This window comes from Leifsonia sp. NPDC077715 (assembly GCF_040686855.1).
Taxonomy (GTDB): domain Bacteria; phylum Actinomycetota; class Actinomycetes; order Actinomycetales; family Microbacteriaceae; genus Leifsonia.
On sequence record NZ_JBFBOG010000002.1, the window covers coordinates 659,799 to 703,386 of the forward strand.

The 43,588-nt window shown below is 70.8% G+C and carries 38 protein-coding genes (1 of these 38 running past the window's edge); 20 read left to right on the plus strand and 18 right to left on the minus strand.

Going from position 1 to position 43,588, the window contains the following annotated elements; translation table 11 throughout:
- The 4 genes from AB0P25_RS10225 to AB0P25_RS10240 form a co-directional block, all read left to right on the plus strand.
- A protein-coding gene (locus tag AB0P25_RS10225) for an LLM class flavin-dependent oxidoreductase (protein WP_363807084.1) crosses the window boundary here: on the plus strand, positions 1 to 261 show its 3' portion. 621 nt of this gene lie to the left of the window's left edge; the window shows 261 of its 882 coding nt (coding positions 622–882); the start codon falls outside the window, past its left edge; it ends in the stop codon at positions 259 to 261.
- Positions 198 to 482 (plus strand): hypothetical protein, encoded by a 285-nt coding sequence (locus tag AB0P25_RS10230; protein ID WP_363807085.1) that lies wholly within the window; start codon positions 198 to 200, stop codon positions 480 to 482. Before AB0P25_RS10225 ends, AB0P25_RS10230 begins: the two co-directional genes overlap by 64 nt.
- Positions 479 to 1,525 (plus strand): LLM class flavin-dependent oxidoreductase, encoded by a 1,047-nt coding sequence (locus AB0P25_RS10235; protein ID WP_363807086.1) that lies wholly within the window; start codon positions 479 to 481, stop codon positions 1,523 to 1,525. The genes AB0P25_RS10230 and AB0P25_RS10235 overlap by 4 nt, the downstream gene beginning before the upstream one ends.
- Before the next feature lie 70 nt (positions 1,526 to 1,595).
- Positions 1,596 to 2,765: an ATP-binding protein gene (locus AB0P25_RS10240; RefSeq protein WP_363807087.1), complete on the plus strand. Its 1,170-nt coding sequence runs from the start codon at positions 1,596 to 1,598 to the stop codon at positions 2,763 to 2,765.
- Positions 2,766 to 2,777: 12 nt separating this feature from the next.
- Here AB0P25_RS10240 and AB0P25_RS10245 read toward each other — a convergent pair whose 3' ends face one another.
- Genes AB0P25_RS10245 through AB0P25_RS10265 form a run of 5 tightly spaced genes read right to left on the minus strand, consistent with a single transcriptional unit; the run spans position 2,778 to position 8,725 of the window.
- The gene (locus tag AB0P25_RS10245) at positions 2,778 to 3,782 is read right to left on the minus strand and encodes an alpha-L-glutamate ligase (RefSeq protein ID WP_363807088.1); all 1,005 of its coding nucleotides are present in this window, start codon (positions 3,780 to 3,782) and stop codon (positions 2,778 to 2,780) included.
- Positions 3,779 to 5,113, minus strand: coding sequence for an amidohydrolase (locus AB0P25_RS10250; protein ID WP_363807089.1), 1,335 nt, complete (start codon positions 5,111 to 5,113; stop codon positions 3,779 to 3,781). The genes AB0P25_RS10245 and AB0P25_RS10250 overlap by 4 nt, the downstream gene beginning before the upstream one ends.
- A complete protein-coding gene (locus AB0P25_RS10255; RefSeq protein WP_363807090.1) occupies positions 5,106 to 6,212 on the minus strand; it encodes an LLM class flavin-dependent oxidoreductase in 1,107 nt (368 codons plus the stop codon). The genes AB0P25_RS10250 and AB0P25_RS10255 overlap by 8 nt, the downstream gene beginning before the upstream one ends.
- Complete coding sequence (locus AB0P25_RS10260) at positions 6,209 to 7,540, minus strand: NtaA/DmoA family FMN-dependent monooxygenase (protein ID WP_363807091.1); 1,332 nt, start codon at positions 7,538 to 7,540, stop codon at positions 6,209 to 6,211. Before AB0P25_RS10260 ends, AB0P25_RS10255 begins: the two co-directional genes overlap by 4 nt.
- Before the next feature lie 15 nt (positions 7,541 to 7,555).
- Complete coding sequence (locus tag AB0P25_RS10265; protein WP_363807092.1) at positions 7,556 to 8,725, minus strand: LLM class flavin-dependent oxidoreductase; 1,170 nt, start codon at positions 8,723 to 8,725, stop codon at positions 7,556 to 7,558.
- A gap of 162 nt (positions 8,726 to 8,887) precedes the next feature.
- Here AB0P25_RS10265 and AB0P25_RS10270 point away from each other — a divergent pair, with 162 nt between their 5' ends.
- Positions 8,888 to 9,238: a rhodanese-like domain-containing protein gene (locus AB0P25_RS10270; RefSeq protein WP_363807093.1), complete on the plus strand. Its 351-nt coding sequence runs from the start codon at positions 8,888 to 8,890 to the stop codon at positions 9,236 to 9,238.
- 12 nt (positions 9,239 to 9,250) lie between these two features.
- On the opposite strand, the gene AB0P25_RS10275 is transcribed toward AB0P25_RS10270, so the two are convergent.
- Both AB0P25_RS10275 and AB0P25_RS10280 read right to left on the minus strand, forming a co-directional pair.
- A complete protein-coding gene (locus tag AB0P25_RS10275; RefSeq protein ID WP_363807094.1) occupies positions 9,251 to 10,234 on the minus strand; it encodes an aldo/keto reductase in 984 nt (327 codons plus the stop codon).
- A gap of 37 nt (positions 10,235 to 10,271) precedes the next feature.
- On the minus strand, positions 10,272 to 11,606 hold the full coding sequence (locus AB0P25_RS10280) for a M20/M25/M40 family metallo-hydrolase (protein ID WP_363807095.1): 1,335 nt from the start codon (positions 11,604 to 11,606) through the stop codon (positions 10,272 to 10,274).
- A 92-nt stretch (positions 11,607 to 11,698) separates the two neighbouring features.
- Here AB0P25_RS10280 and AB0P25_RS10285 point away from each other — a divergent pair, with 92 nt between their 5' ends.
- Together AB0P25_RS10285 and AB0P25_RS10290 are read left to right on the plus strand one after the other, a co-directional pair.
- Positions 11,699 to 12,577 carry an NAD(P)-dependent oxidoreductase gene (locus tag AB0P25_RS10285; protein WP_363807097.1) on the plus strand — a complete coding sequence of 293 codons (879 nt, stop codon included), beginning with the start codon at positions 11,699 to 11,701 and terminating at the stop codon, positions 12,575 to 12,577.
- A 46-nt stretch (positions 12,578 to 12,623) separates the two neighbouring features.
- Complete coding sequence (locus AB0P25_RS10290; protein ID WP_363807098.1) at positions 12,624 to 13,385, plus strand: GntR family transcriptional regulator; 762 nt, start codon at positions 12,624 to 12,626, stop codon at positions 13,383 to 13,385.
- Between the two features lie 32 nt (positions 13,386 to 13,417).
- On the opposite strand, the gene iolD is transcribed toward AB0P25_RS10290, so the two are convergent.
- The 5 genes from iolD to AB0P25_RS10315 are packed head-to-tail and all read right to left on the minus strand — an operon-like array spanning position 13,418 to position 19,381.
- Positions 13,418 to 15,313 carry a 3D-(3,5/4)-trihydroxycyclohexane-1,2-dione acylhydrolase (decyclizing) gene (iolD, locus tag AB0P25_RS10295; protein WP_363807099.1) on the minus strand — a complete coding sequence of 632 codons (1,896 nt, stop codon included), beginning with the start codon at positions 15,311 to 15,313 and terminating at the stop codon, positions 13,418 to 13,420.
- Positions 15,310 to 16,227, minus strand: coding sequence for a 5-deoxy-glucuronate isomerase (gene iolB / locus AB0P25_RS10300; RefSeq protein ID WP_363807100.1), 918 nt, complete (start codon positions 16,225 to 16,227; stop codon positions 15,310 to 15,312). The genes iolD and iolB overlap by 4 nt, the downstream gene beginning before the upstream one ends.
- Positions 16,224 to 17,168: a deoxyribose-phosphate aldolase gene (locus AB0P25_RS10305; RefSeq protein ID WP_363807101.1), complete on the minus strand. Its 945-nt coding sequence runs from the start codon at positions 17,166 to 17,168 to the stop codon at positions 16,224 to 16,226. Before AB0P25_RS10305 ends, iolB begins: the two co-directional genes overlap by 4 nt.
- Positions 17,155 to 18,129, minus strand: coding sequence for a 5-dehydro-2-deoxygluconokinase (iolC, locus tag AB0P25_RS10310; protein WP_363807102.1), 975 nt, complete (start codon positions 18,127 to 18,129; stop codon positions 17,155 to 17,157). The genes AB0P25_RS10305 and iolC overlap by 14 nt, the downstream gene beginning before the upstream one ends.
- A 40-nt stretch (positions 18,130 to 18,169) precedes the next feature.
- Positions 18,170 to 19,381, minus strand: a complete 1,212-nt coding sequence (locus AB0P25_RS10315) for an ROK family transcriptional regulator (RefSeq protein WP_363807103.1) — start codon at positions 19,379 to 19,381, stop codon at positions 18,170 to 18,172.
- 244 nt (positions 19,382 to 19,625) lie between these two features.
- Here AB0P25_RS10315 and AB0P25_RS10320 point away from each other — a divergent pair, with 244 nt between their 5' ends.
- The 8 genes from AB0P25_RS10320 to AB0P25_RS10355 all read left to right on the plus strand — a co-directional run bounded on the left by AB0P25_RS10320 (position 19,626) and on the right by AB0P25_RS10355 (position 33,243).
- Entirely contained in the window at positions 19,626 to 20,972 is a 1,347-nt protein-coding gene (locus AB0P25_RS10320) for an extracellular solute-binding protein (RefSeq protein ID WP_363807104.1), read from the plus strand.
- Positions 20,972 to 21,916, plus strand: coding sequence for a sugar ABC transporter permease (locus tag AB0P25_RS10325; RefSeq protein ID WP_363807106.1), 945 nt, complete (start codon positions 20,972 to 20,974; stop codon positions 21,914 to 21,916). Before AB0P25_RS10320 ends, AB0P25_RS10325 begins: the two co-directional genes overlap by 1 nt.
- 1 nt (position 21,917) lies before the next feature.
- Positions 21,918 to 22,841: a carbohydrate ABC transporter permease gene (locus AB0P25_RS10330; protein ID WP_363807108.1), complete on the plus strand. Its 924-nt coding sequence runs from the start codon at positions 21,918 to 21,920 to the stop codon at positions 22,839 to 22,841.
- 8 nt (positions 22,842 to 22,849) lie between these two features.
- Positions 22,850 to 24,016: a Gfo/Idh/MocA family oxidoreductase gene (locus AB0P25_RS10335; protein WP_363807109.1), complete on the plus strand. Its 1,167-nt coding sequence runs from the start codon at positions 22,850 to 22,852 to the stop codon at positions 24,014 to 24,016.
- Positions 24,013 to 24,828, plus strand: a complete 816-nt coding sequence (locus tag AB0P25_RS10340; RefSeq protein WP_363807110.1) for a ThuA domain-containing protein — start codon at positions 24,013 to 24,015, stop codon at positions 24,826 to 24,828. Before AB0P25_RS10335 ends, AB0P25_RS10340 begins: the two co-directional genes overlap by 4 nt.
- A gap of 59 nt (positions 24,829 to 24,887) precedes the next feature.
- Complete coding sequence (locus AB0P25_RS10345; protein WP_363808051.1) at positions 24,888 to 27,857, plus strand: glycoside hydrolase family 38 C-terminal domain-containing protein; 2,970 nt, start codon at positions 24,888 to 24,890, stop codon at positions 27,855 to 27,857.
- Between the two features lie 8 nt (positions 27,858 to 27,865).
- On the plus strand, positions 27,866 to 30,991 hold the full coding sequence (locus tag AB0P25_RS10350; RefSeq protein ID WP_363807111.1) for a glycoside hydrolase family 2 TIM barrel-domain containing protein: 3,126 nt from the start codon (positions 27,866 to 27,868) through the stop codon (positions 30,989 to 30,991).
- A gap of 65 nt (positions 30,992 to 31,056) precedes the next feature.
- Positions 31,057 to 33,243 (plus strand): alpha-galactosidase, encoded by a 2,187-nt coding sequence (locus AB0P25_RS10355; protein WP_363807113.1) that lies wholly within the window; start codon positions 31,057 to 31,059, stop codon positions 33,241 to 33,243.
- A 3-nt stretch (positions 33,244 to 33,246) separates the two neighbouring features.
- Here AB0P25_RS10355 and AB0P25_RS10360 read toward each other — a convergent pair whose 3' ends face one another.
- On the minus strand, positions 33,247 to 34,023 hold the full coding sequence (locus AB0P25_RS10360) for an alpha/beta fold hydrolase (RefSeq protein WP_363807114.1): 777 nt from the start codon (positions 34,021 to 34,023) through the stop codon (positions 33,247 to 33,249).
- Between the two features lie 51 nt (positions 34,024 to 34,074).
- On the opposite strand from AB0P25_RS10360, the gene AB0P25_RS10365 reads away from it, so the two are divergent.
- Positions 34,075 to 34,506 carry a MarR family transcriptional regulator gene (locus tag AB0P25_RS10365; RefSeq protein WP_363807115.1) on the plus strand — a complete coding sequence of 144 codons (432 nt, stop codon included), beginning with the start codon at positions 34,075 to 34,077 and terminating at the stop codon, positions 34,504 to 34,506.
- Here AB0P25_RS10365 and AB0P25_RS10370 read toward each other — a convergent pair.
- From AB0P25_RS10370 to AB0P25_RS10380, 3 genes are all read right to left on the minus strand, one after another.
- Positions 34,503 to 35,873, minus strand: a complete 1,371-nt coding sequence (locus tag AB0P25_RS10370; protein WP_363807116.1) for an LLM class flavin-dependent oxidoreductase — start codon at positions 35,871 to 35,873, stop codon at positions 34,503 to 34,505. The genes AB0P25_RS10365 and AB0P25_RS10370 overlap by 4 nt on opposite strands.
- Before the next feature lie 69 nt (positions 35,874 to 35,942).
- On the minus strand, positions 35,943 to 37,067 hold the full coding sequence (locus tag AB0P25_RS10375) for an L-dopachrome tautomerase-related protein (protein ID WP_363807117.1): 1,125 nt from the start codon (positions 37,065 to 37,067) through the stop codon (positions 35,943 to 35,945).
- Positions 37,068 to 37,138: 71 nt separating this feature from the next.
- Positions 37,139 to 38,125, minus strand: a complete 987-nt coding sequence (locus AB0P25_RS10380) for an AraC family transcriptional regulator (protein WP_363807118.1) — start codon at positions 38,123 to 38,125, stop codon at positions 37,139 to 37,141.
- Between the two features lie 223 nt (positions 38,126 to 38,348).
- Here AB0P25_RS10380 and AB0P25_RS10385 point away from each other — a divergent pair, with 223 nt between their 5' ends.
- Positions 38,349 to 38,636, plus strand: coding sequence for a hypothetical protein (locus AB0P25_RS10385; RefSeq protein WP_363807120.1), 288 nt, complete (start codon positions 38,349 to 38,351; stop codon positions 38,634 to 38,636).
- Here AB0P25_RS10385 and AB0P25_RS10390 read toward each other — a convergent pair.
- Positions 38,602 to 39,246 (minus strand): DUF1345 domain-containing protein, encoded by a 645-nt coding sequence (locus tag AB0P25_RS10390; protein ID WP_363807121.1) that lies wholly within the window; start codon positions 39,244 to 39,246, stop codon positions 38,602 to 38,604. The genes AB0P25_RS10385 and AB0P25_RS10390 overlap by 35 nt on opposite strands.
- Before the next feature lie 71 nt (positions 39,247 to 39,317).
- Positions 39,318 to 40,472, minus strand: coding sequence for a glutathione-independent formaldehyde dehydrogenase (locus AB0P25_RS10395; RefSeq protein ID WP_363807122.1), 1,155 nt, complete (start codon positions 40,470 to 40,472; stop codon positions 39,318 to 39,320).
- 196 nt (positions 40,473 to 40,668) lie between these two features.
- On the opposite strand from AB0P25_RS10395, the gene AB0P25_RS10400 reads away from it, so the two are divergent.
- The 3 genes from AB0P25_RS10400 (at position 40,669) to AB0P25_RS10410 (ending at position 43,430) form a co-directional block, all read left to right on the plus strand.
- Complete coding sequence (locus AB0P25_RS10400) at positions 40,669 to 40,989, plus strand: hypothetical protein (protein WP_363807123.1); 321 nt, start codon at positions 40,669 to 40,671, stop codon at positions 40,987 to 40,989.
- A 132-nt stretch (positions 40,990 to 41,121) separates the two neighbouring features.
- Positions 41,122 to 42,207, plus strand: a complete 1,086-nt coding sequence (locus AB0P25_RS10405; RefSeq protein ID WP_121262578.1) for a nitrilase-related carbon-nitrogen hydrolase — start codon at positions 41,122 to 41,124, stop codon at positions 42,205 to 42,207.
- 149 nt (positions 42,208 to 42,356) lie between these two features.
- On the plus strand, positions 42,357 to 43,430 hold the full coding sequence (locus AB0P25_RS10410; protein ID WP_363807125.1) for a sugar ABC transporter substrate-binding protein: 1,074 nt from the start codon (positions 42,357 to 42,359) through the stop codon (positions 43,428 to 43,430).
- The last annotated feature ends 158 nt before the right edge of the window (positions 43,431 to 43,588 follow it).

The window sequence follows — 43,588 nt, forward strand, 5'->3', positions numbered from 1 at the left end:
ATGAACCCGATCGAGCAGTACGCGGCCCTCGTCCGCCGCTACCGCGAGGTGTGGGCGGAGTCGGGGCGCGACCCGGCGGCCGCGACGGTCGGGGCTGCCACACACTCCACGTGGCCCGCACCTCCCAGCAGGCGCGCGACGAGTACCGGCCGCAGTACGAGGCGTTCGTCGCCGCGGTCGCCGCCGCCGACCACTCGTTGCCCGGCACGCGGACCGACTACGCGGACTACGACGACTACGTCGAGCGCTCCTCCGCCCTGATCGGCAGCCCCCAGGAGGTGCTGGACAAGCTGGCGCGCTACCACGAGGCGTTCGGCCACACCACGATCTCGATCGGCGGTCACCCTGGGCTGCTGGAGCGCGGAGCATGGACGGACAGCCTCGAGCTGTTCCGGTCGGAGGTGCTGCCCGCTGCCAACGCGCTCATCGGCGACCCGGCGTGGCCTTCGCCGGTCGGCCTCCCCGAGGTGGTTCCCGCATGACCCGGCTGGAGAAGCTGCACTTCCTGACGCCCGGGAACTACGAGGACGACCGCCCGGCGGAGGGTCTGGAGAACACGCTCCGGCTGATCGAGGCGGGCGAACGGCTCGGCTACGACGGCGCGTGGGTGCGCCAGCGACACCTGGAGCACGGCATCTCTTCGGCGGCGGTGTTCGTCGGCGCCGCCACGCAGCGCACGTCCACGATCGAGCTCGGCACCGCCGTCATCCCGATCGGGTACGAGAGCCCGTTCCGCCTCGGCGAAGACCTCGCCACCGCGGACGTGCTCTCCGGCGGCCGAGTCCAGATCGGCGTGAGCGCGGGGACGCCGCCGCACCTGCACCTCATCGGCGACCGCGTCTTCGACGGCGACTGGAGCGGGTACGACCTCTCCTACGGCCGCGTCGAGCGCCTGGTGGAGAACCTGTCCGGCGCCTTCATCGGCGACGAGGACACGGTCATCCACTCGCCCGGTAACGTGCAGCGTCCCCGCCTCCAGCCGTACAGCCCCGGGCTCGACCGCCGGGTCTGGTACGGCGGAGGGAGCACCGCGTCCATCCGCTGGGCAGCGACCCACGGGCTCCACCTGCTGACGGGCAACGTCATCTCGGGCGAGGGGACGGACGACTTCGTGGAGGCGCAGCGTGCGCTGATCGCGCTGCACCGGTCGCTCTCGACGCGGCCGGACGACCTCCGGATCGCGTTCGGCCGCGTGCTGCTGCCGACCGACAGCGCGGACCGCGCGACGCGGCAGAAGTACCGCGAGTACGTGCGGGAGCGGGACGCCCGGCTCGGCGTCGCGCACGGCCCACGCCGCACCCTGTTCGCGCCCGACCTCGTCGGCACGGCGGCGGAGATCGCCGAGCGCTTGGCTGAGGACGCGGCGTTCGACGGCATCACGGAGCTGCGCATCGAGCTGCCGTACGAGTTCGAGGAGCAGGACTACGAGCAGGTGCTGGGGGACACGATCGAGCTGATCGCGCCACAATTCGGGTACGTGCGGGCGGGGGCGGTTCAGACGGTGGCGTATGCCGCCGCAATGTAGCGACTTATGCATGCTTATAGCGGGTTATAGGTTCTTGCTATAACCCGCTATAACTAGCTACACTCCGACCATGGATCCGGTGCGCAACCCTTATCAGCCGGGCGCCGGGCGCAAGCCAGCCGCGTTGGTCGGGCGTGACGACACCTTGCGCGAGTGGCAGGTCGGGCTGCAAAGGGCCGAGGCCGGGCGGTCCATTCAACCCACGGTGCTCTACGGTCTTCGGGGTGTCGGCAAGACCGTCCTCCTCTCAGAACTCCGCCGCAATGCGGCGCGCCGGCAGTGGATCGTCGCGCAGGCCGAGGCGGGCAGTGATCGCAATATCCGCGAATTGCTGGGGGAAGCCCTGTATGCGCCCCTTGCGGATCTGGCTCGCCCGAATGCGGGACGCCGACTTCTGAAGGCGCTGAAGACGGCGATCAGCTTCAAAGCGTCATATGACGCTTCAGGGATCTGGACATTCGGGCTGGATCTCGGCGATTCCGGAGGCGGAGGGGCGGACACCGGCGTGCTCGAGACCGATCTCCGAAAGCTGGTGGCCGATCTCGCGGGCGCCGCCGAGGAAGAGGGAGTAGGCGTCGCGATTCTGATCGACGAGGCGCAGGACCTGACAGCGGACGAACTCACCACAGTCTGCGTGGTCGCTCACGCGGCAGCGCAGGACGACTGGCCGGTCGCCTTCGCGTTCGCGGGGTTGCCAAGCCTTCCTCGAATTCTTGCTGAAGCGCGCTCGTACACCGAGCGATTTCGCTACGTGAACGTGCATGAGTTGAGCCCGACGGCTGCCGCGGCGGCCCTCACCATCCCCGCCGCAGACGAGGATGCCGAGTGGGAGGACGAAGCCGTGGGCGTAGTCATCGAGGCGTCTCGCCGATACCCGTATTTCATCCAGCAGTTCGGTCAGGACGCGTGGAACGCCGCGGCGGGACCGGTCATCAGCGTGCATGACGCGGAACTCGGTGTTGCTCGCGGAAATCAGCAGCTCGACGCGGGGTTCTTCCGTGCTCGCTGGGATCGCGCAACCCGCGGGGAGCAGGACTACCTTCGAGCGATGGCCGAGGACGGCGACGAAGGAAGTCAATCCGGTGACGTCGCGAGCCGCATGGCTCGCTCGGTGACGAGCCTAGGACCCACGCGAGCCAAGCTGATCAGCAAGGGTCTCATCTACGCGCCCGAGTATGGGGTCGTCGCCTTCACCGTACCGGGTATGGCAGCGTTCATCCGACGTCAACCTGCCGCTTGAGGGTCGCTTGGTTCAGACGGTGGCGTAGGCGGCGGCGAGTTCCCGCCCGAGGAACCGCGCGATCGCACCGGGCCCCGACGCCGGTGCCACAGACTCCACCGCGGCGTTGTAGTTCGTGTTCGTATTCACGTCGTAGGTCACGGCCCGCCCGTCGACGGTCTCGATGAACTCGATGCCGGCCACCTCGATGCCGTGCCGCCGCGTGAAGTCGAGGTACCGGTCCACCAGTGGGTGGTCGAACCCCTCACGCAGGCGGAACAGCTGCTGGTCGGGTTCGGGCGCGATCGTCGCTCCCGGCGGCATGAGGAGCGCCCCGCTGACCGGGTCGATCGCGCAGGCATCGGCCGGGCAGAGCTGGTAGCCGCCGCGCGCGGTGTCCGCGGACACGGCGTAGACGAACGCACCGTCCACGATCTCGACGCGGGTGATCGTCGGCTCAGCCGCCACCAGCAGCTCCTGGAGCAGGGCTATGCCGTCCTCCGGTTCGTCCAGCTCGCCGGCGGCGACCGCGTCCGCGAGCTCGGCGGACGAGTCGAAGCGGCGCACGCTGATGCCCTTGCCGCCCTGGTTGTGCTTGACGACGAACGGCGCCGGGAAGGACCGCGCCGGGAAGGACCGCGCGGCCTCCGGGAGGTTGTGCGTGCCGATCACGGCGACGGTGCGCGGGGTGTCGATGCCCGCAGCGCGCAGAGCGGTCAACTGGGCGACCTTGCTCATCTCCAGCTCGAGCACGCCGCGCCCGTTGACGGTGCGCCGGCCGTGCGACTCCAGCCACGACAGCACGCTGCGGGTGTAGTCCTTCGACCGGACATGGCCGCGCGTGTGCGAGGAGGCACTGATCCGTGACCAGAACACCCCTTCCGGCGGCAGCTCGTCGAGGTCGAGCACGCCGTCCACGAGCAGCCATTCGACCAGCGGGACGTCCTCGGCCTCGAAGGCGTCGCGGAACGGGCTGAACCAGTCGGGGTTCTCGTGGAGGGCGTAGACGGCCGGGGCGTCGGAGCGTGCGAGGGTCACGAGAAGTACCTTTCCACATCGATGGGACCGCCCGCCGCGGCGAAGTCGGCGGCCGTGGCGTCGCGGAGGGCGGCGTCGGTCAGGAAGTCGAGCGCGGTCAGCGCCAGACCGTGCGCCGCATCCACCGCCGCCCGGTCGCCCGCCTCCGACGACGCGTACTCGGCGAACTCGGCGGTGTGCAGGGCGACGTCCGGCGGCGCGACGGCGATGACCGGGTGGATGCCCGGGATGCGCACGCTGACGTTGCCGAAGTCCGTGGACGCGGCCAGCTCGGTCGGCACGACCTCCCTCGTGAGCACGCGCCGCCCGACGTCCTCCTGGTGCACCGCCCACCGCTCGCTGAGCGGCCGGTTGAACCGGGTGGGGAGGGTGAAGGGCTGCGGGTCCCACTCCAGCCGCACACCCGTCCCGGTCGCGAGGGCGACGCCGTGCGAGATCTCCTCCAGTCGGGTGCTCAGCTCCCGGAGCGTCGCGGCCTCGTGCGAGCGGAGATAGTACTCGAGGGTCGACGTCGCCGGCACGATGCTCGGCCGGTCGCCGCCGTGCAGCACGATCCCGTGCACGCGGTCTCCGGGCGGGATGTGCTGCCGCAGCTGAGCGACCGCCTGGTAGTGCAGGTTCACGGCGTCTAGAGCGTTCCGGCCCATGAACGGCGTCGCGGAGGCATGGGCGGCGACCCCGGTGTAGTGGACGCGGAGGATGCGCCGGCCGATGAAGGGATGGTCGGCGGCGTCGTAGCCGAACGGGTGGGCCATAATCGCCGCATCCAGGCCGTCGAAGGCGCCCTCGCGGGCCAGCAGCTCCTTGCCGCTGTTGCCCTCCTCCGCCGGCGTTCCGAGCAGCACGACCCGGCCGTCGAGGTGGTCGGCGACGGTTGCGACCGCGAGGAAGGCGCCGACGGCGCTCGCCGCGATGATGTTGTGCCCGCAGCCGTGGCCGATGCCGGGGAGCGCGTCGTATTCGGCGAGCAGGGCGATCGACGGGCCGTCGCCCCGGCCGGCCTGAGCGAGGACGGCCGTCGGCTGGCCGAAGACGCCCACCGTCGCGTCCCATCCCTCCGCCCGTATGGCCGACGCGATGGCGCGCGCCGAGCGATGCTCCTCGAAAGCCTCCTCGGGGGTCGCGAAGATCTGCCGGGACAGCGCGGTGACGGCGCCGGCCCGCTGCTGGACGGCAGCCGCCACCTCGGCCGAGAGCTCGGGCGGAGCCCCTTCGTGCGGCGACGTCAGCGGCTCGGCACGTGCGGCCCGCTCGGCGGTCCGCTCGCGCAGCGCGTCGAGGTAGCTGCTGCTCGGCTCGGTCGGCCGGGACAGGTCGCGCAGGTCAGGCACTCCACTCCCGGGCGATCGCCTCGAAGCTCGCGGCCCGGTCCTCCGGGTCGTGCGTGATGGTCGTGAGCACCAGTTCGTCGGCGCCGGTCGCCCGCTGCAGCGTCTCCAGGCGCGCGACGACCTCGGCGGGCGTGCCGACGAACTGGGTTCGCACCCGGTCGTCGACCAGCCGCCGCTCCTCGTCGGTCCACTCCAGCGCGGCCGCCTCGGCAGGGGTGGGATACGGGATGGCTCCCAGGCCGCTGCGGATGCTGCGGACCCACGCCGGGTAGCCGGCGGCGAGTTCTCGGGCGCGCTCCGTGGTCGGCGCCGCCACGACGTCCGCGGAGACGATGACGTGCGGACGGTCGAGCCGGTCGGACGGCCTGAAGCTGCGCCGGTACTCCTCGACAGACACGAGCACTCCGGAGGGGGCGCTGTGGTAGTTGGCGGCGAACGGCAGGCCCAGGCGACCGGCCAGGCGGGCGGTCAGCGTGCCGCTGCCGAACAGCCGCACTTCCGGGCCGATGGTGCCGGGCGCGGTGCCGAGGTCGACACGTCCCGCGCCGTGTCCGACCCCGTCGCCGAGCAGGGCGAGAATCGTCTCCACCTGATCGGCGAAGGCCGACCCGCCATCGCCGCGGACGAGCAGCGTCGCCAGCGTACGGAACTTCGGTGCGTCGAACACCCGCTCGAACCGGAAGGGCTCGGGGATGAGCAGTCCTTCGGGCGTGACGGTCTCCGGCGCGTCCACCGGGCCGCTGGGGCCGCCGCTCGCGAGTCCCGAGCGGCCGACGCCGAGGTCGATCCGGCCGGGGAACGCCGTCGCGAGCAGGGCGAACTCCTCGGCGACGGTCGCCTCGGTGTGCTGCGGGCTGAGCTGCACGGCGCCGGATCCGAGACGGATGCGGCGCGTCAGCGAACCGGCGAGGGCGATGAGCACGGCGGGAGAGGAGCCGATGACGCCGGGGTTGAAATGGTGCTCGGCGAACCAGTAGCGGTGGTAGCCGGCCTCCTCGACCCGCCGCACGATGTCGAGCGTCGCCGCCACCGCATCCGACGGCGTCGACCCGCTCGGTACCGGGACGAGGTCGAGCACGCCGAGGGGCACGCGCGTCACGACGCGACCTCCTCACGATCCACGCCGTGCACCCACGGCCGGTCGCCGAGTCCCAGGTTCTCGCGCAGCGTCGGGTGCTCGTAGGAGGTGCGGAGCACGCCGCGCTCCTGCAACAGCGGCACCACGCGGTCCACGAACTCGTCGATGCCGTGGGGCACGACCGATCCCGATAGGACATACCCGTCGGCGGCCCCGGTCTGCGCGGCCTCGTCCAGGCGCTCCGCGATCTGCGCGGGTGTGCCGACAAACTCGTGCCGCGTGGTCTTGGCGACGACCAGCTCCCGGATGCTCCACTCCCGCTCGGCCGCCTCGGCGTGCCAGGCGCGCGCGGCGGCCTGAGGATCGTCCACCCTCCGGGCCTGGCCAAGCGTGAGCTGGTCGCCGGTGGCCTCCAGAGGTGCCGGCACCGGTCCCTCGGGATCGAAACCCGAGAGGTCGGTTCCCCATACCTGCTCCAGCAGGTGGATGGCCGTCTGCGGCGTGACCTGCGCGAACTGGGTCTCGCGGGCGCGCTCCTGCGCCTCCGCCTCCGTGTCCCCGAGCACGACGCTGACGGCCGGGATGACCAGGATGCTCTCCGGGTCGCGGCCGGCGGCCGCCGCTCGGGCGCGGATGTCGGTGCGGAAGGCGCGTCCCGCCTCCGGCTCGCCGTGACGGCTGAACACCACGTCTGCGGTCCCGACCGCGAAGTCGCGTCCGTCGCCCGAGTCGCCGGCCTGCACGAGCACGGGATGCCGCTGGGGACCGGGGGCGACCGGGAACCAGCCCTCGGTGTCGAAGAAGTCGCCGTCGAAGCGGTAGTGGCCGGGCCGGTCGCCGTCCCAGCTGTCCCAGAGCAGGCGGGAGAGTTCGACGAACTCGGCCGCCCGGCGGTAGCGGTCGGGGTAGGCGAGGTACCCGCCGCGGCGGAAGTTCGCTCCGGTGAAGGCGTCGGACGACGTGACGATGTTCCACCCCGCGCGGCCGCCGGAGAGGTGGTCGAGGGAGGCGATCCGGCGCGCCAGGTCATACGGCTCGTTGAAGGTGGCGCTCGCAGTGCCGACCAGGCCGATGTGGTCGGTGACGGCGGCGACCGCGGCGAGCACGGAGAAGTTGTCGGGCCGACCCGCCACATCCAGCTCGTGGAGGCGTCCCTTGTGCTCGCGCACGCGCAGGCCCTCGGCGAGGAAGAAGTAGTCGAAGAAGCCGCGCTCCGCCGTGCGGGCGACGTGCTCGAATGTGGAGAAGTCGATCTGGCTGCCGGCGCCGGGAGCGCCCCAGACCGTCCAGTGATTGACGCCGGGGACGCCTGCGGCGAGGCGGAGACGGCGCTTGGTGGGTCGTGTCATGGTCGTCCTCCGGCGTCAGGCGGCGTAGCGGTTGGCGGGGCGGTCGAGACCGAGACGCTCGCGGAGCGGTCCGGTCGCGGGTGCGGCGGGGAGCAGCCCACGGCGGCGCAGCTCCGGGACGAGCTGTTCGCCGATCGCGGGCAGATCGATGTGGACGGACGCGGGCCGCAGTCGGACGCCTTCGATCCCGGCGTCGCGCAGGGCCTCGATCCGGTCGGTCAGCTCGCCCGCGGTCGCGGCCACGATGTCGGCGTCGCTGCGATACGGTTCGCCGTCGAGCGCGTCCCACGCGTCCAGCCGGTCGCGCGCCGCGGCGGCGGAGCCGTCGAGCGCGACCACGAGGTCGGCCACTATACGCAGCGGCACGGGCTCTGACCGTTCCTCCGGCTCGATGCCGCGGACGGTGGCGACGATGCGTGCGGCATCGTCCTCGCCGAACGGGGTGACGAACACGACGTCCGCTGCGCGGGCGGCGAGGCGGTAGGGGATCTCCTGGTGTGCGAGGGCGGTCACGAGCGGCTGCCCTTGTGGCGGTCGCGGGGTGATGGAGGGGCCCGAGATGCTGAAGGCGCTGCCCTCGAACCGGATGTGGTGCAGCTTCTCGCGGTCGAGGAACCGGCCGGTCGCGACGTCCCGGATGACCGCGTCGTCCTCCCAGCTGTCCCAGAGCCCCCGGACGACCGTGACGAACTCGGCGGCCTCGTCGAACAGGCGCCGCAACTCCTCCTGGCCCTCTGGCGTCGCGAGGCGGGCGACGTCGAAGACGATGTTCCGTCGCCCGAAGTTGGCGCTCTCGCCCGGCCGGGTCGCCTGCACCTTCCAGCCCGCGCGTCCCTCGCTCGTGTAGTCGAGGGTCGCCAGCTGGGTGGAGGCGTGGAACGGCTCGGTCTCGAGCACGCTCGTGGTCGGCACCAGGCCGATGCGTGAAGTGCGGCGGGCGACGAAGTTCGCGATCTGGAGGGCGTCGAGGCGCCCGTGCAGCCGGCCCGCACGCTCCGGTGCGGCCACGCTCAGCGCATCCTCGAACGTGACGAAGTCGGCGCCGGCCGCCTCGGCCCGCCGCACCTGGTCGACCCAGTACGCCGGCTGGAACACGGTGGACTTTTCGATCCCGGCGTCGCGCCATGCGGCGGGGTGCCATCCTGCGCCGTCGAGCGCGACAGCGAGGATGAGATGGTCGCTCATGTGTGTGCCTCCCTCCGAGCACGTCTCCTCGGTGCTCGGTCGTGCGAGGCAGACTCGCAGGGGCGTCCGCGGAAGTGAAGCGCCGTCGTCACGAAGCGTCAAATCCGCAATGCGGCGTCATCGAAGGTTGCGCTCGCGGGCGGAAGGAGGTGGATTCGTCGCATGACCGAGAAGATCCAACCCGCCCTCATCTCTGCCACCGACGCCGCGGACCGCGTCGCGGCCGGGGCCCGCCTCATCGACGTCCGCAGCGAGAAGGGACGCTCCGCCGCTGGAGCCCTGCCCGGCGCGGAGATCGTGGAGCGCGAGCGGCTGGACGAGACCTTCGCCGGAGCTTCCAAGGAACAGCCGGTGGTCGTGGTGTGCGGGTCGGTCAACGGCTCCGGGCCCGTCGCGGAGTGGCTGGTCGAGCACGGGTTCGAGGACGTCGCGCACGTCGAGGGCGGCTTCCCGGCCTGGAAGGAGAGCGGTCTGCCGGTCGGCGAGCCGACGGCCGACCCTGTCGCGTCCTAGCCGCCGCGTCGGTCAGAACCCGGCCGGCTCCCGCGGCGTGTAGGCGGCCTCCAGACGCTGGACCTCATCGTCTGTCAGCGTGAGGTCGAGAGCGGCGACGGCGTCGTCGACGTGGTGCGGTTTCGTCGCACCGACGATGGGCGCCGTGACCGCATCGCGGCTCGCGACCCACGCGAGCGCCACCTGAGCCATCGGGACGTGGCGTTCGCCCGCGATCGCGGCCACCGCGTCCACGATGGCGCGGTTCGACTCCTCCTGAGCGCGGTACAGCGTCTTGCCGAACTCGTCCGTGTCGGCGCGGCTGCCCGAGCCCGGCGCATCCCACGGCCGCGTCAGCCGGCCGCGCGCCAGCGGGCTCCACGGCAGCACGCCGACGCCGGTCGCCCGGCAGAACGGGTGCATCTCCCGCTCCTCCTCGCGGTCGAGGAGGTTGTACTGGTCCTGCATCGACACGAACCGGGTCCAGTGGTTCACCTCGGCGACGCGCTGCAGCTCTGCGAACTGCCACGCCCACATGCTCGAGGCGCCGATGTAGCGCGCCTTGCCCGCCTTGACGACGTCGTGCAGCGCCTCCATCGTCTCCTCCAGCGGGACCATCGGGTCGAACCGGTGGATCTGGTACAGGTCGACGTAGTCGGTTCCGAGCCGGGTGAGCGAGGCGTCGATCTCGTGCAGGATCGCCGCCCGCGACAGTCCCGCGCCGTTGCGTCCGTCGCGCATCCGCTGGAACACCTTGGTGAAGATCTGCACGTCCTCGCGCGGGCCGAGCTCGGCCAGCAGGGTACCGGTGATCTCCTCGCTCGAGCCGAGCGAGTACACGTTGGCCGTGTCGAAGGTCGTGACGCCCGCCTCGAACGCGCGCCGCACGAACGGCCGTGCCTCGTCGATCCCGACGCTCCACGGGTGACTGCCTCGCCCCGGGTCGCCGTACGACATCATCCCGAGGACGAGGCCGCTGATCTCCATGCCGCTGCTGCCGAGCCGAACCGTGCGCACGGGGTCCTCCGATCGTCGGGGTGGGTGTTAACCGACTCTATGCCTCCCGCAGGATGCGCTCGGTGACGCGTGCGCAGAACCGCAGGGCGTCGACGGGCACCTGCTCGTCGACCGCGTGGAAGTGCCCGAACGCGTCGGCATCGTCGTCCAGGCGCCGCGGGGTGAAGCCGTACCCGGCGATGCCCGCGCCCGCGAGGTGCTTGTTGTCGGTGCTCGCCGGCATGAGGTACGGCACCACGACGCCCTCCGGGTCCTCCGCGGCGATCGCCGCGCCCAGCACGTCGAGCAGCGGACCGGCGGACGGGGACTCGATCGGATGCACCCAGCGGTCCCAGGTGACCTCGAGGCCTGGATCGAGCAGCGCCTCCACCTCGTGCCGCAGCGACTCCTCCTGACCGGGGAGCACGCGGACGTCGAACTCCGCGCGCGCCTCGCCGGGGATCACGTTCGCCTTGTAGCCGCCCGCGACGATGGTGGGCGTCACCGTGTTGCGGAGCGCGGCCGCGAGCAGCGGGGCGACCGGGCCGAGCCGCGGGTCGGCCGGGTCGAGGGCGTCGAGGTCGACCGGCTCGCCCAGCAGCGCGCCCACCTCGGCGGCGAACGCCTCGACCGCGGGCGTGCGGACGATCGCGAAGCGGTGGTCGGCGATCGTCGCGACGGCGCGGGCGATGCGGGCCACCGCGTTGTCGCCGGTCGGCCGGGACCCGTGACCGGCGGTGCCGCGAGCGGTCAGGACGAGCCGCCCGATGCCCTTCTCGGCGGTGGCGACCGGGTAGGCGCGGCGTTCGCCGAGGCGCACCGAGAATCCGCCGACCTCGCTGATGGCCTCCGTCACCCCGGCGAACCAGTGCGGCCGGTGCTCCAGCAGCCAGCGCACCCCGTAGACGCCTCCCGCCTCCTCGTCCGAGAAGAACGCGAAGACGATGTCGCGCCACGGCACGATCCTCGCGCGAGCGAAGTGCCGGGCCAGCGCGACCAGCACGGCAGCGTACCCCTTCATGTCGACCGCGCCGCGGCCGTACAGCACGCCGTCGTGGACCTCCGCCACAAAGGGTGGATAGGTCCAGTCCTCGGCCACGGCGGGAACCACGTCGAGGTGGGCGTGCACGAGCAGGGCGCCGCGCTCGCGGTCGCGGCCGGGGAGCCGAGCGACCAGGTTGCCGCGCCCGGGCACGGACTCGGCGTACTCGGTCTCGTAGCCGGCCTCCTCGAGCAGCCGTCGTACGTACTGCGCCGCGCGGGCCTCCCCGTCGCCGATCGTGGTCGGGTCACCGGTGTTCACGCTCGGGATGCGGATGAGCTCCCGGGCGAAGAGCAGCGTCTCGTCCTCCAGGATCGTCGACGTCAGCGGGGCGGCGGCCTGTGCATCCATGACAGCCATCGTGGACGGAGCCGGCCGCGAGGGGAAGCTCCCGTGTCGCCCGGAGGCTTCAGTAGGCTGGGGGCCGGCACGAAGGGCGGAGCGTGAGGATACTCGTCACAGGCGGCTCCGGCCGCATCGGCCGGCACGCCGTGGACCGCCTCGTGCGCGCCGGGCATGACGTGCTGGCCGTCGAACAGACCCCGTCAGGCGCCTCGGCGCCGGACCTCCTGACCGCCGCGACGGAGGTCGTCGGCGACGCGGCGGATCCCGCGCTGATCGGCCCGCTCATGGCGGGAGTGGATGCGGTCGTTCACCTGGCCGCGATCCCCTCACCCGTCGGCAGCACGGCGCGCGAGCTGCTTCTCGCGAACTCGCTCACCACCCTGACCGTCCTGGAGGCGGCGGGCGAGCACGGCGTGAAGGGCGTCGTACTGGCGTCGAGCATCTCGATCCTGGGTATGGCGTGGTCCGCCGAGTGGATGCAGCCCCTCTCGCTCCCCGTCGACGAGACTCATCCGCTGCGGGCCACCGAGGGGTATGCGCTGAGCAAGGAGAACGACGAAGCGGCCGCGCGCATGGCCTCGCGCCGCTGGGGCCTGCCGACCGTCTGTCTGCGCTTCCCCTTCACCGAGACCGCGGAGAAGATCGGGGAGCGCCGCGCGGACACGGCGAGCGAAGAGCGTCTCGCGAAGGAGCTCTGGGCCTACCTCGACGTGCAGGACGCCGCCCGCGCGATCGAGCTGGCCATCGACGCGATGGTCGGTGGCGCGCTGCGCGGTTCGACGGTCATCAACGTCGTCGCGGATGACGTCCTCCTCGACCGCCCGCTCGCCGAGCTGCTGGCGGAGTGGCATCCCGACGTCCCGTTCTCGGCGGAGGAGTACCGCTTGCGGGGAGCGTACGACCCTGCCCGGGCGCAGGAGTTGCTCGGATTCGAGGCCGCGCACCTCGTCTGCCACAATACGAAGCGTCATTGTTAATACAATCCAGGTAGACCGCGATCTCGCGGACCGTTGGGAGGCGCTCATGGTCAAGGCGGAGCATCCGCTGCCGGCCGACCTCTTCATGGACCTCGAACGCTCCGGTCCGGTGCCGATGTACTACCAGGTGGCCAGCCGGCTGGAGAAGGCGATCCTGGATGAGACCCTCCCGGCCGGGGCGCGCCTGGAGAACGAGGTGGCGCTCGGCCATCGGCTCGGGTTGTCGCGTCCGACCATCCGGCGGGCCATCCAGGAGCTCGTGGACAAAGGCCTGCTCGTCCGCCGTCGCGGGGTCGGCACCCAGGTCGTCCACGGCCGGGTGACCCGCAACGTCGAGCTGAGCAGCCTCTACGAAGACCTGGAGAGCTCCGGGCAGAAGCCGGAGACGCGCATCCTCGAGTGCACCGTCGTGCCGGCGGACGAGCGCGCGGCGGACATTCTCGACATCGAGCGCGGCAGCCCGACGCTCCACCTGAGGCGACTGCGACTGGCGGACGGCGTGCCGATCGCGATCCTCGACAACACGCTGCCCCCCGAGTTCGCCGACCTGGTAGAGGGGGAACTGGCCACCCGCGGTCTCTACCAGCTTCTCCGCGCGCGGGGGGTGACCATGCGCGTGGCCAATCAGAGGATCGGCGCGCGCGAGGCGACGAACAGCGAGTCGAGCCTGCTGGACATCCGGAAGGGAAGCGCCGTGCTCACCATGTCGCGCACCGTCTTCGACAACTCCGGCCGCGCCGTCGAGTTCGGCCAGCACTGCTACCGGCCCGACCTCTACTCGTTCGAGGTCACGCTGGTCAACCGCTGAGGGTCGAGCGCTGAGGGTCGAGCGCTGCCGCGTCAGCCGAGCAGCGGCCGCTGAAGCGTGCGCTGGCTTTCGTACCGCTCGCGCGCGGCCTGCGTGCTGGCGAGCGTGGACGCCTCGGCGACGGGCACATCCCACCAGCCCTCCCCGTCCGGGGCGTAGGCGAGGGGGTCGCTGTCGATGTGGATGAGCGTCGTCCGGTCGGAGGCCTTGGCCGCGGCCAGCGCGGTGCGGAGGCGGTCGATCGCGTCGGCTCCGGGCTCGACCGTGATGACGTCGACGCCGTAGCTGCGCGCGTTGGCGGCGAGATCGACGGGGAGCATGTCGCCTCGGTCGAAGCCGCCGCCCGCATCCCGGTGCCGGTAGCGGGTGCCGTAGCGCTCAGAGCCGATCGTCTCGCTGAGATGCCCGATGGAGGCGTACCCCTGGTTCTGGATGAGGACCACGACGATCTTGAGACCTTCGGCCACGGCCGTGACCAGTTCGGTGTGGAGCATGAGGTACGAGCCGTCCCCCACCATCACGACCACGTCCCGATCCGGGGCCGCGCGCTTGACGCCGAGCCCGCCCGCGATCTCGTACCCCATGCAGGAGAACGCGTACTCGACGTGATACCCGAGGGGGTCGCGGACGCGCCACAGCTTGTGGAGGTCGCCGGGCAGGGAACCGGCGGCCTGCACGACGACGTCCCGCGGGTCGGTCGCGGCCTGCACCGCGCCGATGATCTCGGACTGCCCGGGCAGTGCTGCCCCGGATCCGGCGAACGCCGCGTCGACCGTCCGGTTCCACTCCGAGGTGAGGCGGCGGAGTTCAGCGGCGAACTCCTCGTCGACCCGGTGACCGGCGAGCTCCTGGCGGAGCGCCAGCAGCGCCTCGCGCGCGTCCGCGACGACAGGGAGCTGCGAGCCGTGCTTGTAGGCGTCGAAGGAGGCGACGTTGATGTTGACGAAGACGACGTCCGGATTCTGGAACGCAGTGCGGCTGGCCGTGGTGAAGTCGCTGTACCGGGTGCCGATCCCGATCACCACATCCGCGGTGGCGGCGGCCCGGTTGGCGGGCACGGTCCCGGTCGCCCCGACGCCGCCGAGGTACTGCGGGTGGTCCCAGACCAGCGATCCGCCGCCGGCCTGCGTCGTCCCGACCGGGATGCCGGTCGCCTCCACCAGCTCACGGAGGGCGTCCTCGGCTCCGGAGTACAGGACCCCGCCGCCGGCGACGATGAACGGCCGGGCCGCTCCGCGGATGGCGGCGACGGCGCGGGCCAGCGCGCCGCGCTCGGGCACGGGCCGGCGCAGGTGCCACTCGCGGTCCTGCAGGAAGGCGAGCGGGACGTCGAGCGCCTCCGCCTGGACGTCCTCGGGCAGGGCGATGGTCACGGCGCCCGTCTCGGCGGGGTCGGTGAGGACGCGCATCGCCGCCAGCGCGATCGAGTACAGCTGTTCCGGGCGCTGCACGCGGTCGAAGAAGCGCGACAGCGGACGGAAGGCGTCGTTGACGGTGATGCCGGTGTCATGCGGCAGTTCCAGCTGCTGAAGCACCGGATCGGCGACCCGGGTCGCGAACGTGTCGCTCGGGAGGAGCAGTGCGGGCAGCCGGTTGGCGGTCGCCAGTGCGGCACCGGTCAGCATGTTCGCGGCGCCGGGACCGACGGAGGCGGCGCTCGCCATCGTGCCGAGTCGGCGGCGCATCCGCGCGTAGCCCACCGACTGGTGCACCATGGCCTGCTCGTTGCGGGCCTGGTAGTAGGGCATCAGCCCCGGCTCGTCGCGGTCCAGCTGCTTGAGCGCCTGCCCAACTCCGGCGACGTTGCCGTGCCCGAAGATGCCGAACGTCCCCGCGATCGTGCGCTCGCGGTGGTCTCCGTCGACCGTCCACTGGTGAGCAAGGAACTCGATGAGCGCCTGGCTCACGGTCATCCGTCGGGTGGTCATCGATGGTCTCCCGTTCGATCGGTCGGTGGCAGGTAAGGGAGGCGCGGGTCGATCTCCTGGCCCTCCCAGGTGGCCCGGACCCAGCTGTGCGCAGGGTCGTCGCTGATGTTCCAGACGCGCTCGGGATCGGGGCCCGCCATGACGTTGAGGTAGTAGAGGTCGTAGCCCGGGGCGGCTGCGCACGGGCCGTGCCAGCCGTACGGGACGAGGCCGATGTCGCCGGTCCGGACCTCGGCGAGCGTGTCGATGCCTCTGGCCTCCGAGGAATAAGTGCGCAGGTAGCCGAACGGGTCCGCATCCCGCGGCGCATCGGGGGGTGCGACGGAGCGGGAGACGGCGCTCTCGAAGTAATAGATCTCCTCCAGCCGGGACTCGCCCTCCCGCCGAACATCGTGCTTGTGCGGGGGATACGACGACCAGTTCTCGGCCGGCGTGATCACCTCGCACACGATGAACCGGTCGGCGGAGAGCGCTTCCGGAGTGCCGAAGTTGTGTACCTGACGGCTGGAGCGGCCGGCGCCCCGCAGCTCCACCGGCACCTCCTCGCGGGCGATCCGGCGGGTGGGATGGGCGACCATAGCAGGCGCCTCGGCCACGGCGACGCGGCCCCGACCGCGGATCGTCGCCGCGGTCCCGATCGACAGGTAGAGCACGTCGGTCGGACCTTCGAACACGGACGGACGTCCGGCGAGGGCGGTCGTGCCTCCGTCGTGGTCCACGGTGAACGAGCCGGAGAGCGGCACGACCAGGCGCTCCACGGGCTCCGCGTCGAGCCGGAGCCCGCTCTCGTCGGTCAGCACGGCGATTCGCAGACCGGTGTGCCGCCAGCCGGGGACGCGGTCGTCGACCACCGACTCCCAGCCGTCCCTCGTCAGCCGGCCGCGTGGGAAGAACCACTCGTTCCTGCGGGTCATCGTGCGAGCCGTGCCCGATCGGAACTGTGCACGAGGGAGGCCGCCCGATCGACCGCCGCGGCCACGTCGTGGTCCGCCGGGTAGATGAGACTCCGGCCGGCGACCAGCCCGCGCACGCCGGGGAGGCGCAGCGCTCCCTCCCACAGGTCGAACACCTCGTCCTCGGCCGCTCGCGCCTCGCCGCCGAGCAGCAGCGTGGGGAGGGTCGTCGCCGCCATGACGCGTTCCATGTCCGCGACGACGGGCAGCTTCAGCCATGTGTAGACGGAGCTCGACCCGAGCCCGGAGGCGATGGCGATCGACCGGATGACGGCGTCGGTGCTGAGGTCGTTGACGACGCGACCGTTCACCCAGTCGCTGATGAAGGGCTCCAGCATGATCGGCAGCTGCGCCTCGACCGCCGCGTCGACCGCGCGGGCGTTGGCCTCGATCGTCGTCGCAGATCCGGCGTCGGCGAAGTTGATGCGCAGGAGCGTCTTGGCGAAATCGAGTCCGTCGCGCAGGATGCCGGCGACGTCGTACGCGGTGAAGCGGTCGTCCATCTCGAACGAGGCGTGCCGAAGGCCGCCGCGATTCATCGAGCCGACCACGATCTTGTCGTCGAGAAGGCCGAGCAGGGCGAGGTCGTCGACGATGTCCGGGGTGCCGAGCACTCCATCCACGCCGGGCCGGCTGAGGGCGGTCGCGAGGCGGTCGAGCAGGTCGTACCGGTCGGCCATCGCCAGCTCGTCGCCCCGGATGCCGAGCGCGCCCCGGGCGGGATGGTCCGCCGCCACGATGAAGAGGCGGCCGTCGTCGCGGATGATCGGTCGGCGCCGGCGTGCGGCGAGGATGGTGCGGAGCGCGGCCGGATCCTCCGCGCGGACGCAGCGCAGCCGCTCGAAGTCGGCTTCGCTGAGGCGCCCTCCGACCAGGGGTGCGGCGCCCTCAGTGCGCAGCATGTGCGCCCCCGACCAGGAGCGCATCCACCTCGGCGGTGGTCGGCATGGCGGTGGAGCACTCGCGGCGCGAGGCGACGATGGCGCCCGCGACGTTGGCGAAGCTCAGGATGCGCTCGAGCCCCCAGCCCTCGAGGAGCCCGTGGCACAGCGCCCCGCCGAAGCCGTCCCCGGCGCCGAGTCCGTTGACCACCTCGACCGGGAACGGCGGGACCTCCACGGTCTCTCTCGCGGTCTTCGCGAGCACGCCTTTGGGGCCCTGCTTCACGATCGCGAGCTCCACGCCGCGCTCGAGCAGCGCATCCGCCGCCCGCATCGGGTCGGTCTCTCCGACCGCGACCTCGCACTCCTCGCGGTTGCCGACGGCGACGGTGACGTGGGGGAGCGCGCGCTCGATCTGCTCGGTCGCGTCCGCGGCGGAGTCCCAGAAGACCGCTCGGTAGTCGAGATCGAGGACGGTGAACTCGCGACGGCTCCTGGCCTGCCAGGCACGATGGTGCGCGCCGCGGCTCGGTTCCTCGCTGAGCCCCGTGACCGTCGCCCAGAACACGCGGGCGGCGGCGACCGCTTCGAGGTCGAGCGAGTCGGCGTCGATGGTGAGGTCCGGCGCCTTGGGCTTGCGGTAGAAGTAGATCGGGAAGTCGTCCGGCGGGAAGATCTCGCAGAACGTCACCGGCGTCGGCAGCCCGGGCGCGATGCTTACGAAGTCGTCCGAGACTCCCAGCCGCCGCAGCTCCCGGTGGACGTAGCGGCCGAACGGGTCGTCTCCGGTCGCCGAGACCAGGCCGACGCGTCGGCCGTGCCGGGCAGCTGCCACGGCCACGTTGGCGGCGCTGCCCCCGAGGTACTTGCCGAAGGTGCTGACGTCTTCGAGCCCCACACCGTCTTGCAGAGGGTAGAGGTCGACGCCGACCCGCCCCATCGTCAGCACGTCGTAGGCGCTGACCGTCGATTCCTGGTCCACGCGCTTCACCCTACTATGTCCTGACAAGAGAACATAGTCATCACTCCATCAACAGGACGCTGGCGTGGGGCGCGAGGAAGTGGTCCATCACCAGCTCGGCGGCCCCCTGGGCCGCGATCTGCTCGCTCAACACCGAACCGACGACCTCGAGCGACTCGCGCGGGACGATGAGCTCGGCGCGGACCGCATCCTCGAGCACCGGGAGGAACGAGGCGCTGAGCCGGCTCCAGGCGGGGCCGCCCAGCACGACCCGGGGCACGTCCAGGAAGTTGACGAGCACCCCGATGCCGACCGCGACCCGTCGGGCGGCCCGCTCCAGGAGCCGGGAAGCGGCCTCGTCGCCCTCCTGGGCGAGCCGGGCGAGCGTCGTGCACGCGTCGTCGAGGGCGAGATAGTCGTGCAGATCGGGCAGGGGGAGAAGCCCGGCCTGTGCCGCCTGGATCACGAGCGCTTCCGGGACGCAGGCCGCCGCCAGCCCGCCGCGCCGTCCGCCCCAGCCCAGATCCTCCGCGTCGGGGTCGACCAGGATGTCGCCGATCTCGCCGATGTTGTTGGTGTCCCCGCGAAGCACCTGACCGCCGATCGCCACGGAGGCTCCGACGCCCGACCCCAGGTAGAGGAACAGGAAGTCGGGGCTGGCGGAGCTCCGGAGCTCGGCCGTGGCCGCCGCCGTGACGTCCTTGTCGAGCAGTACCGGCATCCCGGTGGCGTCATGCAGGTCGGCGCGCAGGTGCACATCCCGCCACGTGGGGAGCTGCGGTGGACGCAGGACGACCCCGGTGCGCACGTCGAGCGGGCCCGGGACGGCGATCCCCAGGCCCAGCACCTTCTCGCGGTCGATCCCGAACTCGCGGATCAGCCGCCCGGCGCTCACGGCGATCAGCGACGTCAGCTCGTTGGGGCCGGCGCTCTGCGGCATCCGAAGCTGCTGGCGGTGGCGCACCTGACCGGCGACGTCCACCAGCACGAGCGTCAACCGGGCGGGGTCGACGTGGACGCCGACGGCGAAGGCGCTGTCGCCGTTGACCGTCAATGGGATGCTGGGCCGCCCGCGGATGACCTCCGTCGGCTCGCTCTCGCGGACCATTCCCGCGTCGATGAGCCGGCGCGCGATGTTGGAGACGGTCTGCGAGGCGAGACCGGAGCTGCGCTGCAGGTCGGCCCGGCTCGTCCCCGGCTCGCGCCGGATCAGGTCGAGGATGACCGCCTGGTTGTAGTCGGCCAGGCGGGGGAGGTTGGTGCCTCGAAGCATCCCGCTCCTTCCCTCGCGGCCGGGTGGCCGGATCGGCATCCGTTGCCGTCTGGAGAAGATTATTCCATCGAGTAGAGTCGCTGACGACACACGTCGTCCCGGACGGGGCTTCGTCACCTGTATGAATCCGCATACCCGGATTCTTCGCTTGACGCTCCGTCGAACATTGTCCTAACATTCGGACTAAGGTTTGTCCCATCGAATCGGCAAAGTAGCCAAAGGGGCAAGCAGGAGAGGCATCGCAATGAAGCGCACTCGCGTGATCGCCGCCCTCGCCGTCGCCATGGTCGCGGTGGGCGGGCTCAGCGCCTGCTCCCCCGGCGGCAGCGACAACAGCAGCGGTGGGCCCGTGACGATCTCGGTCATGGAGTTTCAGCAGACCCGCATCGACTCGATGAAGAAGCTGCTCCCCGGCTTCGAAGCGGCGATGAAGAAGCAGGGCAAGGACATCAAGGTCAAGCTGGTGGCCGATGTGCTCACCGACGACCAGTTCAAGACGAAGATCACTCAGCAGCTCATCGCCGGCCAGGCGCCCGACCTGATCGACCTGGGCGACAGTCTCGTGCCGGGATTCGCCGGCGCGGGCTACCTCGCCCCGATCGACGACTACCTGAACAAGTGGGATGGCTGGAAGCACTACTACCCGCAGTTCAAGAAGGCCATGGTCCGCCAGGACGGCCACATCTACGCTCTCGTGCACGACACCGGAGTGCAGAACCTCTTCTACCGCAAGGACATCCTGACCTCGCTGGGCATCGACACCAGCCAGCCCAAGACCTGGGACGACCTGATCGCCCGCCTGGTGCAGGTCAAGGAGAAGACCGGTGACACCCCCATCGTCCTGCCGGCAGGGACGGCGTGGGGTGGCGGAGCCTGGAACGAGGGCTTCCAGCCCATCCTCGGCGGCACCGACAAGGACTACTACAGCCTCAAGACGGGCAAGTGGGACCTGAAGAGCAGCGGATTCCAGCCGGTGTTCGACCTCTACAGCGAGCTCGCCACGAAGGGTCTCCTCCCCGTGCAGGACCTGGAGAACCCCAACCCGTGGGAGCCCACGAAGTACGTCAAGTTCCCGGCCGGAAAGATCCAGGTCGCGGCGCAGGGCACCTGGGGCTGGAAGTACGACTGGGGACCCGAGGGCGCGACGCCCATCCCGGACCTGACGACGAAGGTCGACACGTGGCAGTACCCGGCGCTCCGCAGCGGCGACAAGCCGTTCGGATGGAGCGGCCTCGGCTTCGGCTACGCGACCCCGGCGAAGTCGCAGCACAAGGACGAGGCGATGCTGCTCGCGCAGTACCTCTCCAGCGGCACGCCCCTCGCGGACCAGCTGGTCGCCTCCGGAGCAGCAGCGCCCCGCGACGACCTCGCCGACGTGAAGCCGTACGCCGACGAGCCCAAGCTGCTGCAGGCCGGCAAGGACCTCGCGTCGAGCGTCTACGTGCCGACCGGCGACGGCTCCGACCAGATCGCCCAGGCGATCGCGACCTCGACCGAGCTGATCCTCAACGGCAAGGCCGACGGCAAGCAGGCCTATGAGGCGTTCGTCAAGGACGCCACCGACCTGCTCGGCCCCAACCTGGTGAAGTAGTGACCTCGATCACCGACGTACCCGTCACGGCGACGGCGGCCACCCGGCCGCCGTCGCCGCGGCGGCGCGGAAGACGGCGCTCCTGGCCGCTGCTCCTGATCCTCCTGGGACCGGGCGCCGCGCTGATCCTGCTGTTCATCGTGGTTCCGGCGGTCTACGGCATCTATCTCAGCTTCACGAACACCCAGCTCACCGGCTTCGCCGCCCGCGACCCCAAGTTCGTCGGCCTGGACAACTACTCCTACCTGCTCACGAGCGCCGACTTCCTCGCCTCGCTCGGCCACACCGCGCAGTTCGTGCTCTTCTCGGCGATCATCGGCCAGACGGTGCTCGGGATGGTCGCGGCGATCCTTCTCAGCCGGCCCTGGGTGCGCGGCAAGGGCATCTTCGGCGCCGCCATCCTGATGCCCATGGTCGTCCCCGAGGTGGTCGCCTCGCTCGCCTGGGCGAGCGTCCTGTCGAACGGCCCGGCGGGTACGCTCAATCAGCTCACCGGCCTCTTCGGCGCCGCACCGACCGACTGGCTCCAGGTGGTGCCGATGGTGTCGATCATCACGGTCAACATCTGGCGTGGGATCGCCTTCGCGATGATCATGTTCCAGGCCGCTCTCGAGGACGTCCCGGCGGAGCTGATCGAGGCGGCGAGGATCGACGGGGCCAAGGCGCTGCAGGTCTTCCGCTACGTCACGCTCCCGCTCATCCGCGGACCGGTGTTCCTCTATCTGCTGCTGACCACGATCAGCACGGTCGGCGTCTTCGGCCTGGTCTACTTCCTGACCCAGGGCGGCCCGGCCGGTCAGACCCGCTTGGCGGCGATCTACATCTACGAGCGCGCGCTGCAGTTCTCGCAGGTCGGCATCGGCAGCGCCGCGTCGATGATCCTTCTGGCGATCGTCCTGGTCCTCGGAGTCGCCTACGTGCGGCTCGCGAAAGTCGAGGTGTGAGATGACCGCCCTCACCGGTCGCAATGAGACGACCAGTCGCAACGTGACGCCGGACGCCGCCGCGGGACCGCCCGGAACCCCGCATCACTTCCGCCGCCGCCCGCTGACCGCGGTCGACCGGGTGCAACGCGTGCTCGGCTACACCCTGCTCGTGGTGCTCGCCCTGTTTTGCCTCGTGCCGTTCGCCTGGGTGATCTTGAGCTCCGTCGACGGGCATGCCGGTCCCAACGTCCAGCTCCCTGCGTGGTCGTTCGAGAACTTCGTGCGCTTCTTCACCAACTCGGGCACTCCGCAGCTGCTCGTCAACAGCCTCATCATCGGCATCGGCGCGACGGTCCTCAACCTCGTCCTGGGCGTCGCGGGCGGCTATGCACTCGCCCGCTACAACTTCCCGGGTCGCCGCATCTTCATGTACGGGATCCTGCTGATCCGTGTCATCCCGGCTCCGGCGACCATCGTCCCGCTCTACCTGATCATGGTGAACCTCCAGCTCACCAATACGCTGTTCGGTCTGATCCTCGTGGAGGCGGTGCTCCAGCTGCCGATCACGCTGTGGCTGCTCAAGGGCACCATCGCGGCCGTGCCGATCGAGCTGGAGGAGGCGGCCTGGGTGGACGGCAACACCCGGTTCCAGGCGATCTGGCGGGTCGTCCTCCCGCTCGTCGGCCCCGGCCTCGGCGCCGCCGCGATGCTGACCTTCATGAACGTCTGGGGCGACTTCCTCACGCCGCTCGTGATGCTGCAGAGCCAGGAGCTGTACCCCCTGTCCATCGGGCTGTTCCGGGCGTTCAGCGAGCACAACCAGGTGGACTGGGGACTGCTGGCCGCCAGTGCGATCGTCTACGTCGCCCCACCCGCCATCCTGTACGTCTTCGTGCGCAAGCACTTGCTCCGCTCCAGCCTCGGCGGCGCGGTGAAAGGGTGACCTCCTCCATGATCGACAGTTCCACCGAGCACCGGACCCCCGCCGAGGGGCGGCTGCGCGTCGTCGTCGTGGGCGCCGGGGCGATGGGCGGCGAATGGATCCGCATGCTCGCCCGGTCCCCGCACGCCGAGGCCGTCGGGGTGGTCGACCTCGACGTCCCGCTGGCGGCGTCGACCGCCGCCTCCGCCGGCCTGGCCGACGTGGAAGTGGGGTCGTCGGTGGCCGAGGTCGCCGAGCGGGCGGGCGCTGCGGCCGTGATCAACGTGACGGTGCCTCAGGCGCACCGCGTCGTGAACGAGCAGGCGCTGCGCGCCGGGCTTCCCGTGCTGTGCGAGAAGCCGCTGGCCCCGACGATCGCTGAGGCCCTGCGCCAGGTCGCCCTGGCGGACGTCACCGGCGAACTGCTCATGGTGAGCCAGTCGCGGCGGTACTTCGACCACCTGGCCGCGTTCCGTGACGCCGTCGGCGCCCTCGGCCCGCTCGCGACGGTGAACGCGCAGTTCTTCCACGCCGACCACGAGCCGGGCTTCCGCGAGCAGATGGCGCATCCGCTGCTGGTGGACATGTCGATCCATCACTTCGACCAGCTGCGGTATCTGACGGGTGACGAGCCGGTGGCGGTCCGCTGCAGCTCGTGGAACCCGCCGTGGAGCTGGTTCGCGGGAGACGCCGCGGCGTCCGCGGAGTTCGAGCTCGCCTCGGGCGCCCGCTTCGTCTACGCGGGCAGTCGCTGCACGCCGGGGCTGCAGACCTCGTGGAACGCGGACTGGCGGGTCTACGCCGAACGCGGCGCCGCCTTCTGGGACGGCGACGATGTCGTGCGCGTCGACGCCGACGGCGTCGGGATCGACGTGCCGCACGGACGTGAGGGCATCGAGGGATCCCTGGAGGAGTTCGTGACGGCCCTCCGAGCCGGAACGACGCCGCAGAACGAGGTGCGGGCCAACGTGCTCAGCCTCGCGATGGTCGAGGCGGCCATCCGGAGCAGCGAGCGCGGCGGCGAGCGGGTCGTCCTCGCGGAGCTGCTGGAGGAGTCGCTCGCCCAGGCCATCGCCGACGAGCGGAGCGACGACGTCGCCGCCCTGCTCACCTCATGGGACAGCGCTGCCGACGGTATCGCCACACCGGCCTGGGGCTCCGCTCCGGCCCCGATCGCGTCAGGAGGCGCCCGATGACCACCACTGGACCGATCCGAGTCGTCGTCTGGGGTGAGAACCGCCACGAGCAGGTGAACCCGGTCGTCCGAGGGATCTACCCCGACGGGATGCACACCACCATCGCCGACGGCATCACCGCGCTCCTCGGCGAGGACGTGACCGTGTCCACCCGGGTGCTCGACGACCCCGAGCACGGCATGACCGAGGAGACCCTCGCCGAGACGGACGTGCTGCTCTGGTGGGGCCACACCGCGCACGACGAGGTGGACGACGAGGTCGTCGACCGCATCCATCGCCACGTCCTCGAGGGGATGGGGATCATCGTCCTGCACTCGGGGCACCACTCCAAGATCTTCCGCCGGCTCATGGGCACGACCTGCAGCCTCCGCTGGCGCAACGACGCCGACCGCGAGCTGGTGTGGACCATCTCGCCCCGGCATCCCATCGCGGAGGGCGTCCCCCAGCCGATCGTGATCCCCGGGCAGGAGATGTACGGCGAGTTCTTCGACATCCCGGAGCCCGACGAGCTGGTCTTCATCAGCAGCTTCTCCGGCGGCGAGGTGTTCCGCAGCGGCGTGACCTACCGCCGCGGCTACGGACGCGTCTTCTACTTCAGCCCCGGCGACGAGGTGTTCCCGGTCTACCACCAGCCGGAGGTGCAGCGCGTGATCGCCAACGGCGTCCGCTGGGCGCGCCCCGAGCGGGCGCGCGAGCCGTACGTCGTCACGCCCATGTACCTCACGGGGGAGTTCGACCGTCCGGTGCTCCCGTCGCCCGACGGCCTCGTCGACTACTACACCCGCGAGCCCATCGCATCGCGGGAGAGCTGAGCGTGGCGGACGAGTCCAACCCGAACGGTCGCGCGCGCCTCGACGCGGAGACGCTGGCCATGCAGAGGGTGCGCCGGTTCACGAGGTTCCGCATCCAGCCCGCGCTGTACCGCGAGACGCGGCCGGTCCAGGTATTCAGCTGGCAGGTGGATGGGGAGCCGGTCCCGTTCGCGGACGCGTTGAGCAACCCGTTCGAGCCGACCGAGGTCGGGACGCCGTGGGGTCGCCCCTGGGACACCGTCTGGTTCGACGTGCGGGGCGAGGTCCCGGCCGACTGGTCGGCGGAGGAGGCGGAGCTGGTGGTCGACCTCGGCTTCTCGGGCGAGCAGCCGGGGTTCCAGGCCGAGGCGACCGCATACCGTCCCGACGGGTCGATCGTGAAGGCGATCGAGCCGTTCAACGCGTGGGTGCCGCTGCCCGAGGCCGGTCCGTTCCGGCTGCTGCTGGAGGCGGCCGCGAACCCGATGATCCAGGTCCCGTACGAGTACGAGCCGACGCCGCTCGGCGACAAGGCCACGGCGGGGGACCAGCCTCTCTACCGGCTGGTTCGGCTCGAGGCCGCGCGTCGCGATCTCACCGTGTGGGAGCTGCTGCAGGACGTCGTGACGCTCGACGGCCTCGTCGACGTGCTGCCCCGAGACGGCGCACGCCGGGCCCAGATCGTGCACGCCCTCGAGCGGATGGTCGACGTCATGGACCCGGACGACGTGTCCGGGACGGCCGCCGCCGGACGGGACGCGCTCGCCGGAGCGCTCGCCGCTCCGGCCGCATCCAGCGCCCTGCGCGTCTCAGCGGTCGGTCACGCGCACATCGACTGCGCTTGGCTCTGGCCGACGCGCGAGACGGTCCGCAAGGTCGCGCGCACCTTCGCCAACGTGCTCGACCTCATCGAGCGCGCCCCCGACTTCGTCTTCGCCGCGTCCTCCGCCCAGCAATACGCGTGGCTGCAGCAGAGCCAGCCGGCGCTGTTCGAGCGGGTGCGCGCGGCGGTCGCGGCCGGACGGATCCGGCCGGTCGGCGGCATGTGGGTCGAATCCGACACCAACATGCCCGGCGGGGAGGCGCTGGCGCGCCAGTTCGTCATGGGCAAGCAGTTCTTCCAGGAGCAGTTCGGTCTGGAGACCGACGAGGTATGGCTCCCGGACTCGTTCGGCTACAGCGCCGCCTTCCCGCAGATCGCCCGCGCGGCCGGCGCCCGGTACTTCGTGACGCAGAAGCCGTCGTGGAACGAGACCAACCGCATCCCGTACTCGACCTTCCAGTGGGAGGGGATCGACGGCTCCCGGCTCTTCACGCACATGCCCCCGGCCGACACCTACAACTCCGACCTCGGCGCTCTCGACCTCGCCCGCACCGAGCGGAACTTCAGCGAGAAGGGCCCGGCCCGCGAGGTCCTCGGCCTGTTCGGCTGGGGTGACGGCGGTGGCGGTCCCACCCGCGAGATGCTCGCGCAGGCGGCACGCAAGCGCGACCTGGAAGGGTCGCCGCGGGTCGAGCTGTCGGATCCGCACTCGTTCTTCCTGACGGCGGAGGCCGAGTCGCCCACGCCGCCGGTGTGGGTCGGCGAGCTGTACCTCGAACTCCACCGCGGGACGCTGGTCTCGCAGCAGAAGACCAAGCGCGGCAACCGCCACAGCGAGGCGCTGCTGCGGCAGGCCGAGCTCTGGGCCGCGACAGCGACCATCCTCCGAGGTGCGCCCTATCCCGCCGACGCGTTGCGGGACGCCTGGAGGACGGTGCTGCTCCTGCAGTTCCACGACATCCTGCCCGGCAGCTCGATCGCCTGGGTGCACCAGGATGCGGAGGCCGCCTACGCGGAGGTCGCCGCACGACTCGGTGAACTCATCGACACCGCGCTCGCCGCGCTCGCCGGAGTGGGCGACGTGCCGCTCGCCGCGAACGCCGGCCCACTCCCGCTCCACGGCGTGCCGGCGATGGGCATCGCCGCCGCCACGTCCCCCGCCGCGGCCGAGCCGAGGGCCGACGGCGACGTCTACGTCCTCGAGGACTCCGCCCTCCGGGTGATGATCGACGGACGGGGGGCGATCGTCTCGCTGCGCGACCTCGTGGCCGACCGTGAGGTGCTTCCGGAGGGGATGGCCGGCGGCGTGCTGCACCTGCTGCGGGACACCCCGCGCGAGTGGGACGCCTGGGACATCAACGAAGAGGACCAGCGTTCGGGACGGGAACTGCTCGACCCGGTCCTGGTGCGGATCGACGGAGACGCCGTCGCCGTGCGGCACGCCTTCGGCGGCTCGACGCTCGATGTGCGCATCCGGCTCGTCGAGGGACGCGTCGACTTCGCGTTCGACATCGAGTGGCGCGAGTCGCAGAAGCTGCTGAAGCTCGCCTTCCCGCTCGACGTGCGGGCCGAGCGCGCGGCGTCGGAGATCCAGTTCGGGCACCTCCATCGCGCCATCCACCGCAACACGTCGTGGGATGCCGCCCGCTTCGAGACGGTCGCGCACCGCTGGATCCAGGTGGGCGAGCCGGGCTGGGGCGTCGCGATCGCGAACGACGTCGTCTACGGGCACGACATCCGCACGCTGGAAGCCCCGTCGGGACGGCCCATGGCGATGGCCCGGCTCTCGCTGCTCCGGGCGCCGCGCTATCCCGACCCCGGCGCCGACCACGGGCGGCATGCCTTCACGGTGAGCCTCCGGCCGGGCGGCATCCCCGAGGCGATCGCGGACGGCTACCGGCAGAGCCTGCCGCCGCGTCCGCTGCGGGGGACACCCGTCGAGCCGCTTCTCACGGTCTCCGACCCGGCCGTCGTGGTCGAAGCCGTGAAGCTGGCGGAGGACGGCACCGGCGACCTGGTGGTGCGGCTCTACGAGGCGCACGGCGACCGCTCGGCCGCGACGCTGTCGACGTCGATCGACTGGGATGCCGTGGAGCCCACCGACCTGCTCGAACGCTCCGTGGACTCGGACGCCGTGCGCGCGACATCGCCGCGTCGGGTCGACCTCGCGCTGCACCCCTTCGAGATCGTGACCCTGAGATTCCGCGCGCCCCGCGCCGCGGTGTGAGGAAAACCGTGCTGGACACCGACCACTACCTCGACGATGTCGGCCCCGGCCGCGGCCGGCGACGACCGGCCCGATCGTGGCTGCACTCGGATGCGCCCGCCCTGTCGCTGAACGGCGACTGGCGGTTCCGGCTGCTCGCCGGGGTCCCGGGCGCGCTCGGGGCTCCCGACGTCCTGCCTCCCGGGGAGGCCGAGGACGCGTTCGCTGATCCCGGCTTCGACGACTCGGGATGGGACGAGTTGCCCGTTCCCAGCCACTGGGTCCTGCACGGAGACGGCCGGTACGGTTCGCCGCAGTACACGAACGTCCAGCTCCCGTTCCCGCAGGACCCGCCCTTCTCGCCCGACGAGAACCCGACCGGCGACCACCGGCGGACGTTCGGGCTGCCGTCCGGGTGGCTGGATGCCGAGAGGTACGAAGCGGTCGTGCTTCGCTTCGACGGGGTCGAGTCCCGCTACCGCGTCTGGCTCAACGGCGTCGAGATCGGCGTCGGCACCGGCTCGCGGCTGGCGCAGGAGTTCGACGTCACCCCGGCTCTCCGGGACGGGCTCAACACGATCGCCGTGCGCGTCCACCAGTGGTCGGCCTCCACCTACGTCGAAGATCAGGACCAGTGGTGGCTCCCTGGCATCTTCCGCGAGGTCACGCTGCAGGCCAGACCGGTCGGCGGGATCGAGGATGTCTGGGTCCGTGCCGAATACGACCACCGCACCGGAGCGGGGATGCTGCACACCGAGCTGCGGGCGGGGGACGACGCCTTCCCGGTGCGTCTCCTGGTCCCCGAGCTCGGCATCGAGGCGGTGTGGGAGGACGCATCCGCGGTGGTTCCGATCGGCATCGACGCAGTCGAGCCGTGGACGGCGGAGAGCCCCCGGCTCTACGAGGCGTCCGTGGTGAGCAGGGACGGAGCCGAGACCATCGCCCTCCGGCTCGGCTTCCGGACGGTCGAGATCGTCGGGGACCGATTCCTCGTCAACGGCCGTCGTGTCGTCTTCCACGGGATGAACCGTCACGAGACCAACCCGGACCTGGGACGCGGCTTCGACGAGTCGTTCGTCCGGCGCGACCTCGAGCTCATGAAGCGCCACAACGTCAACGCGATACGGACCGCGCACTACCCGCCGCATCCCCGTGTCCTCGACCTCGCCGACGAGCTCGGTCTCTGGGTGATGCTGGAGTGCGACATCGAGACGCACGCCTTCCACCACGGCGGCAGTCAGTTCGAGCCGGGAACCGACGAGTGGATGGACAACCCGAGCGAGGATCCCGCCTGGCGCCCGGCCTATCTCGACCGCATCGAACGGACGGTGGAACGGGACAAGAACCACCCGAGCATCGTGATGTGGTCGCTCGGCAACGAGTCCGGCACGGGAGCGAACCTCGCGGCGATGGCGGAGTGGGCGCACGCCCGCGACGCCGGGCGGCCGGTGCACTACGAAGGCGACCACGCCGGGGACTACACCGATGTCTATTCGCGCATGTACGCGTCCATCGCCGAGGTGACGAGCATCGGGGAGGACTCGACGGCGCTCCTGCTGAACGCCTCCGCCGCCCAGTCCGCACGCCAACGGACCAAGCCCTTCCTGCTGTGCGAGTACGTGCACGCGATGGGCAACGGGCCCGGTGGGATCGACCTCTATGAGGGGCTGGTGGACCGCTACCCCCGGTTGCACGGCGGCTTCGTCTGGGAGTGGCGCGATCACGGCATCCGCACCCGGACAGCAGACGGCGTGGAGTTCTTCGGCTACGGCGGCGACTTCGGGGAGAGCGGAGTGCACGACGGGCACTTCTGCATGGATGGCATGGTGCTGTCCGACGGCACCCCGACGCCCGGGCTGGCGGAGTTCGCGGGGGTCACCGCGCCGATCCGCTTCGACCTCGAGGTCGAGGAGGCGACGGTGTCCGTGCGCGTGCGTAATCTGCGTCACTCATCCGACACCGCCGACCTCGTGTTCCCCTGGCGAGCGGAGCTCGACGGCGAGCCGATCGCCGAGGGTGTGCTGACCCTCCCGGACGACCACGGCGGCACGGTTCCCGCGGGCGGATCGGCGGACGTCGACGTCGTGTTGGACGACCGGGTCGTCCACACCGGACGCGGTGAACTCTGGTTCACGGTGACGGCGGCACTCGCCGCGGACGCGCCCTGGGCGTCGCGAGGCCATGTGCTCGCGGCGGCGCAGACCCCGGTGGGGCAGAAGCGCTCCGAGTCGCCGGCGACGACGTGGGCACCCCGTGCGAGCTCGGCGCAGCCGCACGACGCCGCCGGTCGCTTCGCCCTCGGCCCTGCGGAGTTCGCGGACGGCCGGCTGCTCGCGCTGGGCGGCAGGCCGGTGCGCGGCCCCCGCCTTCAACTCTGGCGCGCGCCGACCGACAACGACGGCGGGGCGCACATGGGCAGCTACGACGTCAGCGACCCGATGGAGGGACGCGGGCTGGGCATCCCCGGGCCGTCCTACGCGTCTCAGTGGCGCGACGCGGGACTCGACCGGTTGACCGGGCGGGTGGTCTCGCTCTCCCGGACGGAGACGTCCTTCCGGCGTCGCATCCGCTGGGCCGCTGCCGACACCCGCGAGTCCGTCACGCTGGAGGAGCAGTGGGAGGCGGACGGCGACGCGGTGCTCCTCACCCTGCAGCTCATCCCGAGTGCGCGCTGGAAGATCGTCTGGCCGCGCGCGGGAGTCCGCTTCGACCTCCCGGTCGACATCGACGAGGCGGAGTGGTTCGGCACCGGGCCGGGGGAGTCGTATCCCGACTCGCGACGGGGTGTGCTCGTCGGCCGCTACCGCGCCGGCATCGACGAGCTGACGGTCCCCTACGCGTGGCCGCAGGAGAGCGGACACCGGAGCGACCTGCGCCGGCTCGACCTTCTCGCGGGCGGTGACGCATGGATGCGGATCGACGCCGCCGAGGACGCACGCGGTCGCCGACCCGGGTTCACCCTCGCGCGGCACACGGCCGAGCAGGTCGGCGTCGCCGCCCACCAACACGAGCTGCCGACGCCTGAGGCGACCTACCTCTACCTTGACGCCGCCCAGAACGGCCTCGGGTCCCGCGCGTGCGGCCCCGATGTGTGGCCGGATGCGCTGCTGCGACCGGAAGCGCGGTCGCTCGCTCTGCGCTTCGCCGCCTTCTGACCCGTCGACGCGCGCGGCCGCACGAGCGGGCGCGTCTCGACCTGCACCACCACGATGGAGATGCCGTGACGACGACCGACCTGTCCCCGGACCTGTACCTGCACCTCGCGGCGGGTGATGTGAGCGTGGTCCTCGACGCCACCGCCGGACGACTGCCCGCCGTCGTCCACTGGGGCGCGGCGCTCGGGCCGCAGAGCGGGGACGGCGTCCGCGCGCTCGCCGCTGCGGCGGAAGAGCCGGCGAGCGGCAACGTCGTCGACCAGGCGGTCCGGCTCGCCGTCCTCCCCGAGCACCACACCGGGTGGGAGGGGCGGCCGGGCGTGGTCGGACACCGGAGCGGAGCCGACTGGTCTCCGCTCTTCACCGTCACCGCCATCGAGGTGACGGCCGACGGGGAGGTGCGCCGAGACGGCCCGCTGGTCGAGACGGGCCCGGCCGCCGTCACCTTCCGGGCGCGCGATGAGGTCGCGGGTTTGAGGCTCACCGTGGAGTTCGAACTGCTCGCCGGCGGGCTGCTGCGCGCCCGAGGCGCCGTGACGAATGCCGGGCACGGCGCCTACGAGGTCACGGAGCTGAACGTCGCCCTCCCGTTGCCGGCCCGGGCGCGCGAGATCCTGGACTTCGCCGGTCGCTGGAGCCGGGAGCGCGTCCCCCAGCGCCGCGAGCTCGTCGTCGGCACGCACGAGCGCGAGGGCCGCAAGGGACGGACCGGTGCCGACGCCGCGACCGTCCTGAGCGCGGGCGTCCCCGGCTTCGGGTTCCGGCAGGGCGAGGTGTGGGGCCTGCACGTCGGGTTCAGTGGCAACCACCGCCATTACGCGGAGCGGCTGTCCACCGGGGCCCAGGTGGTCGGCGGCGGCGAGCTCCTCCTCCCCGGCGAGATGCTGCTCGAACCGGAGGCGACCTACGTCGGACCGTGGGTGTATGGGGCGTACGGGGACGGGATGGACGATCAGGCCCACCGGTTCCACCACTTCCTCCGCTCGCGGCCGACGCACCCCGTGCGTCCCCGCCCGGTCACACTGAACGTCTGGGAGGCCGTCTACTTCGACCACGACCTCGACCGCCTGATCGGTCTCGCCGACCGGGCTGCGGCGGTCGGGGTCGAGCGATTCGTGCTCGACGACGGCTGGTTCGCCGGGCGCCGGGACGACACCCGCGGGCTCGGCGACTGGGTGGTCGACCCGGACGTCTGGCCGGACGGACTCGGACCTCTGGTCCACCACGTCCAGGGGCTCGGCATGGAGTTCGGGCTCTGGTTCGAGCCGGAGATGATCAATGAGGACAGCGACCTGGCGCGCGCGCACCCGGAATGGATCATGCAGACCGGCGGCCGCCTCCCGGTGCGCGCGCGCCACCAGCAGGTGCTCGACCTCGGCATCCCGGAGGCGTACGAGCACATCCTCGACCGCATGTCGGCCATCCTCACCGAGTACGACATCGCGTACATCAAGTGGGATCACAATCGCGACCTCATCGACGCCGGGACGCCGCCGACCGGCGTGGCCGGCGTGCACGAGCAGACCCTCGCCGCGTACCGGCTGATGGACGAGCTGAAGCGCCGCTTCCCCGGGCTGGAGATCGAGTCCTGCTCCTCGGGCGGCGCGCGCGTCGACCTGGGAGTGATCGAGCACACCGACCGCGTCTGGGCCAGCGACTGCGTCGACCCGCTCGAGCGCCAGCAGATCAACCGCTGGACCATGCAGCTCCTCCCGCCCGAACTGGTCGGGTCGCACGTGGGTTCGCGGGTGAACCACACCACCGGGCGCGATCTCGCGCTGTCCTTCCGCGCGGGCACGGCGGTCTTCGGCCACTTCGGGATCGAGTGGGACCTCGCGCAGGCGAGTGAAGGCGACCTCGCCGACCTGGCCGGGTGGGTGGCGTTCCACAAGCGGTATCGCGACCTGATCCGCACCGGCGATGTGGTGCGTGCGGATCAGACCGACCCGGCCTTCCAGCTCTACGGCGTCGTCGCCGCCGATCGGATGGAGGCTCTGTTCTTCCTCGCCTTCCTCGGCCGCTCGAACGAGTCCCCGCACGGCCGCTTCACCCTCCCGGGCCTCGACCCGGACGCGCTCTACCGGGTCGCGCCGGTGGTCGTGGGCACCCCGGACCCGAGCCGCACCGACCCGGTCTGGTACGGCGATGGCGCCGGGACCGTTCTGAACGGCCGAGCGCTCGCCGCGGCGGGGCTGCAGTTGCCGGGGTCGCTGCCCGAGCGGGTGGTCGTGCTGCGCGTCACCGCCGTGTGACGCTCAGATCCCGGCGAGGAAGGGATCGAGCGCGGCCCACGTCGCATCGGGGTTCTCGAGGTGGGGGAGGTGTCCGGCTGCGGGAATCTCGGCGAAGCGCGCGCCGGGGATCACGTCGGCCAGCGCCCGCCCGTAGGCCGGTGTCGCGATCCTGTCGCTCGCGCCCCAGATCACCAGCGTGGGCGCCTCCAGGGCGCCGAGACGACCGAGCAGCGCCGGGTCGCTCATCCCGGCGCCGGCGATCCGGGCCATCGTCCGACCGTTCGACGCCTGCATCGCGCGCTGCTGGTCCGTGAGGGTGGCCGGGTCCGTGTAGCCGCGGTCCGGGTCGTGCCAGGCGAGTTCGGCGAGGCCCCGGGCGTCGAGCGCGAAGAAGTCCGCGATCGGCTCGCCGTCGACGACGACCCCGACGCCGTCGATCACGACCACTGCGCCGACGACGCCCTCGAAGCGCGGGACGCGTGTCGCCTGCTGGGCCATCTCCAGGGCGATCCAGCCGCCGATGGAGGATCCGACCAGGACCACGCCGCGATCGCCCCGCTCGGCGAGATCGGCGAGATACGCCGCGGCCAGGTCGGACACGGAAGCGATCGAGTCGGGCAGTGCCGTTCCCTCCCACCCCGGGTGGGTGGGAGCGACGGCGTGCATCGTCGTGCCGAGATGGGCGACGATCGGCGCGACCGTCCGGGGTCCGCCGCCGCCGTGCAGCACGAGCGCCACGCGCGACGCCGGGTCGCCGGCCTGGGCGAGAGGGAGTTCTTCCAGCTGCAACGCGTTCATGGGTGCTCGTAAATCAACATATTTAGATAAGAATGTTGATACATTAGCACCATGACGGTCGATCTGGAAGCGCTGGGGCTCGCTGTCAAGCGGGCTCAGTGGCGTAATCACCGCACGATGGACGCCGCCCTCCGGCCGGTCGGGATCAGCCTGGTCCAGTGGGATGCCCTGCGCGCGATCGAGCGCATGCCGGGAGCCTCCGGGCACGACCTCGCCGTCGCCACCTTCCAGAGCGATCAAGCCTTCGGGACGCTGGCGAACCGGCTGGCGGACCGCGGCCTCATCGTGCGTTCCGCGGGTCACGGTCGTCGTCTCGAGCACGAGCTGACGGACGCCGGCCGTGCAGCGCTCCGCGACGGCTACGAGGTGGCGGGGCCCGTGCTCGCCGACCTCTTCGAGCCGTTGAGCGAGGAGCAGCGGATCGCCCTCTCCGAGGTGCTGAGCCTCCTCACCGCCGACAGCGCCCCCGCGGTCGAGCCCTAGGCCCCCACCTTGTACCGCGCCCCGCGGTGCGTCGACGGCAGCCGGTCGCCCGCGCCGTGCAGTTTGTTGCGGAGCGTGCCGGGTACGTACTCCTCCGGGTACGCCCCGCGCTTGCGGAGCTCGGGGATGACGAACTCGACGATGTCCTCGAAGGTGCCCGGGGTGATCGCGTAGGCCAGGTTGAAGCCGTCCACGTCGGTGTCCTCCACCCACTCCTGCAGGGTGTCGGCGACCTCGGAGGCCGAGCCGACGATGAAGGGGCCGAGGCCGCCGATCGCGCCGTTGCGGCCGATGTCGCGGACCGTCCACTCGCCGCCGTCGGCGTTGGGGCGCTGGAAGTTGGCGACGGCCGACTGGATCGCGTTGCTGTCGACGTTGCCGATCGGCTCGTCGAGGTCGTACTGCGACAGGTCCACGCCCATCCAGCCGGACATGAACACGAGTGCGCCCTCGTCGCTCGTGTACTGCAGGAAGTCCTCGTACTTGGCCTGGGCCTTCTCGCTCGTCTCGTCGGTGATGATCGTCAGCAGCGTGTAGATGCGGGCCGAGTAGCGGTCGCGGCCGGCCGCCTCGAGCGCGTCGCGCAGCTTGCCGACGGTGGCCTTCAGGCCCTCCTTGGTCGAGGCGGCGACGAAGATGGCCTCGGCGTTCTCGGCCGCGAAGCCGATGCCGCGCTTGGACGCGCCGGCCTGGTAGATCACCGGCGTGCGCTGCGGGCTCGGCTCGGAGAGGTGGATGCCGGGCACCGTGAAGTGCTTGCCCGTGTGGCGGATCTCGTGCACCTTCGCCGGGTCGGTGAAGACGCCGGACTCGCGGTCGCGGATCACGGCGTCGTCCTCCCAGGACCCCTCCCACAGCTTGTAAAGCACCTCCAGGTACTCGTCGGCGTGGTCGTAGCGGTCGTCGTGCTGCAGCTGATCGTCGTGGCCCATGTTCCGCGCGGCGGAGGGCAGGTACCCGGTGACCACGTTCCAGCCGACGCGCCCGTTGGTGAGGTGGTCCAGCGTCGACATGCGGCGAGCGAACGGATAGGGGTGCTCGTACGCTGTGCCGGCGGTGATCCCGAAGCCCAGGTTCTCGGTGACGAGCGCCATCGCCGAGACCAGCAGGAGCGGGTCGTTGACGGGCACCTGCGCGCCGTGCCGGATCGCGGCCTCATTGCTGCCGCCGTAGACGTCGTAGGTGCCGAGCACGTCGGCGATGAAGATCCCGTCGAAGGTGCCGCGCTCGAGCAGCTTGGCGAGCTCGGTCCAGTAGGTGAGGTCCTTGTACCGCCAGGCCTGGTCCTCGGGGTGCCGCCACATCCCGGAGGACTGGTGGGCGACGCAGTTCATGTCGAAGGCGTTGAAGCGGATCTGGCGGGTCATGCAGACCAGCATGGGAGGCCGCCGCGGGGCACCGCACCCCTTGCGTCATGCGGCGTAACGCGGCCTGCCCTACCGCAGCAACACCGGCCCCGCGTCGATCCGCACGCGGAACAGCGAGTACGGGTACTCCCGCAGGTCCTCGCCGCGCTGGTACTTCGCCTGCCGGTGCAGCTGGTTGGCGGTCACGTACAGGTACCCGTCCGTCGCCACCGACATGGTGTCCGGCCAGAGCAGCCGCGGGTCGTGCACCAGCGTCTCCATCGTGCCGTCGGGGAGGCGGCGCAGGACCGCGTTGTGCGACCAGTTGGTGGAGTAGAAGCGGCCCTGATCGTCCGTCTCCAGGCCGTCGGCGGCGCCGCCCTTGTCGCCTTCGTCGCGCACGAGCTCGCCGACCTTCGAGTCGGGGAGGTCGCGGTCGCGCAGCGCCTCGGTCGGGACGCTGTACCAGCGCCGCGACAGCAGGGGGCAGTACCAGAGGCGCTCGCCGTCGGCGGAGATCGCGATGCCGTCGGAGCCCATGGTCACCGGCTTCGCCGGCCCGTCGGCCGGGCGCTCCGCGAAGACCCGTCCCTCCACCAGCGGCGTGAGCTCGGGCGGGGTGACGGCCTTCGTGGAGGGGTGGTCGTGCAGCCTGCGCCAGGCCTCCCCGCTCTCGAGGTCGACCACGATGATGCCGTTCGGTCCCTGATCGGACGAGTCGGTGACGTACGCGACGCCGTGGCGCAGGTCGAACCGGACGTCGTTGACGTACGACGTGGGCAATGCGACGTCCTGCTCGAACACGATCGTCTTCACCACGGTGTCGGTCTGCAGGTCGACGCAGACCATCTTGGGGCCGCCCCGCTTCACCGGCTGCATCATCGGACTGCCCGTGTCCAGGATCCAGAGCCGGTCGGCCGGGTCGACGACGATGCTCTGCACCGAGACCAGCCGTTCGGGGTCGTCGTCGCCGCGCGGCTGGTTGATCTCCGCGCTGGGGAAGGGCAGCGGATGCCCGCCCTTCAGCTCGACCACGGTCGCCGGGACCTCGTCGCCCCACTTCGGGAAGTTCACGAAGATGCGGCCGGTGTGCGAGACGCTGACACCGGTTGGCATCGGGCCGTCGTCGAAGCTGTGGACCAGCTCCAGCCCTCCGGTCGGCGTATCGGCCGGGTACCGGGTCACTGCGGGGTCGGTGGCGTTCGTGTCGGTCACGGGGTCCTCCTCTGTTCGCCGTCGGAGCCCACCCCACGCGGTCGTTCCACCCGCGTCAAGGGGTTGCCCGATTACGACGACCGGAGCGTCTGCGACGGGCTCTCGCCGAACGCTTCGCGATACGACGCCGCGAACCGGCCCAGGTGGATGAAGCCCCATCGGGTGGCGGCCTCTGTGACGCTGTCCGTCCCCGGTCCGGCCTTCAGAAGGTCCTCGCGCACCTTCTCGAGCCGCAGGGTGCGCAGGTAGTTCGTGGGCGTCGTGTCCAGGGTGCGGCGGAAGCCCTGCTGCAGACTGCGGGCGCTCACCGAGACCCGTGCGGCCAGCTCGACGACCGTCCACGGGTGCGCCGGGTCGGCGCGGAGAAGGTCCACCGCCCGCGATACCGGCCGCAGGCCGGAGTCGGGAGCGGGATAGCGGAGCGCGTCCGAGTGGTTGTGCGGCTGGGCGAACAGCATCGAATCGATGAGCGTCTGCTCCAGCCGCAGCCGCGCCAGAGGATGGGCGAGCGGGCCGCCCTCCATGGTGGACGCCTCGTCGATCAGGCGAAGCGTGTCCAGCAGCATGCGTCCCCCGGGTCCGGTCAGGTCGAGCTCGCTCGTGTACTGGAGAGGCCGGACGGTTTCGCGCCCGAGCAGACGCTCCAGCTCGAGTTGGAGCTCCGCGCGCGGGATCATGACGGAGAGCTGCGAGAACCACGCGCTGCAGTCGAGCCGTACGGGCTTCCCCGGGGTGAAGACGCCCGCGGTCCGCGAGGTCGCGTGGATCTCCGGGTCCACACCGGCCTTCATGACGGCCCGTCCGTGGACCGGGATGTCGAGGTGGTAGTTCTCGGCCTCGGCGGTCTCGATGGTCACTTCTTCGCGGAACTCCATGAACCCGCAGGTCACCCGTCCGACGGTGAGCGCGTTGAGCGTCATCTCGACGCTCCCCGTCGTGGGGACGGACGGGAACTCGACGGGGAGGAAGACCTCGGAGAGCGCCTGCCGAGCCTCCTCGACGCCGTGGCCCGCCGCGACGCGGTGGGTGGCGAAGAGCTCGCTCGGTTGCCGGTTCATGCGGCGATTGTAAGCAGGTCCCACGGATCGTCCTGACCGTTTATCGAACGGGTCGTTCGCGAACAGGACACCGGCGTTCGCACGCCGGATAGCAGCCCCCCGGGGACTTACCTACCGTGAATACACGGTCGACGTGTCCGACCGACGGCACGGTGGTCCCCTTCTTCGGGTGGAGAGGGCCACCGTGCACCCGAGCCCGGCCACCCGAAGCGTTGGAGGACGTGTGATCGAGCCGAACCCGGCGACGCGCCCCCGCTGGTGCCCGCACTGCCTCAACCGCATGCGCGTCAGCCGCAATCCGTACTACGGCGTCGGGCTCGCCGTGCATCAGCACCTCTCGACCTGTCCGCGGTGCGGGTACGTCGAGTTCGTGCGCGCGCCGCGCCGCGCCGATCCGCCTCCCGTCGCGGCGCCGCCGTCCCCGCCATCGCTCGCGCACCGCGCGCTCGCGCTGGCCGCCCGGTGCTCCGCACGCCTCATCCCGACCCGCCGAGGCTCGTCACCAGGTTGATCGCCACAGCGATCACCACCGTGCCGAAGAAGTACGACAGGAGCGCGTGCATGAGCGCCTTGCGGCGCGTCCCGACCGCGTTCGGCTCCACCTCCGAGACGCCGTAGGACATCCCGATGGTGAACGCGAGGTACGCGAAGTCGCTGTAGGTGGGCGGGGACTCCTGGTTGAAGTCGAAGCCGCTGCGGTGATGGTCGACGTAGTACATGCGGGCGTACTTGAATGCGTAGACGGTGTTCACCAGGGCCCACGCCACGATCGTCCCGAGCATGCCGAGGATCACCAGCGCGACCGAGACCACATCCGTGTGCCGGCTGCCGGATTGCACGAGCGATACCACCACCGCCACGATGCTGACGAGGCACGCGGTGACGATCACCTCGTCCGTCACGTGGGTGGTGGATTCCTCGCGGGCGAGTCGTTCCGTGCCGGCGCTGTCCCTGGGCCAGCAGATACGCCAGACCCAGACGAGGTCGATGATGCCGAACGTGCACCAGCCGACGAGCGGTCCGAGGCGGGGGTCGATGACGAGCGCCGCAGTCGTCCCCACCACCGCGCCGATGGCGACGCAGATCAGGGTGCGGCGGGCGGAGAGGAGGCGGCCGGCCATGGCTGCTCACGAGACAGGCAGGGTGGGCGGCGCCGCCCGGGGACTCCGGGCGACGCCGCCCAGTGCCGCTGTCAGGCGTTCGCCCCTGCGGGGTGCAGGACGACCTTGGTCCAGCCGTCGTCGCGGGCGTCGAAGTGCTCGTACGCGTTCGGCGCCTCGTTCAGATCCAGCTCGTGGCTGACGATCCAGGACGGGGTGGCCTTGCCGGAGGCGACGAGGTCGCGGAGCGCTCGGTTGTACCGCTTCACCGGAGCCTGTCCGCTCCCGATGGTCTGGCCGCGGAACCAGAACTCGCCGAAGTCGAACGCGACCTCGCCCTGCTTGGCCAGCTCGTCGGAGGCACCGGGATCCTGCGGGACGTAGACCCCGACCACCCCGATGGTGCCTGTGAACCGGACGGACTGGACCAGCCGGTTGAGCGTGATGTTGGGGTGCTCGTTGCCCTCGACGTCGTGCGCCTGGTAGCCCACGCACTCGCAGCCGTTGTCAGCCCCGAGCCCCATGGTCATCTCGTTGACGGCCTCGACGGGGTCCACCTTCGAGTCGTCGATCGCGATGGCGCCGATCTCCTCCGCCAGCTTCAGCCGGTCGGGGTGACGGTCGACGATCATGACCCTGCTCGCGCCTTTGAGGATCGCCGAGTAGGCCGCCATCAATCCGACCGGCCCTGCGCCGTAGATCACGGTCTGGTCGCCCGGCTTCACCCGGGCCATCTCGGTGGCGTGGTAGCCCGTCGGGAAGATGTCGGCGAGCATCACGTAGTCGGTCTGCTTCTCCGCGGCGTCCTCGCCCAGCCGCAGGCAGTTGAAGTCGCCCCATGGCACCCGCAGGAGGTCGGCCTGTCCACCGGCCCACGGACCCATGTCGGCGAAACCGTACGCGGCGCCCGCCCACTCCTTCTTGGGCTGGGCGGTCAGACAGTAGTTGGTCAGGCCGCGCTCGCAGTTCTTACAGTGACCGCAAGCGACGTTGAAGGGCAGGACGACGTACTCGCCCACCTGGACCTTGTCGACGGCGTCGCCGACCTCGATCACCCGGCCCAGGTTCTCGTGACCGAACCACCGGCCGGTCTCGAAGCCGGTCCGGCCCTCGTACATGTGCAGATCGGATCCGCAGATGTTCGTCGAGGTGATCTGGACCAGCACATCCGTCGGCCGCTCGATGCGCGCATCCGGGACATCCTGGACGCCGACATCGCGCGGACCGTTGTACACCACTGCTTTCATTGCTTCCTCCATCGATCGATACGAAGGGGCTGCGCCGCTCCGCTACCGCACGCACCGTAGGCGGAAGATTTCCGATGAGACCCGGTTGACAAAGGGCGCACCGCGGCGGGGCTCGGTCCTCGCACATCGGACAGCGGCCGTCGCGCTCCGGATATCGACGCGCCGGCTGCGCGCTTAGCGTGGATGCGGAGCGCACATGAGACACCGAGGATTCGCCGGCCGAGACGCGTGGCTGGCGGCGGTGGAGCGCGAGCTCGCTCATCCGGCGGCGCTGCCCATCCTGGCCGCCAAGGGCCTCGACCCCGACGTCGTCCGCACCGTCGCGCGGATCGAAGCGTCCCATGCGTCCCCTCTCGGGCTCTGCTCCCTGAGTGCCGAGCAGCTGGCCGGCGCGACAAGGTTGCCGCGAGCGGCGGTCCTCCGCGCCCGGCTCGCCCTGGTGGAGCTGGGGCTCGAGGACGTGGTCGCGGGTCCCGCCACCGCTGGTGTCGTCCACCGCGAACTCCACCACGAATAACGCGAGTGAGTGCGCTAACAGTGCCCGTTACACTCAGAATCCCGCGCAATCACGGCGTCTAAAGATTTGTTTGACACGCCTTGATAGTGCGCTAACATGGCCACACGAACCCAAACAACGAAGGAGTTGGACGTGACTGAGCCGTACACAGTCGTAGCGCTCTCGCCGCTGCAGATCCCGATCGTGGAGCCGGAAGACGCGCTGAAGAACACCAAGCGCATCATCCAGTTCATGAAGACGGCCGTCGGTGTCGCCGCGACCGAGGGCTACCCGGTCAAGCTGGTGGTCATCCCCGAGATGGCGATCCAGGGCATGCACATGGCGTTCCACGCCGGTGACCGCGAGTACGAGAAGAAGTTCGCCCGCACCATCCCGGGCCCCGAGACCGACGAGCTCGGCAAGGCCGCTCGTGAGCTGAACACCTACATCGCCGGCGAGCTGTACCTGGTCGCGGACGACGACTTCCCGGACCGCTACTTCAACTGCGCGTTCATGATCGACCCCAACGGCGACGTCATCTACCGCCGCGCGAAGGCCACCTCGGACGGCTTCGAGGGCGGCACCCTCGGCACCACGAACCCGCACGACCTGTGGGACGAGTGGATCGTCAAGAAGGGGAACGGCAACGTGATGGACGCCATCTACCCCGTCGCGAAGACCCCGGACATCGGCAACATCGGCTACGTCATCTGCCACGAGGGCGCCTACCCCGAGATCGCCCGCGGCCTCGCCATGAACGGCGCCGAGATCATCATCCGTGCGACGCTCATCGAGCCGCAGACCTCGCAGGGCATGTGGGAGGTCCAGAACAAGGCCCACGCCCTGTTCAACAACGCGATCGTCGTCGCCCCGAACCTCGGCCCGGAGCTCGGCCCGGACGGCGTCATCAACGACCTCTTCGGCGGTCGCTCGATGATCGTCAACCAGCGCGGCAAGATCATCACCGAGACCCCCGGTGTTACCGCGGGCGACACGTTCGTCAGCACGACGATCGACATCGACGCCCTGCGTCGGGACCGTCAGGCGAACGGCGTCTTCAACGGCTTCAAGGACCTCCGCACCGAGCAGTACGCGGCCATCTACGAGAAGCCGATCTACCCCAAGAACCAGTACCTCGACGCCCCTCCCGGGGAGGACTGGCTGGCTCGCGAGCGCGCCACCCGCGCCCGCAACATCAAGCTGCTCGAGGAGCGCGGGGTCTTCACCCCGCTCGACTGAGCACCCGGCGGCGGCGCCCCGCGGACCCTCCGTCCTCCCCATCGGGGCGCCGCCGCCACCCGCACCATCCGCTCCACACACCCACCGGAACCACCCGCCCCACCCCGAAGCTCCACCCTGCACAGATCACCTCACAAGGAAGTGGAAACATGATCAGCACCCGTTCCCGAACCATGCTCAAAGTCGCCGGCATCGCGGCGGTCACCGCCGTCCTCTTCACCGGATGCGCGCGCGGCGGAACCGACGGCGCCGCCTCCGCGGACGACAAGAAGACCGGAAAAGGCCTCGTCATCGGCTGGAGCCAGCGCGGCATCAGCGGCAGCGACTGGTGGAAGACCCTCGTCGAGGGCGGCCAGGCCGAGGCCAAGAAGCTCGGCGCGAAGATCCAGCTGCTCGACGCCAACGGCGACACCGTCCGCCAGAACGCCGACGTCCAGACCCTCATCACGAAGAACGTCGACGTCGTCATCATGAACCCCAACGACCCGATCGGCGTCGGCGCCTCGGTCGCCGCGCTCCAGAACGCGGACGTGCCCCTCGTGACGGTCAACTCGAACCTCGACAAGTCGCTGGTGCCGGACATGTACTGCTACGTCGCCGAGGACCAGGGCTACACCGGCTCGCTCGCCGGCGAGGTCGCCGCGAAGAAGGCGCTCGCCAAGTTCGGCGACTCGGGGGAGATGAAGATCGTCGGCATCGGCGGCTTCCCCGGCGACGTCCTCAGCGACCTCCGCTTCAACGGCTTCATGAAGGGCTGGGAGAAGGTCATGAAGGACCACCCGGGCGTCATCACCAAGAAGCTGGAGACGAAGTACGGCGAGTGGAAGCCGGACAAGGCGCTCGCCCCGATCCGCGACGTCGCGACGGCGAACCCGGACCTCAAGATCGTCTACAGCATGAGCGACGTCATGCAGGGCGGCATCGAGCAGGGCCTGCAGCAGGCGGGCATCTGGGGCGACGGCGTCATCGTCGCCGGCTACGACGGCGGCATGAACGTCGTGAAGGAGATGGTCGACAACCCGACCGGTCCGATGCAGGCGACCGCCTCCAACCAGCCGTGGGATCAGGGCGTCGCCGCGGTGAAGATGGCCGTCGCCGCCTACAACGGCGACAAGCAGGCGTGCCCGAAGAAGGAGGTCTTCATCAAGACCACCGTCGTCACGCCGGAGAACGCCAAGGACTACTACAAGCCCAGCGACACCTACGTCCGGGCGAACGACTAGGCGCGTCAGCGCCGACCACGCGGCCGTGGGGGGGGCCCCGGGGGTGGGGTGGGGGGGGGGGGCCGCCGCCCCCCCCCCCCCCCCGGGGGGGGGGGGTGGGAAAAGGTAGGAGGTGAAGGAAAAGGGGAAACACAAGGGGGACAGGGGGGGGCGGGGCG

Excerpts from the sequence above, each read along its gene's own strand:
- AB0P25_RS10235 (WP_363807086.1), top strand. The coding sequence starts at position 479 with ATGACCCGGCTGGAGAAGCTGCACTTCCTGACGCCCGGGAACTACGAG.
- AB0P25_RS10240 (WP_363807087.1), top strand. The coding sequence starts at position 1,596 with ATGGATCCGGTGCGCAACCCTTATCAGCCGGGCGCCGGGCGCAAGCCA.
- AB0P25_RS10260 (WP_363807091.1), bottom strand. The coding sequence starts at position 7,540 with ATGACACGACCCACCAAGCGCCGTCTCCGCCTCGCCGCAGGCGTCCCC.
- AB0P25_RS10265 (WP_363807092.1), bottom strand. The coding sequence starts at position 8,725 with ATGAGCGACCATCTCATCCTCGCTGTCGCGCTCGACGGCGCAGGATGG.
- AB0P25_RS10270 (WP_363807093.1), top strand. The coding sequence starts at position 8,888 with ATGACCGAGAAGATCCAACCCGCCCTCATCTCTGCCACCGACGCCGCG.
- AB0P25_RS10280 (WP_363807095.1), bottom strand. The coding sequence starts at position 11,606 with ATGGATGCACAGGCCGCCGCCCCGCTGACGTCGACGATCCTGGAGGAC.
- AB0P25_RS10290 (WP_363807098.1), top strand. The coding sequence starts at position 12,624 with ATGGTCAAGGCGGAGCATCCGCTGCCGGCCGACCTCTTCATGGACCTC.
- iolD (WP_363807099.1), bottom strand. The coding sequence starts at position 15,313 with ATGACCACCCGACGGATGACCGTGAGCCAGGCGCTCATCGAGTTCCTT.
- iolB (WP_363807100.1), bottom strand. The coding sequence starts at position 16,227 with ATGACCCGCAGGAACGAGTGGTTCTTCCCACGCGGCCGGCTGACGAGG.
- AB0P25_RS10305 (WP_363807101.1), bottom strand. The coding sequence starts at position 17,168 with ATGCTGCGCACTGAGGGCGCCGCACCCCTGGTCGGAGGGCGCCTCAGC.
- AB0P25_RS10315 (WP_363807103.1), bottom strand. The coding sequence starts at position 19,381 with ATGCTTCGAGGCACCAACCTCCCCCGCCTGGCCGACTACAACCAGGCG.
- AB0P25_RS10320 (WP_363807104.1), top strand. The coding sequence starts at position 19,626 with ATGAAGCGCACTCGCGTGATCGCCGCCCTCGCCGTCGCCATGGTCGCG.
- AB0P25_RS10330 (WP_363807108.1), top strand. The coding sequence starts at position 21,918 with ATGACCGCCCTCACCGGTCGCAATGAGACGACCAGTCGCAACGTGACG.
- AB0P25_RS10335 (WP_363807109.1), top strand. The coding sequence starts at position 22,850 with ATGATCGACAGTTCCACCGAGCACCGGACCCCCGCCGAGGGGCGGCTG.
- AB0P25_RS10340 (WP_363807110.1), top strand. The coding sequence starts at position 24,013 with ATGACCACCACTGGACCGATCCGAGTCGTCGTCTGGGGTGAGAACCGC.
- AB0P25_RS10345 (WP_363808051.1), top strand. The coding sequence starts at position 24,888 with ATGCAGAGGGTGCGCCGGTTCACGAGGTTCCGCATCCAGCCCGCGCTG.
- AB0P25_RS10360 (WP_363807114.1), bottom strand. The coding sequence starts at position 34,023 with ATGAACGCGTTGCAGCTGGAAGAACTCCCTCTCGCCCAGGCCGGCGAC.
- AB0P25_RS10365 (WP_363807115.1), top strand. The coding sequence starts at position 34,075 with ATGACGGTCGATCTGGAAGCGCTGGGGCTCGCTGTCAAGCGGGCTCAG.
- AB0P25_RS10370 (WP_363807116.1), bottom strand. The coding sequence starts at position 35,873 with ATGACCCGCCAGATCCGCTTCAACGCCTTCGACATGAACTGCGTCGCC.
- AB0P25_RS10380 (WP_363807118.1), bottom strand. The coding sequence starts at position 38,125 with ATGAACCGGCAACCGAGCGAGCTCTTCGCCACCCACCGCGTCGCGGCG.
- AB0P25_RS10390 (WP_363807121.1), bottom strand. The coding sequence starts at position 39,246 with ATGGCCGGCCGCCTCCTCTCCGCCCGCCGCACCCTGATCTGCGTCGCC.
- AB0P25_RS10395 (WP_363807122.1), bottom strand. The coding sequence starts at position 40,472 with ATGAAAGCAGTGGTGTACAACGGTCCGCGCGATGTCGGCGTCCAGGAT.
- AB0P25_RS10400 (WP_363807123.1), top strand. The coding sequence starts at position 40,669 with ATGAGACACCGAGGATTCGCCGGCCGAGACGCGTGGCTGGCGGCGGTG.
- AB0P25_RS10410 (WP_363807125.1), top strand. The coding sequence starts at position 42,357 with ATGATCAGCACCCGTTCCCGAACCATGCTCAAAGTCGCCGGCATCGCG.